This window comes from Anaerosolibacter carboniphilus, from assembly GCF_014205875.1.
Classification (GTDB): Bacteria; Bacillota; Clostridia; order Peptostreptococcales; family Thermotaleaceae; genus Anaerosolibacter; species Anaerosolibacter carboniphilus.
On sequence record NZ_JACHEN010000007.1, the window covers coordinates 115,344 to 165,142 of the forward strand.

At 35.4% G+C, this 49,799-nt stretch carries 56 protein-coding genes and 1 pseudogene (1 of these 57 only partly in view); 53 read left to right on the plus strand and 4 right to left on the minus strand.

The genetic code is table 11. From position 1 onward, the window contains the following. The 23 genes from HNQ80_RS07390 to HNQ80_RS07495 all read left to right on the plus strand — a co-directional run. Positions 1–40 carry the 3' end of a glycerophosphodiester phosphodiesterase gene (locus HNQ80_RS07390; RefSeq protein ID WP_184309709.1) on the plus strand. It extends 686 nt beyond the left edge of the window, so 40 of the gene's 726 nt are visible here — the last part of the coding sequence; the start codon falls outside the window, past its left edge; its stop codon occupies positions 38–40. Between the two features lie 149 nt (positions 41–189). After that, positions 190–585: a four-helix bundle copper-binding protein gene (locus HNQ80_RS07395; RefSeq protein WP_207726905.1), complete on the plus strand. Its 396-nt coding sequence runs from the start codon at positions 190–192 to the stop codon at positions 583–585. A 353-nt stretch (positions 586–938) separates the two neighbouring features. After that, positions 939–2,339 (plus strand): Na+/H+ antiporter NhaC family protein, encoded by a 1,401-nt coding sequence (locus HNQ80_RS07400; RefSeq protein ID WP_184309711.1) that lies wholly within the window; start codon positions 939–941, stop codon positions 2,337–2,339. A 652-nt stretch (positions 2,340–2,991) separates the two neighbouring features. After that, entirely contained in the window at positions 2,992–5,457 is a 2,466-nt protein-coding gene (locus HNQ80_RS07405; protein WP_184309713.1) for a heavy metal translocating P-type ATPase, read from the plus strand. Positions 5,458–5,497: 40 nt separating this feature from the next. Then, positions 5,498–5,713 carry a heavy-metal-associated domain-containing protein gene (locus tag HNQ80_RS07410; protein ID WP_184309715.1) on the plus strand — a complete coding sequence of 72 codons (216 nt, stop codon included), beginning with the start codon at positions 5,498–5,500 and terminating at the stop codon, positions 5,711–5,713. 30 nt (positions 5,714–5,743) lie between these two features. Next, entirely contained in the window at positions 5,744–6,079 is a 336-nt protein-coding gene (locus tag HNQ80_RS07415) for a metal-sensitive transcriptional regulator (protein WP_184309717.1), read from the plus strand. 489 nt (positions 6,080–6,568) lie between these two features. Next, a complete protein-coding gene (locus tag HNQ80_RS07420; RefSeq protein WP_184309719.1) occupies positions 6,569–8,329 on the plus strand; it encodes an urease accessory protein UreH domain-containing protein in 1,761 nt (586 codons plus the stop codon). Positions 8,330–8,600: 271 nt separating this feature from the next. Next, positions 8,601–8,870 (plus strand): hypothetical protein, encoded by a 270-nt coding sequence (locus HNQ80_RS07425; protein ID WP_184309722.1) that lies wholly within the window; start codon positions 8,601–8,603, stop codon positions 8,868–8,870. A gap of 40 nt (positions 8,871–8,910) precedes the next feature. After that, the gene (locus HNQ80_RS07430; protein WP_243183033.1) at positions 8,911–9,120 is read left to right on the plus strand and encodes an SHOCT domain-containing protein; all 210 of its coding nucleotides are present in this window, start codon (positions 8,911–8,913) and stop codon (positions 9,118–9,120) included. Between the two features lie 18 nt (positions 9,121–9,138). Continuing rightward, complete coding sequence (locus HNQ80_RS07435; protein WP_184309726.1) at positions 9,139–9,390, plus strand: SHOCT domain-containing protein; 252 nt, start codon at positions 9,139–9,141, stop codon at positions 9,388–9,390. A 155-nt stretch (positions 9,391–9,545) separates the two neighbouring features. Next, positions 9,546–9,962, plus strand: a complete 417-nt coding sequence (locus tag HNQ80_RS07440) for a hypothetical protein (RefSeq protein WP_184309728.1) — start codon at positions 9,546–9,548, stop codon at positions 9,960–9,962. 219 nt (positions 9,963–10,181) lie between these two features. Further along, the gene (locus HNQ80_RS07445) at positions 10,182–10,874 is read left to right on the plus strand and encodes a response regulator transcription factor (protein ID WP_184309730.1); all 693 of its coding nucleotides are present in this window, start codon (positions 10,182–10,184) and stop codon (positions 10,872–10,874) included. Between the two features lie 2 nt (positions 10,875–10,876). Next, on the plus strand, positions 10,877–12,301 hold the full coding sequence (locus tag HNQ80_RS07450) for a sensor histidine kinase (protein ID WP_184309732.1): 1,425 nt from the start codon (positions 10,877–10,879) through the stop codon (positions 12,299–12,301). A 423-nt stretch (positions 12,302–12,724) separates the two neighbouring features. Continuing rightward, the gene (locus HNQ80_RS07455; RefSeq protein ID WP_184309734.1) at positions 12,725–13,009 is read left to right on the plus strand and encodes a DUF2933 domain-containing protein; all 285 of its coding nucleotides are present in this window, start codon (positions 12,725–12,727) and stop codon (positions 13,007–13,009) included. A 67-nt stretch (positions 13,010–13,076) separates the two neighbouring features. Further along, the gene (locus tag HNQ80_RS07460) at positions 13,077–13,775 is read left to right on the plus strand and encodes a zinc metallopeptidase (protein ID WP_184309736.1); all 699 of its coding nucleotides are present in this window, start codon (positions 13,077–13,079) and stop codon (positions 13,773–13,775) included. A gap of 420 nt (positions 13,776–14,195) precedes the next feature. Then, positions 14,196–14,435: a hypothetical protein gene (locus HNQ80_RS07465; protein WP_184309738.1), complete on the plus strand. Its 240-nt coding sequence runs from the start codon at positions 14,196–14,198 to the stop codon at positions 14,433–14,435. A gap of 133 nt (positions 14,436–14,568) precedes the next feature. Next, positions 14,569–15,327, plus strand: a complete 759-nt coding sequence (locus tag HNQ80_RS07470; protein ID WP_184309740.1) for a peptidoglycan-binding domain-containing protein — start codon at positions 14,569–14,571, stop codon at positions 15,325–15,327. 672 nt (positions 15,328–15,999) lie between these two features. Further along, positions 16,000–16,131: an LDCC motif putative metal-binding protein gene (locus tag HNQ80_RS26250; RefSeq protein WP_279288959.1), complete on the plus strand. Its 132-nt coding sequence runs from the start codon at positions 16,000–16,002 to the stop codon at positions 16,129–16,131. 50 nt (positions 16,132–16,181) lie between these two features. Next, on the plus strand, positions 16,182–16,508 hold the full coding sequence (locus tag HNQ80_RS07475; RefSeq protein WP_184309742.1) for a nitrous oxide-stimulated promoter family protein: 327 nt from the start codon (positions 16,182–16,184) through the stop codon (positions 16,506–16,508). A gap of 758 nt (positions 16,509–17,266) precedes the next feature. Then, positions 17,267–18,523: a hypothetical protein gene (locus tag HNQ80_RS07480; RefSeq protein ID WP_184309744.1), complete on the plus strand. Its 1,257-nt coding sequence runs from the start codon at positions 17,267–17,269 to the stop codon at positions 18,521–18,523. A 282-nt stretch (positions 18,524–18,805) separates the two neighbouring features. Beyond that, complete coding sequence (locus HNQ80_RS07485) at positions 18,806–19,501, plus strand: GGDEF domain-containing protein (RefSeq protein ID WP_184309746.1); 696 nt, start codon at positions 18,806–18,808, stop codon at positions 19,499–19,501. Between the two features lie 504 nt (positions 19,502–20,005). Continuing rightward, positions 20,006–20,533, plus strand: a complete 528-nt coding sequence (locus tag HNQ80_RS07490) for a DUF2318 domain-containing protein (protein WP_330602796.1) — start codon at positions 20,006–20,008, stop codon at positions 20,531–20,533. Between the two features lie 118 nt (positions 20,534–20,651). Then, a complete protein-coding gene (locus tag HNQ80_RS07495; RefSeq protein WP_184309748.1) occupies positions 20,652–22,364 on the plus strand; it encodes a multicopper oxidase family protein in 1,713 nt (570 codons plus the stop codon). A gap of 173 nt (positions 22,365–22,537) precedes the next feature. Here HNQ80_RS07495 and HNQ80_RS07500 read toward each other — a convergent pair whose 3' ends face one another. Next, a complete protein-coding gene (locus tag HNQ80_RS07500) occupies positions 22,538–22,795 on the minus strand; it encodes a hypothetical protein (RefSeq protein ID WP_184309750.1) in 258 nt (85 codons plus the stop codon). Between the two features lie 325 nt (positions 22,796–23,120). After that, on the minus strand, positions 23,121–23,564 hold the full coding sequence (locus HNQ80_RS07505) for a hypothetical protein (RefSeq protein WP_184309752.1): 444 nt from the start codon (positions 23,562–23,564) through the stop codon (positions 23,121–23,123). Positions 23,565–23,981: 417 nt separating this feature from the next. Between HNQ80_RS07505 and HNQ80_RS26635 the strand changes: the two are divergent. The 8 genes and pseudogenes from HNQ80_RS26635 to HNQ80_RS07540 all read left to right on the plus strand — a co-directional run. Beyond that, a pseudogene (locus tag HNQ80_RS26635) lies at positions 23,982–24,068 on the plus strand (4Fe-4S binding protein); the annotation flags it as partial. 174 nt (positions 24,069–24,242) lie between these two features. Continuing rightward, on the plus strand, positions 24,243–24,554 hold the full coding sequence (locus HNQ80_RS25850; RefSeq protein ID WP_243183035.1) for a hypothetical protein: 312 nt from the start codon (positions 24,243–24,245) through the stop codon (positions 24,552–24,554). A 125-nt stretch (positions 24,555–24,679) separates the two neighbouring features. Further along, positions 24,680–25,012 carry a hypothetical protein gene (locus HNQ80_RS07515; RefSeq protein WP_184309756.1) on the plus strand — a complete coding sequence of 111 codons (333 nt, stop codon included), beginning with the start codon at positions 24,680–24,682 and terminating at the stop codon, positions 25,010–25,012. A gap of 87 nt (positions 25,013–25,099) precedes the next feature. Then, complete coding sequence (locus tag HNQ80_RS26640) at positions 25,100–25,282, plus strand: zinc ribbon domain-containing protein (protein WP_408626307.1); 183 nt, start codon at positions 25,100–25,102, stop codon at positions 25,280–25,282. Further along, positions 25,279–26,697 (plus strand): two-component system sensor histidine kinase NtrB, encoded by a 1,419-nt coding sequence (locus HNQ80_RS07525; protein ID WP_184309760.1) that lies wholly within the window; start codon positions 25,279–25,281, stop codon positions 26,695–26,697. Before HNQ80_RS26640 ends, HNQ80_RS07525 begins: the two co-directional genes overlap by 4 nt. Then, positions 26,694–28,067, plus strand: coding sequence for a sigma-54-dependent transcriptional regulator (locus HNQ80_RS07530; RefSeq protein ID WP_184309762.1), 1,374 nt, complete (start codon positions 26,694–26,696; stop codon positions 28,065–28,067). The genes HNQ80_RS07525 and HNQ80_RS07530 overlap by 4 nt, the downstream gene beginning before the upstream one ends. 402 nt (positions 28,068–28,469) lie before the next feature. Continuing rightward, positions 28,470–28,901, plus strand: a complete 432-nt coding sequence (locus HNQ80_RS07535) for a zinc ribbon domain-containing protein (protein ID WP_184309764.1) — start codon at positions 28,470–28,472, stop codon at positions 28,899–28,901. 15 nt (positions 28,902–28,916) lie between these two features. Further along, entirely contained in the window at positions 28,917–29,207 is a 291-nt protein-coding gene (locus HNQ80_RS07540) for a hypothetical protein (RefSeq protein WP_184309766.1), read from the plus strand. Positions 29,208–29,285: 78 nt separating this feature from the next. Here HNQ80_RS07540 and HNQ80_RS07545 read toward each other — a convergent pair whose 3' ends face one another. After that, positions 29,286–30,545, minus strand: coding sequence for an HD-GYP domain-containing protein (locus HNQ80_RS07545; RefSeq protein WP_207726906.1), 1,260 nt, complete (start codon positions 30,543–30,545; stop codon positions 29,286–29,288). Between the two features lie 415 nt (positions 30,546–30,960). On the opposite strand from HNQ80_RS07545, the gene HNQ80_RS07550 reads away from it, so the two are divergent. The 22 genes from HNQ80_RS07550 to HNQ80_RS07655 all read left to right on the plus strand — a co-directional run bounded on the left by HNQ80_RS07550 (position 30,961) and on the right by HNQ80_RS07655 (position 49,059). Next, the gene (locus HNQ80_RS07550; protein ID WP_184309770.1) at positions 30,961–31,227 is read left to right on the plus strand and encodes a hypothetical protein; all 267 of its coding nucleotides are present in this window, start codon (positions 30,961–30,963) and stop codon (positions 31,225–31,227) included. A gap of 11 nt (positions 31,228–31,238) precedes the next feature. Further along, complete coding sequence (locus HNQ80_RS07555) at positions 31,239–31,646, plus strand: hypothetical protein (protein WP_184309772.1); 408 nt, start codon at positions 31,239–31,241, stop codon at positions 31,644–31,646. A gap of 328 nt (positions 31,647–31,974) precedes the next feature. Next, a complete protein-coding gene (locus HNQ80_RS07560) occupies positions 31,975–32,163 on the plus strand; it encodes a hypothetical protein (protein WP_184309774.1) in 189 nt (62 codons plus the stop codon). A 134-nt stretch (positions 32,164–32,297) separates the two neighbouring features. After that, complete coding sequence (locus HNQ80_RS07565; RefSeq protein WP_184309776.1) at positions 32,298–32,459, plus strand: Spo0E family sporulation regulatory protein-aspartic acid phosphatase; 162 nt, start codon at positions 32,298–32,300, stop codon at positions 32,457–32,459. A gap of 31 nt (positions 32,460–32,490) precedes the next feature. Beyond that, entirely contained in the window at positions 32,491–33,885 is a 1,395-nt protein-coding gene (locus HNQ80_RS07570) for an aminotransferase class V-fold PLP-dependent enzyme (protein ID WP_207726907.1), read from the plus strand. A gap of 93 nt (positions 33,886–33,978) precedes the next feature. After that, complete coding sequence (locus HNQ80_RS07575; RefSeq protein ID WP_184309780.1) at positions 33,979–35,670, plus strand: methyl-accepting chemotaxis protein; 1,692 nt, start codon at positions 33,979–33,981, stop codon at positions 35,668–35,670. A gap of 189 nt (positions 35,671–35,859) precedes the next feature. Then, a complete protein-coding gene (locus tag HNQ80_RS07580) occupies positions 35,860–36,945 on the plus strand; it encodes a YVTN family beta-propeller repeat protein (protein ID WP_184309782.1) in 1,086 nt (361 codons plus the stop codon). Positions 36,946–37,073: 128 nt separating this feature from the next. Continuing rightward, on the plus strand, positions 37,074–38,225 hold the full coding sequence (locus tag HNQ80_RS07585; protein ID WP_184309784.1) for a hypothetical protein: 1,152 nt from the start codon (positions 37,074–37,076) through the stop codon (positions 38,223–38,225). 10 nt (positions 38,226–38,235) lie between these two features. Next, a complete protein-coding gene (locus HNQ80_RS07590) occupies positions 38,236–38,904 on the plus strand; it encodes a hypothetical protein (protein WP_207726908.1) in 669 nt (222 codons plus the stop codon). Between the two features lie 12 nt (positions 38,905–38,916). Then, positions 38,917–39,408, plus strand: coding sequence for a cytochrome b/b6 domain-containing protein (locus HNQ80_RS07595; RefSeq protein WP_184309788.1), 492 nt, complete (start codon positions 38,917–38,919; stop codon positions 39,406–39,408). A 22-nt stretch (positions 39,409–39,430) separates the two neighbouring features. Next, positions 39,431–39,733: an SKG-like transmembrane protein gene (locus tag HNQ80_RS07600; RefSeq protein ID WP_184309790.1), complete on the plus strand. Its 303-nt coding sequence runs from the start codon at positions 39,431–39,433 to the stop codon at positions 39,731–39,733. Beyond that, complete coding sequence (locus HNQ80_RS07605) at positions 39,726–40,067, plus strand: hypothetical protein (RefSeq protein ID WP_184309792.1); 342 nt, start codon at positions 39,726–39,728, stop codon at positions 40,065–40,067. The genes HNQ80_RS07600 and HNQ80_RS07605 overlap by 8 nt, the downstream gene beginning before the upstream one ends. A gap of 194 nt (positions 40,068–40,261) precedes the next feature. Next, entirely contained in the window at positions 40,262–40,774 is a 513-nt protein-coding gene (locus HNQ80_RS07610) for a hypothetical protein (protein ID WP_184309794.1), read from the plus strand. A 775-nt stretch (positions 40,775–41,549) separates the two neighbouring features. Then, positions 41,550–41,750: a hypothetical protein gene (locus tag HNQ80_RS07615; protein ID WP_184309796.1), complete on the plus strand. Its 201-nt coding sequence runs from the start codon at positions 41,550–41,552 to the stop codon at positions 41,748–41,750. Between the two features lie 478 nt (positions 41,751–42,228). Beyond that, positions 42,229–42,945, plus strand: coding sequence for a response regulator transcription factor (locus tag HNQ80_RS07620; RefSeq protein WP_184309798.1), 717 nt, complete (start codon positions 42,229–42,231; stop codon positions 42,943–42,945). Then, positions 42,935–44,329, plus strand: a complete 1,395-nt coding sequence (locus HNQ80_RS07625) for a sensor histidine kinase (RefSeq protein WP_184309800.1) — start codon at positions 42,935–42,937, stop codon at positions 44,327–44,329. Before HNQ80_RS07620 ends, HNQ80_RS07625 begins: the two co-directional genes overlap by 11 nt. A 449-nt stretch (positions 44,330–44,778) precedes the next feature. Continuing rightward, on the plus strand, positions 44,779–45,951 hold the full coding sequence (locus tag HNQ80_RS07630) for a hypothetical protein (protein ID WP_184309802.1): 1,173 nt from the start codon (positions 44,779–44,781) through the stop codon (positions 45,949–45,951). A gap of 35 nt (positions 45,952–45,986) precedes the next feature. Further along, positions 45,987–47,162, plus strand: a complete 1,176-nt coding sequence (locus tag HNQ80_RS07635) for a zinc ribbon domain-containing protein (RefSeq protein ID WP_184309804.1) — start codon at positions 45,987–45,989, stop codon at positions 47,160–47,162. 19 nt (positions 47,163–47,181) lie between these two features. Next, on the plus strand, positions 47,182–47,697 hold the full coding sequence (locus HNQ80_RS07640; protein WP_184309806.1) for a cytochrome b/b6 domain-containing protein: 516 nt from the start codon (positions 47,182–47,184) through the stop codon (positions 47,695–47,697). Next, positions 47,675–47,989: a hypothetical protein gene (locus HNQ80_RS07645; RefSeq protein WP_184309808.1), complete on the plus strand. Its 315-nt coding sequence runs from the start codon at positions 47,675–47,677 to the stop codon at positions 47,987–47,989. The genes HNQ80_RS07640 and HNQ80_RS07645 overlap by 23 nt, the downstream gene beginning before the upstream one ends. After that, positions 47,976–48,323, plus strand: coding sequence for a hypothetical protein (locus HNQ80_RS07650; protein ID WP_184309810.1), 348 nt, complete (start codon positions 47,976–47,978; stop codon positions 48,321–48,323). Before HNQ80_RS07645 ends, HNQ80_RS07650 begins: the two co-directional genes overlap by 14 nt. Before the next feature lie 13 nt (positions 48,324–48,336). Next, positions 48,337–49,059, plus strand: a complete 723-nt coding sequence (locus tag HNQ80_RS07655; protein WP_184309812.1) for a hypothetical protein — start codon at positions 48,337–48,339, stop codon at positions 49,057–49,059. Positions 49,060–49,238: 179 nt separating this feature from the next. Here the strand turns inward: HNQ80_RS07655 and HNQ80_RS07660 are convergent. Then, positions 49,239–49,799, minus strand: a 561-nt coding sequence (locus HNQ80_RS07660; RefSeq protein WP_184309814.1) for an acetate and sugar kinases/Hsc70/actin family protein, incomplete at its 5' end; no start/stop codon positions are given.

Consider the following 49,799-nt stretch of genomic DNA (forward strand, 5'->3'; position numbering starts at 1 on the left):
AACCAACTATCCTGATCGAGCCAGACGAATTATTGGGTGATTATGTTAAGGGGGCAAAACTATTAATAGATATTGATTATCAGGAAGAATCAGTTCTTATACTAATGAGCTAGATAAGATGAACCCCTATATATCAAAGAGAATTTTGGAAGTGTAAATATATAAAATAGAAATAAGGGGGAAATATGAATGCCTGAGCATATTCCAGAACATTCTCATATGGAGTATGGGAACTATGATCAAATGATGATGTATCATATGATGCATCACGAACAACTTATAAGAACAATTCAAGATTGTGAGGTAATTTGCGAACACATGATTGCCTATTTAAAACACATGCCTGATGTTCATACGAGAGTAGTCCAACTGCATCTATTACGCGATTGTGCAGATATATGCGGATTAACTGCTAAATATATCGCACGTAACAGCACTTTTGCAAAGCATATTGCAAATATTTGTGTCTGTATTTGTGAAGTGTGTGGTGGAGAGTGCGCAAGATTTTCAGATCCTAAATCACAAAACTGCGCGAGGGTTTGCCTACATTGCGCACAACAATGTCGTGCATTTGTTATGATGTAATACCATTGTGAAGTTGTTAGTAAGTTATTCTCATAAAAGAGAATATAATAAGAATAATTATTATGAATAAAATATGGGTGATGTTCAATCAAAGGCTACCAAGGATATGGCAGCCTTTGATTCTTGTTAATTGATATTTTAATATTCTACATTCTACGAATTTTTAAGCCTAGCAATCATACTGCTAGGGGGCTGTCCATTACTAGATTGAAGAAAGTTTGTAGAATATTAAAATTTGAGAAACAAATACTAAACTTGAAATATCTTGTTCGCATACTAAAAATTTCACTCTTGAATTTGAGTAGGAAGCATTTAATATTTTAAAGTATTTTAAGGAAAGAGGATGATTATATATGAAGTGGCTTGCCATAATACCTCCGTTGATAACTATCATAATAACCTTTAAGACAAAAAAGCTGATACCTGCTTTGTTTGCAGGAGTAGTAGTAGGTGCGTTTTTACATACAAGGTCCCTGTTCAATGGTATCACTGCTATCGGTGGTTATATTATTGATGCTGTTGTCAGTGAGGACAGTGCATATACCCTTGGTTTTCTAATTGCTTTTGGTGCACTTGCAGACCTCATTGAGATGGCTGGTGGCATATCCGGTTTTAGTGATCGGGTCGGTAAATGGATAAAAGGCGAAAAAGGAGTCTTTGCATGGGCTTGGTTTCTAAGTTTGTTTACCTTTTTCGATAGTTCTTTTCATACCATTGCTGTAGGAACCATGCTAAGTCCTATACTGCAAAAGGTAAAGGGTTCAAAAGAAAAATTTGCCTTCATTCTTTCTGTAACAAGTCTACAGCTTATTTTGTTAATTCCTATTGCTACAGCCTATTTAGGGTATATGGTGGGACTCGTTACGAATAATATCAAAGGTAAAGGAATACCTGGAAGTGCGTATACAATTGTAGTAAAGAGTGTATTATGGAATTTTTTCTCTTGGTCTATGATTTTGATTGCCGTTGGTGTTACTATATTTGGATTAGGGTTTGGCAAATTTAGAATAGGAAAGACAATGGAAGAGGAAGATGAATTTACCAAAGGCCATATAGAGAAGGAAGCAGGCACTGGTAAACTGATAGAAGAATACCCGAAAAAAAGTTCAAATCTTTTGGTTCCTGTGGTGATATTACTTATAAGTACTGTGTTCTTCTTTTGGTGGACAGGAAGAAAAGATGCGACAACATTTTTTGGAGCAATCAGTGCCGCCAAGTTTAATGTCTCGATTTTTGCAGGTATTATGCTGACCTTGTTTATTACAAGTATATACTTCTTGTTTCAGAAAATTAGTCTCGCTGAAATAGAAGCCCACATCATCATAGGTGCTGAAAAGGTCGTTTCTCTACTCATTATATTGGTTCTAAGCTGGGCACTGACAATCGTTACAGAAGAATTAGGATTTAATAAGCTAATCAGTGAAGGTTTCATAAAGAGTATTCCTAAAATGTTGATACCATCGGTACTGTTTTTAATAGCTGGAGTTATAGCTTATACGATTGGATCATCATGGGCTACTTGGGCACTGATTATGCCTTTAGCAGTGAATTTTGCCTTAAATTCTGGTGTCAATATCGAAATCATGGTAGGGACAGTATGGGCTGGAGGTGCTGTAGCAGATGTAATATCGCCTCTATCCTCACAAATGGCGGATACTTCTTTTGGAGAGCACTTAAGCACTTCTTTTCCTTATGTTATTGCAGGGGTTATCCTATCTTTAGTAGGCTATTTAGTCGTAGGGTTTATAGCTTAAATAAATATGTAGCAAATGCCAATGGGCCTGTACCAAATAATACACTACAGCAAGTAAAAATATGTTTAAACGTGTGAAAAGATTAGGAAAATAAACTAAAGAAACTATATTTATAACCTTTATTCAATAAATGATATAGTAAAACGGGACTTAGCACTAGAGTTTTATGAAAAAGTTTCAGAAGGATATAGATTAACAAAAATCAAATTTAAAATTGGCATTATAATTGCATGAATATTATACGGAGAGAGAGATTTAAGGTTCCCCCCTTAAAACGTCAAACTCTTTATAGCTAGTGGGCCCCCACTAGCTATAGTTATTTTTAATGGTTTGATTGGGTAGACTATGATTAGAAAAAGTAAAATAAGTACTTGAAAGTTAGGTAATCAGGGTTGAATGAGTAAAATGTATATTATTAACCATAATGTAAGTACTAGTAATTTAAATACAAGTGGATATGAGAAAAGGCTGTGCGTGGGCGAAAATATTTTTGATAATTATATAAAAAACATGTTGACAAAACCTGAAAGCAAATATATTATAAAATTAATATACCCAACGGGGGTATGGTACACGAGGCGCCGATTAGAAAAATTTCAGCAAAATATTTCTAGGCAATTTATTTTATAAGTATTTAAAGGGAGTGAAAACGATGAAGACGGAAAATTTAAAAATTTTTGGTATGACCTGTGCCGCCTGTGCTAAATCAACTGAGAAGGCCGTAGGCAAGCTGGATGGCATAGAGAAAGTGAACGTGAATTTTGCAACAGAGAAGATGAATGTGGAGTTCGATGAAACAAAACTATCCGTGGAAGACATCAAAGTAGCCGTAGCAAAGGCTGGCTATGAAGCAAAGGAAGAGGAAGATGCGAAGGAAGTAGCCATACCTGTGGCAGGTATGACCTGCGCTGCCTGTGCAAAGGCTATTGAAAAGGCTGTTGGGAAATTAAATGGAATAGAAAGCGTGGCAGTGAATTTTGCTACAGAAAAGGCAGTGATAAAGTATAATCCTAAGGATGTGCGGCTCTCTGAAATAAAGCAAGCTATTGCAAAGGCTGGATACACAGCCCTTGAGATTGAAAATAAGAATAGAGTCGATGAAGATAAGGAAAGAAAGGAAAAAGAGATCAAAACCCTATGGATGAAATTTGTGGTGTCTGCTATATTCTCCATACCCCTGTTATATATCGCTATGGGACCAATGGTGCCGTGGCTGGGATGGAAGATTCCAATGTGGTTAGATCCAATGCATTATCCTTTGAGATATGGCCTTGTTGAATTAATATTAGTAATTCCAGTAATGCTTGCAGGAAACAAATTCTTTACCGTAGGGTTTAAAGCGATAGCCCGTAGAAGTCCTAATATGGATTCATTAATTGCTATGGGTACATCGGCAGCATTCCTATATAGTATATATTCCATCTATAGGATTTCAATTGGGGATTTTATGTATGTAGAGGATTTGTACTTTGAGACAGCCGGTGTCATCATCACCTTGATTTTATTAGGTAAATATCTGGAGGCTGTATCAAAGGGAAGAACTTCTGAAGCCATTAAAAAGCTCATGGGATTAGCTCCAAAAACGGCTATTGTGATTCAAGAGGATAAGGAGATTGAAATTCCTATCGAAGAAGTGGAAGTAGGAGATATTATCCTTGTAAAACCTGGCGCAAAAATCCCAGTGGATGGAGAAGTTATCGAAGGGCATACAACCATTGATGAGTCTATGTTGACTGGTGAAAGTATTCCAGTGGATAAAAAGATAGGAGACAAAGTTATCGGTGCAAGTATCAATAAGCATGGCTCCATTAAGTTCAAAGCAACGAAAGTAGGTAGTGACACAGCTTTGGCTCAGATCATTAAGCTTGTGGAAGATGCCCAGGGTTCTAAAGCCCCTATTGCCCAAATGGCAGACATCGTATCAGGTTACTTTGTTCCCATTGTGTTTGTTATTGCTACATTATCAGCTCTAGCTTGGTATCTTACTGGTGAAAGTGCAGTATTCTCCCTAACCATATTTATCGCAGTGTTAGTGATTGCATGTCCATGTGCCCTAGGTTTAGCCACTCCTACGGCGATTATGGTTGGTACAGGTAAAGGGGCGGAATATGGTGTATTGATTAAAGGTGGGGAAGCTTTAGAAACAACTCATAAAATCCAAACCATTGTATTTGACAAAACAGGAACGATCACTGAAGGTAGACCAGAAGTAACGGATATTGTAACCACTGGAATTATTGAAAGAGACAAACTCCTTCAAATCGCTGCATCAGCAGAAAAAGGTTCTGAGCATCCCCTTGGGGAGGCCATTGTAAGGGGCGCAGAGAAAGAAAACCTAGAGATGTTGAAACTAGGCAAATTTCTAGCCATACCAGGCCATGGGATCGAGGTAGAGATCGACGGTGAGACAATTCTTTTAGGAAATAGAAAGCTGATGGTAGAAAAAAATGTGGCATTAGCTCAGCTTGAAAATGACTCTGATAGATTAGCATCTGAAGGAAAGACACCGATGTATATAGCCATGGGGAGTCAGTTGGCAGGTATTATTGCGGTAGCCGATGTAGTGAAAGAAAGTAGTGCAAAGGCCATTAAAAGGCTCCATGAGATGGGAATTGAGGTAGCCATGATTACTGGAGATAACAAAAGAACAGCAGAGGCCATTGCGAAGCAAGTAGGTATCGATAGGGTATTGGCCGAGGTATTGCCTCAGGACAAGGCCAATGAGGTGAAGAAGCTCCAAGGAGAAGGGAAAAAGGTAGCCATGGTTGGAGATGGCATCAATGATGCACCGGCTTTGGCCCAGGCAGATATCGGAATTGCCATTGGCTCAGGTACCGACGTAGCCATGGAGTCAGCGGATATCGTATTGATGCGAAGTGACTTGATGGATGTACCAACAGCTATCCAGCTGAGCAAGAGCACCATAAGAAATATCAAGCAAAACCTATTCTGGGCCTTTGGTTATAATGTTGCCGGGATTCCAGTAGCGGCAGGACTATTATATGCTTTCGGTGGACCAAAGTTAAATCCAATCTTTGCAGCAGCGGCCATGTCTTTAAGTTCTGTATCTGTATTAACCAATGCCTTAAGACTAAAAAGCTTTAAGCCATATAAGTAAAATAAACTAAAAAAATCAATAAAAAATAGGAGGAAGAAAAATGAAAAAGTTAATTAGTATTGAAGGAATGAGCTGTGGACACTGCATTAAACATGTGGAGAGTGCTTTAGGAGAGATTGATGGTATTGTGAATGTAGTAGTAGACCTAAATGGAAAGAATGCAGTGGCAGAAATGAGTAAAGATGTGGAGGATACTAAATTAAAAGCGGCGATCGAAGAAGCAGGATATGATGTGATTTCTATTAGAGCCATATAGGGGAGGACTCCCTTTAGAGCGGAGGAAAAAATGAAGGATCAAAATTTAAATTATAAAGGAAGTGAGAATTCTCCTGAGAATCATCATCACAAAACTTCTCACCACGAGGATAAAACCAAGATAGATCTCATTTCACGACTAAATAGAATTGAGGGTCAAGTGAGAGGAATTAATCGTATGATTGAGAAGGGCACTTATTGTGATGATGTGCTAATCCAAATAGCAGCTGTCCAATCTGCTATGAAATCAGTAAGCAAGCTTTTATTGGAGAGTCATATGAAAAGCTGTGTCATTGATAAGATACAGGCAGGAGAAAATGAGGTCGTAGATGAACTGCTAAAGACGATCGAAAAAATGATGAAATAAATATATGTGTGTGATTGAATAGTGATAAGCTAGAGGGATATTGTACAAGTGACATCTCTCTAGCTTGTTTTATTGATCCAAGATTCTTATTATGAACGATAAAATTCTGAGATTAGGATAATCACATAGAATGTACTACAGCGAATAAATTTAACTTTAGAAATGTATCCAGTTGGGTTATAGTGTGTTATCGTACAGCCAGTGTGTTAAAAAGTGCATAACAAACGATAAGAGAATGGTAGATAATGAAGAATAGAGTTAAAAACATAGAACTATAAAGCTGATATCTATGGCATGGCTTTTGCATATTTTTAGACTGAATCTATAATAACAATTTGTAGATGAGTACATGACCATTGCAATAATGGTTAAGAAGATGAAATGTAAATTATTATACCTAGTATCAGGGGACTAGGTAGATGATGAATCTAAGGAAATTGTAAGTTTTGATTTTGTTATTATAGAGAATTTAAATATAGGGGTGAGACGATGAAAAATAAGGTCATATTATACATAGACGGGATGACCTGTGGAAGTTGTGAGAGGAGAATAGAGAATTCTCTTTCTGTATTGGAGGGGGTTGAAAAGGTTAAGGCATCATTTCATCAATCAAAGGTTGAAATTATTTATCAAGGGGATAAGGTCTCCAAAAGAATGTTCATTGCAGTTGTTGAAAGACTAGGATATGCAGTGACAGATAAACCTAAAACGGGATTAGGGAATATTCTGCCGTTGCTTATCTTATTGTTTGGAGGCTACTATATTATTCAAAATACCGTTGGTTTTAATTTCATTCCAGAGGTATCAGATGAGATGGGCTACGGGTTATTGTTCGTGGTAGGTCTATTGACATCGGTCCATTGTGTTGCCATGTGTGGTGGTATCGCATTATCCCAGGGGGTTGGTGATACTCAACAAAAAAGAAAATTTATGCCGTCCCTTTTATATAATACTGGAAGAGTAATATCCTACACAGTAATCGGAGGTATCGTAGGTGGATTAGGTGCGGTCCTTACCCCGTCAGGACAATTTAAAGGAATTGTCGCCGTAGGCGCAGGTATATTTATGGTGATGATGGGACTAAAGATGTTGAATATTTTCAGGTTACCTCCATGGTTCAAGCTAAGAATACCTGGGATGTCATACAGAAAAATAGAAGCTTCAAATCCCATAAAGCCACTAATCATTGGACTCTTTAACGGATTTATGCCATGTGGTCCACTACAGACAATGCAGCTATATGCTTTAGGGACAGGTAGCATAGCAAAAGGAGCATTATCTATGTTCTTCTTTAGCTTAGGTACGGTACCGCTACTCTTTTTATTCGCAGCGATTGCTTCTGTGATTAGTGGAAGACTGAGTAGAGGGATGATGAAGGTCAGTGCTGGATTAGTCATTATTTTAGGTGTCATCATGTTGAATCGAGGGCTAGCTTTGTCGGGGTTTGCTTTAGACTTGAGTTTTTTAAAGGGTAGTCTGAATGAAATACCAGAAATAAGAATGGAAGATGGAAAGCAAGTCGTTAATCTTGTAGTAGATGCAAGCGGGTATACACCGAATATACCAATTGTGCAAGTGGGTGTTCCTGTGAAGATGATACTTGATGTAGGTAACATTAATGGATGTAATAATCCCATAGTTATCCCAGAATATGGAGTAGAAATAGATTTAAAGTCATCTGAACCAGTTGTTGAGTTTACACCAACAAAAGAGGGAATCATCCGAATTAGCTGCTGGATGGGTATGATTACAACAAAGCTTACGGCAGTGGCAGACCCTGCTAATTTGGATGCACAAGACTTAGAAAACGAGGAAGAATCCGTCTTTGGCAGTAATGGATTTTTTGAAGGTCAATATGAGACTGCAGTGGAAGTAGAGAATAAAGCTGCGGTTGCAACGATTGACGGGAATATCCAGACAATCGAAATGGATGTAGCAGGGTATGCGTATACCCCCAATATTTTAGTGATTCAGAAGGGATTGGCAACCCGCTGGATTATCAATGGGGTGGAATTAAACGGATGTAATTATGTGTTGTCTATACCCGATGCAGCATTTTATAGAGAATTAGAGGAAGGGAAAAATGAAATTAGATTTACGCCTGATAAGACTGGAGAACTTCTATTTACTTGTGGGATGAATATGCTCGCTGGAAAAATCGTCATCGTAGATGATTTGAATAATGTAGACCTACAGGCATTAGAACAAAGTAGGATAGAGATACCTGGTGGTGGAGCAAGTTGTCATTAAGGAAAAGGGCTAAACTGCTGTCACTGACGACATTATTTAAAAAGATATAAGTATAAGAAACTTTTTATGTCTAATCAAAAATGCTGAGTAAATTTATTAGAAGATAAGTCAAGACCTCTAGGCTTATCTTCTTTTTTTGTGATAGCCTGCTCTTAGACAATAGTGAGTCTCAAAATTAAGAAGAACTAGTTGAATAAGATGGTAAAATTCATATTTGATTCATATTTGGTGTCTATAATTAAGCTATGAAGAATAGAAAGGAAGCACAAGTATGAAGAATGTACGAAACTTAATGAGAAATCTAGCAGAGCTATTGTTTAGAGAAGTTGAGACACCGGAAGAAATATTGTATATCTCTGATGTTGAGGTACAAGAAAGATTGAACTATATAAAAAAATTATCTAGAAAAGTGGAGAAATATAAAGCAAAGATTGAAGTTGAAAGACAGTACCTGGAAGCTAGACTTCAAGAAAGACAAAATTATCAAGAAGATAAAAAAGCAGAAAACAAGGTAAAGAAAAATTTTAGATTGATATCATAATTAGAAAAGATATTCAAAATCACAATCAAGGATGAAAGGAATGGTATATATGATGGGTGGCGGTTTATTTGGGTTATTAATTATCGGTTTAATCGTTTATATAATAGTTGAACGATCTAGTCATGGCCATGCTTATAGGGAAGGATACCCTATAAAGAATGATGCCCTTGACATTTTGCGAGAAAGATATGCCCGAGGTGAAATTTCAGATGAAGAATATGAAAAGAAGAAGAACCTGTTAAAAAACTAATAAAGGAGGGAAATAAAGATGTATGGAATGATGGGCCACATGTTTGGTTATGGATATCCCAATAACGTGGATTGGTGGTGGATGATAGGGTTTGGGTTACTTAGAACGGTTTTGATTATAGGGATTATCGTATGGATAGTAAAAACAATCCATAAAGAAAAGTATAGAGGAACTTCAAGTAATGCAATTTCGGTATTAAGGGAAAGGTTTGCTGCTGGAGAAATCGATGAAGACGAGTATAAAAAGAAATTAAAAGTACTCAGTGAGTAGATATTAAATAAGATTTTGGATGGGAATGTCATTGAGAATCAGCTTGATAATAGAAGGATCTATAAAATTATTTGCTACGCAGATGAAAATTCATATTTGATTCACAATTGACCTATATAATAAGGATAACAATTTAAATCTAAGGAGGAATTTACATGAAAAAAGGATTAATGTTTGTTGCAGCAGGGGTTGTAGCTTTAGGCGTGATTACTACGAGTGCCGGGTATGCAAATTCGATAAATGAGATACAAAAACCAATAGCTATCACAACCACACAAAGCATAGATGCAAAGGAAAATATTGTTGACCGCATGACAAATATGATGAAGCAAAATGGCTTTGGAAATATGGCGGAAGCAATGGAAAAAAGAGACTACAAAGCCATGGATGATTTTATGAATAACATGACAGATGAGGATTATAATGACATGATTGAAATGATGAAGGGCAATGGCTATGAAGGTATGGCTAGAATGATGGAATCCATGGATAAAGATGCAATGATACAAATGCATAATAGCATGGGTGGCGCACAGCATATGATGAATGGCGGAATGATGGGCCAATATTAATTGTACTGTGGGTAGAAGAGGCAGCATAAGGTGTAAGTTACCTGAAATCGATAGTGAGCAATCCTAATAGCAAGGATTGCTCATTTACATTATAAACTATTCTTTGCAAATAACAGAAATAGATTGAGTAAATGCTTCTTAAGTCGGTACTATAGATAGGGAAAGTTTGATATAATACATGAAAAAGAAACGATTCGTTAGTACAAGAGGTGAATTCATATGGGTATTCAAAAGTTAAATATACTAGTAGTTGATGATGAGGAGCAGATTGTGGAAATTATCAGAGCTTATCTTGATAGAGAAGGCTATCATACTATTTCTGCATACAATGGGCAAGAAGCATTGAATATATTTGAAAGAGAAGAAATTCACTTTGTAGTACTAGATCTAATGCTACCCGATGTGACAGGAGAAGAAGTATGTAAAAAAATTAGAGTAAAATCTCAAGTTCCAATCTTAATGTTAACGGCAAAGGTCGAAGAAGTTGATAGAATTTATGGTCTTAATATAGGAGCAGATGATTATATGATGAAGCCCTTTAGTCCCAAGGAGCTAGTTGCAAGGATAAAGGCTATCATTAGAAGATTCGGCACAGAGTTGGTGAAAGCAGAAATTATCGAATTCCATGATGGAGATTTACTCATAGATTTTGATAAAATGGAGATAAAAAAGCAAGGGGAGCTTGTAAATATAACTCCAAAGGAATTTGAAATTGTAGCGTTATTGGCAAAGCATCCTGGAAAAGTTTTTACTCGTGAAAATTTGATCTTAGAGGTCTTAGGTTACGATTTTGAAGGCTATGAAAGAGCAATTGATGCCCATATTAAAAACATAAGGCATAAGATTGAAGATGAAAAAGTGAAATATATAAAAACCATTTATGGTGTGGGATATAAATTTATGGAGGGCTAGATATGTTTAATAGGCTCAGATCAAGACTGATTTTGTTTATGGTGGGAGTAACTATTTTTTCTATTGTGCTCGTCAGTGCTATTACGAATATCACTTTATTTAGAAAGTTTGATGTCTATATGAAAGATGAACAGGCATATAAAGTAACGGAACTAGTTAGATTTATTGAAGATACGTATGAGCAAGACAATCAATGGTCTGAAGCTGTTATAGAGAAAATCCAGTCAAACCCTGCTGTAGGCGATGTTGATATAAAGATTATGGATGCCAATAATGAAATTATCTTCGTTCATTCTATAGAATCTGATATGTGGAATATGCATCAGCAAATGATGGAACGTATGGGACATAGTGTTTTTGGTGGAATGGGTCAAGGCATGATGAGACATTCAATGGATGGTGGAGATTATCAAGAAGAATTATACGAAGTAAAAGTAGATAGCAAAATAATAGGAAGTGTTGAAATTGGATATGCTAAGCCGCTGATGATATCTGAAAGAGAAGTAGAATTTACTAGAGGTATTAATAAATCTATTATCTATGCATCTATTTTTGCAATTTTCATTGCTATTTTACTAGGGCAATATTTTTCAAAAATTATCTCAAGACCTATCTTAAATATTACGGCAGCATCCAATCATATTAGAAATGGAAAATTGGGAACTAGAATTACAGACAAAAATAACATTACTGAATTAAAGGAATTATCCAATGCAATCAATCACTTAGCCATTTCGTTGGAAGAGCAACACAGTCTTCGAAAAAGATTAACAGCAGATATCTCCCATGAATTACGTACGCCGTTAACCATATTACACGGACAAATAGAAGCAATTAGCGATGGAGTATGGGAACCTACGAAAGAAAGGATGAACATTTTTAAAAATGAAGTAGCGCGACTTATGACGTTGGTTGAGCAGTTGAAGGATTTAACAGAAATAGAAACAACAGACATTGCACTAGAAATGGTACAGTTTAACTTATCTCAGTTAATTTATGATGTAGTAGAGAACTTTAAATATCAATGTATGAGTAAAAATATTGAGGTTAATTATGAGATTGAAGAAAATATATTCATTTATGCAGATAAGCATCGAATGAGCCAAATTCTTATCAACCTTTTATCAAATGCACTGAAGTTTACAACCCCAGAAGGACAAGTAACAGTAAAAGCACATAAGAATAGAGGGAAAGTATTGCTTGAGGTTGCAGATACTGGGATTGGTATATCTCAAGAGGATATATCCCATATATTTGAGAGGCTTTATAGGGGAGAGAGATCAAGAAGTAGAAAAACAGGTGGAGCTGGCATAGGATTGACAATTACGAAAAAACTTGTCGAAGCCCATCAAGGCAGCATTCGTGTAGAAAGCGAAGAGGGGAAGGGTAGCCGGTTTATCGTAACTCTCCCACAAGCAAATGAGTAAAGACTAAGTATGATAATGAAAATAAGTATTCTCATGGTGATAAACGACTAAAGAATGAGCGTTTTGCTATAAGTATTATATTACCAGATAAATTAGGAGGGGTTAAGCCCCTCCTAATTTATCTAAAGACCCACGACCGTTGTAGCATATATCAAATATGATGTAGCATATCCTACAAGAAATATTTATTGGGGTTTAAATATTAGGGACGAAAGTTCTAAAAATTAGCAAAAAAACGTGTATACTTTGAAAATTGTACAGACTTAACAGTCAAATTACAAGCTGTATAGATAAAATGATAAAAATGGCATGAATATTGCATTTATTGAGAGTGTATGTTTCTTATAGTTTTGTTAGGTAAAGTGATTCAACAAATACTGAGATTAAAGGTTGTTGGTAAAGAATATCAAAGGAGGAAGTTAGATGGAGAAGATGAATAATAGTGAAAAAAATTGTCACGAAAATAACGCTCAAGGACACAAGGGGACATTAAAGCATGGATTATTAATGATATTATGTTGCATGCTACCAATTTTGATCATAGCAGGTTTGCCCTTGTTTGGGATAAAGGGTGGGGCTCTATCCTCTCTTGCGTTTCTTTTATGTCCACTGATGCACATAGGAATGATGTTTATGATGAGGAAATCAGGTCATAGTAGCTCATGCCATGGCAGTGTAAGTGAAAAGGATAGTGTCGATGAAAAATAAAGCATATGCCAACAGGAAGAATGGTATTATTAGATGATTATATTGATGAGTAAGGAGGAGATGAACAATGTTTCCATTTTTCTATGATCCAACATTTATTTTGATTATTCCTGCTGTTATTTTTGCCATGTATGCCCAAGGAAAGGTACAAAGTGCTTTTAATAAATATAGTCAACATAAGGCTGGAATAGGATGGACAGGTGCCCAGTTAGCAATGGATATTCTGCAAAAACAAAGACTCAGTGATGTAAAGGTTGAATTGGTTGGCGGACATATGACAGATCATTATGATCCGAGAAATAAGGTCCTAAGGTTATCATATAAAATCTATCATGGGACTTCCCTAGCTGCCCTAGGAATAGCAGCCCACGAAGTTGGACACGCACTACAACATGACGAAGGTTATAGTATGCTATCCCTTAGAAATATGATTGTACCTTTTGCCAGTATAGGATCACAAGCGGCATTTCCCCTTCTATTCATAGGGTTAATGCTAGGATCTCAGTCGTTAGCGCAACTAGGTGTGGTCGTATTTATGTTCGCAGTAGTGTTCCAATTAATTACGTTACCTGTGGAATTTAACGCTAGCAGCAGGGCGATGAATATCTTAGCTGATGGTGGTTATATAACAGTGAATGAAGAAAGGCCTGTAAAGAAGGTGCTTGATGCAGCTGCCCTAACATATGTAGCCGCTACAGTTATGGCTATTTTGCAACTTGTTAGGCTAATGTTGATTTCAGGACTATTAGGTCGGAGAAGTGATTAGAAATGTATTTAAAGATAATTGCCTCCCTAAATGGGAGGCTGTTTTTGTAATCGATACAATGGACATCCTGTCTGGATTTAGTCTATGGCTTTATATGTGAGGTGATATGGGTGATTTGCCCTCATTGTTGTAATAAAACGATCGGAAGGATTGGAGTTAGACGATATTACTGCAGCAATTGTTATTATGAGTTTGAAGAAAAAAATGGTGAAGTTTTATTGTATAAACTACAAGAGGATGGCAAGTACAAATTATTGCGACCTGTTGACAAAAAGCGAAAATATAGGTAAATCATTTCAAGTGCTTATATCTATAGCACATGAAATAATAAAAACTAGGTTTGCATGAAAATGTGAAGAATAGGTTCCGTAATAGAACGTTTTATGAACTTAAATTTTTAGTAAGGATGAGGTGATTGATTTGGTTAAAGTTTATATTTGTTCTGATTGCAAAAGTAATAAATGCAGCAGTAAAAAAGGAATTGAGATTTACGAAATTTTACGGCAATATACATATCTGGTTGACGAGGTAGAATTAATAATGTCAAAATGTATGTGCCAAGAAGGCTGTGCAGGATATAAAATTCAGATTGATGAAGAGATATATACAGATATAGATATCAATAGAATTGAGGAAATTCTATTTGAACACTATTCTTAAATAACAGATAATCGAAAAGAATCTAGTATACAATTCAAGATATTACTATAGGCGCTGATAAATTTAGATATTGAGAGGTGGTGATGAATAACAAAGCCTAGTAAATATACAGAAGACCTACAGGGAGGAACAGATGATAAAAAGAAAAGTATTGGTAGGAATTATTAGTGCAAGTCTCCTTATTCAGCCTATGGCGATGATGAATGTATATGCTGTAGAGAATGCGGAAGAAGCACAGATACTAAAAGTGGGAATTAAGAATGAAGAAGTAATGAAGCTTCAGCAGAGATTAAAACTCTTAGGGTATTTCGATAAAACTGTAACAGGTTTTTTCGGAAAACTGACGGAGGAAGCGGTAGAAAAATTTCAGAGTGATAATAAATTACAAATAGATGGTATTGTAGGAAAAGATACTATGAGAGCTCTGTTTAGTACGGAGGATGAAAACTATAGTGTGTCCAGAGGTATGAGAGAAACACGCATTTCTGAATGGAATTGGTTTGGTGGGATTGATAAGATCATTCAGAGAGGAACTACTTTTAAGGTAACTGATATAAAAACAGGGAAAGAGTTTTATGCAAAAAGAACTTATGGAACAAATCATGCAGATTCAGAGACCTTGACAAAAGAAGATACAAAGATTATGAAGGAACTTTACGGAAGTTGGTCTTGGGATAGAAGGGCCATCATTGTTGAAGTGGATGGAATGCAACTACCAGCCTCTATGGCTGGAATGCCTCATGGTTCAGATTTTATTGAAAACAATGGGATGAATGGTCACTTTGACATTCATTTCTTAAATAGTAAGACCCATGGAACGAATAGTATAAACCCTGCCCATCAAGAAATGATTCGCCAGGCAAATGCGTACTTAGCAGCAAATCAAAAGTAAGCTCAATGAACAATCACTCTTGCCTACAGATGGTAAGGGTGATTGTTTATATAGATTGAAAAAAATAGCGATATCAATTTTAAGAATAAATGAAAAATGGCATAGTCATTGCATAATAGATAGGTAAGAGAGACATGAAAAGGAGTGTTAAGCAATGGAGAAGATAAAAGAGGCAGTTGTATCATCGATTATTATGTTTATTGTTTTTGGCGCTACTGCTGGAATCTTTAGTTTAAGTCAAATACTATAAGATATGACTACAACGAAAGAGTAATTGTTATAGCCTGTGTATATAAATAGAAAGAGAGTGAGATTAATGCTATTAATAGTAAGGATACTTTATTTAGTTCTAATTGGCTTCATAGTTTATCGAATGGTGAAGGGTGGAGGCTGTTGCGGTGGACACCACCATCATAACCACACTCATAGTTCAACTGACAACAAAAGAAAGGAGTCTAATTGTGTACTCACAGAAGAAGAGAAAAAAAAGGCAATCGAAATTGAATAAGTTTATTAGTCAGTTGCTGTACAATGGGGAGGAAACGTGTATACTACAACAGTTGAAGCCCATGATACAGTCAGAAGATAAAATTACTACGATTTGCTTTAATCATAAAAAATACCATTAAATTCCTAATGTAAGTAGAGCTATAGTTAAGGGAGGATAGAATTATGAAAAATTGGTTTAAAAATTTTCTTAAGAAACTAGAGGAAGCCAATAAAAAGAATTTTGGTGATCAGCGATTAGATTGTTGTGATATAAACCAAAAGAGTAATAACCCAAAAACGACGAAAACAAAATGAATGACTTAATATGCGAAATCAATCTATTTGTGTGAAAAGAGGATATTGACGTGAAAAAAGATATATCTATACTAATTGATTTCATCCATGTTTATTGTAAGAATGAACATTGTCAAACAGAGAAACATTTAATTTCTAATAGCTATATAGATGTAAAAAAGAAGATAAGCTTATGTGGAGATTGTACAGAACTAGCGGTGTATGCTATAAATAAGCGGATTAACTGCCCATTTGTATATAAGCCTCCTTGTAAAAAATGTATAGTACAATGCTATGAGCAACAATATAGAGAAAAAATCAAAAAAGTAATGAAATATTCTGGTATGTATTTTATAAAAAGGGGAAGGATTGATTATCTTATAAAATATTTACTTTAAAGAGTATGTATAAACCTTCTTAAATCTTAAAGTGTTTTAAATAGTAGATGAATATATGGTGTTACCGCCTAAAATTAGAATTCTGAATATTAAGTAGAAATCGATAAGAGGTTTTTTAATAAAGTAACTTCAATGAAAAATAAATTATCTATGTCAAAATTGATGATTTATATCTGGAATGGTTATATTTGAGATGTCTCTCTATGGTATTGCCTCTCCTTTAGCAACAAATAATATGGAGAGACGGTAGAAAAGGAGATTGTGAATTATGGATCGAAGAAGCGATTTTAAAGGTAAGCGACGTGAGATGAGAAGGCATTTAAGTTATACATCGAAGCTTATAGAAAGTTTAACCATATAGAAGAGGAATATGAAAGAATTTTTAAAATTAATGAGGATAGAAGAAAACAATAAGATTTTTTATTAAATACAAGTTATAGTCTTGTACATTGTAAAATGTGCAAGATTTTTGTTATTTAGCAAGTTGTTATAGAGAGAAATCTCTCTACTTAAAGGCAATTAACAGCACAATAATTGCCATACCGAAGAAATACTTGCATATATTTCCTTTTCCACCAAGAGAATTGTATAGAATATTGTGTAAAATATTTCTATTTAATACTATAATAGTATTGCGCACAAAAAACTAAGGATGTTTTCTTGATGTAATGCATCAGTTAGACTTATTGTTTATAGAGACAGTATGGCATCGTAATTATCATCCTAATGGAATAAAAGTTAATTAAGGGGGAGTTGTTTTGGCAGCAAATATAAAGAACCTTGTAGAACGTTATAAAATAGATTCGGAATCAGTCTATAATACTTGGTTTATTAACGATAATACTAGAATGAAAGCTTTTCGTTCCATAAGACGTGGAGTGATAGATATTGTATATTCTATTAAAGAAGGGACTTTTGGTAATGATTTTAAAGGTTCACCATTAGAATTTGTTTTGACTTGTATAACTGAGCAAAAGCAAGTTTTTGAAGGTGCTGCACATCCTTTCTACTGGAAACCCAAACTGAGGATTCCGGACATTTATGAGAACGAAAATAATAAACGGATATTTGGTCAGTTTTTAGAGGCATGTTTACAAGCAACAAGTGAAGATAAGATTATTAAAGAAATAATAAAACTTGATGGGTATAAGATAAAGGGTCTGGGACCAGCGGTAGCTAACATCTTATACTTTTTGCATCCTACGCTAATGCCTCCATTTAATACTGCAATGGTCAATGGTTTTAATGCAGTCTTTTCTGACAAGAAAAAATTAGGTTCATGGCAGCACTATCTTGAAATGAGAGAGGTTATTATGAAAGCAAATTATGAGTTGAGGCACATGCTTTCAAAGGATCTAGGAGCTATTTCAGGATTATTATTTGATGTAGGCATAGGAAAAATTGTACTAAATGAAAATTGGGAAACCGCATTAAGGTTTGAAAAAAGTAAGTTGGAAAAGACATTAAAGAAGAGAAATTCGGAAGCTGAAAATGAAATTAAAGAAGAAAGTGAACATTTAAGGGTACAATACTTACTTACAGAGATCGGATGTAAACTAGGATATGATGTGTTTGTTGCCATCAATGATCGAGTTAAATCCATTGATGGGAAAAGCCTTCAATCTTTAACCATTCCTGAGCTTCCACCTCTAAATCTACCTAAAGATGTGGTAAAAACGATATCATTAATTGATGTACTTTGGCTGAATAAAAAGACAAAGCGGATAGAATGTGCTTTTGAAGTTGAGAAGAGCACTTCTATTTACTCTGGAATCCTACGACTAATAGATTTAGCTTCATCACTTGGCGATAAACAGTATAGCTTCTTTTTAGTAGCTCCTGATACGAGAGAGAAGGAGATCTTAGCGCAACTGAAGAGACCATCTTTCAAAAACGTCGATAATGTGGCATTAAGATATATTTTATTCTCAGATTTATATGAGCATTGCAATGGATTATGCACGTTTGGAGATGACTACGAGATACTATATAAAATTGCTAGACGGAGTGTATAAATGATTAAATAGCTGTAGGGTTATTATAACCCCAGAGATATATACGACGATATTTCTAAGAATCTATTTGTACTCAATTTATTAATCATTTTCAAATAGACTGTATAGATGTCACTATAGTAGGAAATGTGGAATAATTCTTGCATTTTAATTTTATATATTAAGGGATTGGGATTAAAGGGTAGTAATATTAAAACGCTCTATTTATAGATGTCGATCAGGTTGGTATTATTAAGAAAAATAAATTATGAAACAGTAAATGAGTAGGATAGGGGGAGAGTCATGAAAGAAGACAATTTTAAATTGAATCTGTTTTTATGTCTTATATTGGTAGGTATATCATATGGATTTATATTCCACTCGGTTGTAATGCCATGGTTCGGAGGACAACTTCTGCATTGCATATTTATGGGGGTTATATTTGGGATTGTTAATTACCTTATTACCAGCAAGTTCTACAAAAATTATAGGCAGCTGAAAGTAACAAACCTGGATTTAAGTGAAAAATTAAGGATGGACAAGTTAACAGGACTTCTTAATAGAAGAGCATTTGATGCAGACATTAGTGAAATGCAGGGAAATACAGGGTTTTCTCTGATTTTTATTGATATAGATAATTTCAGAAACTTTAATAATTTGTTTGGACATCAAGTCGGGGATAAGATATTGCAAAGGGTCAGTGATGTAATCAGGTCATCTATAAGATGTCAAGATCGAGTGTACAGATATGGAGGAGAAGAAATTGTTGTTCTCCTTAATCAATGTGACAAGGTCAATGCTTCAAATATAGCTGAAAAAATACGATTCAATGTTAGTGGACTAGATAATTCTCCATATCCAGAGATAACGGTTTCATTAGGCGTATCTAGCCATGGAGAAGATGGACATTATCTGGATGATGTGTTGATTGCAGGTGACAAAGCCTTGCTAAAGGCTAAGTCTAGAGGAAAAAATTGTGTTGTGGCAGATGTCTGTTAAGGATCTCATTTGATACTGGCATTGAGGACAAAAACTATCTTTAATGAATTATTAATTGATTATTTAGAGATAAAGGCTGGAGAAGATTCCAGTCTTTATCTTTTTGATTTAGCGGTTGACCAACCTAGCATATCCATAATGATTCAGTATCCAAGTATGCCTTCAATTAATAGCAATGCGCCCAGGAGAATTCTTATTTTTCTATCCATATTTCCTAGATTGCGTTTAAATGAAATTATCATAAATACTCACCTCTAAGTTATCTTTTGTAAAATGGTCAACTATATGCAGAAGAAAATCCACATGCAATGGTAAAACATTGAAAATACGTAGCTTTTTTCTCGTGAGTATGGATGGTCCTGAAATGTTGGCGAGACCCCGTATATGATTAAATGTTATGGGAAATGTAGAAAAACAGTTTCCCTTGGCTTCCATCTCCATATAATCTCCATATATTTTTATTATAATATTTAGTAAACAAAGAAATAGGGGGGAGATCATACAGTGAAAAAGAAAAACAAAGCTGGTATGAAAAGAAGTTCAAAGAATTTATATTTTATACTAGTAGCCATCATACTATTGCTCGGTGCTTGGTACGTTACTTCCGATAAAAATACAAATGAAGCCGTGGGTACGGGTAAAAACAATGAGATTCCAGTGATTACGGATGGAGACGTAGTCATTAAAAAGAGTGAAGTGTCTGAGACAGTAAAGTTTTATGGCTATAAGGACGGCGATACATATATGGAAGTAATGGCTGTTAAAGCGACGGATGGTACCATTAGAACAGCACTGAATACATGTCAGGTTTGCTTTGATTCAGGTAGAGGTTATTATGTACAGCAGGGAGATACTATAGTATGTCAGAATTGTGGTAACGTATTTAAAATAGATGATATACAGGTCATTAAGGGTGGCTGTAATCCCGTTCCAATCATGGGTGAAAACAAGGTAGAAGATACTGAAAGTATAACAATTGCAAAGAGCTATTTAAGCGAAAATAAAGAGTATTTTAGTAATTGGAAAAAATAATAATTATACCTGCGTATTAAATCTAGGATGATGTTAAAACCTCTCATTGATAGGGTAACTAATATAAGCAGAGGTAAATCTGTTAGTATGATAAAAATAAATAATTGGAGGAATAAAAATGCGTAGCAGGTTGAATACTGTATTAGCGATAATAGCATCGGTTGTTATAGTTTTTTCTGTCGTTACTTTCCAGCGTAATCAGGCTTTCATGGAAAATATGAGAATGGGACAGAATGATGTAAATACAAATACTGATATGAATCAAGGTAACAGTGAAAACACAGTTCCATCAAGTCCTTTTAATAATCATGACTATGCAAAGGGGATTGTCAAACCTAGGGATGGTCAGCCTGTGAAAAGGTTTACTCTGGTGGCGCAAGAAACAAACTTGGAGATAAAAGAAGGCGTTATTATTCCTGTTTGGACATATAATGGAACAGTTCCGGGAGAAGAGATCCGTGTAACAGAAGGTGATTATGTTCAAGTTGAACTAAAGAACACGCTGACCGAGCCCGTCACAATTCATTGGCATGGATATCCACTAAATTCTGCTATGGATGGTGTACCTGGCCTTAATCAAGATGCAGTAAGGCCTGGAGAAACCTTTGTTTATGAATTTTCTGCTGATGTACCTGGAACTTACTGGTATCATTCCCATCAGGAAGGATCGAAGCAGGTTGATAAAGGATTATATGGTGCATTGATTGTAGAACCGAAGAATAAAGGGAAGATAGATAAGGATTATACCTTTATTTTGGATGAATGGATGGAGAACCCCATGGAAGAGATGGGGAATATGAATATGGAAGCAGAAGGCAGCGGTGGGCATGGTGCCATGGAACCTCAAGGTGATACAGGAGGGCATGGTGCGATGGAGCCTCAAGGAGATGTAGGTGGTCATGGTGGTATGGATATGTCCACTTCTGAAGAGAACGACCCCGTTATGGAAGAAGAAGAGATGATGGCTTATGCCTATGATATTTATACCGTTAACGGTAAATCAGGAGAATTGATAAAACCAATAGATGTAAAGAAAGGCGATGTGGTAAGGCTTAGATTTATCAACGCTGGATATAGGTCCCATGGAATTCACATTCCAGGACAAGATATTAAGATTGTAAGTACAGATGGACAGGATATTTATGGCGCAGATTTCATTAAGGATCAGATCATTCAAATAGCACCAGGAGAGAGATATGATGTGGAGTTTACGGTAACATCAGATGAAAACTTCTTCATTGATGCCCATGATGATAATGCATATAATGATCAATTACAAATACCTGTAATTGTTGCTGATGGTAATGGAACGACCAGGCCAGAAGAAGAAATAGTAGAGTATCCACTGTTTAACTTAGTGAACTATGGTGCACCTGGCCCAGGGAAATTTACGTTAGATCAAACTTATGATATTGATTATATGGTTCAATTAGATGCTTTAGGAGACGACAAAGGCTTGAGATATACAATCAATGGCAAGATTTTTAATGAACTACCACTACTCAAATTAAGAACAGGAAATACAGTGAAATTTACGTACTTTAACAATAGTAAAGTAGATCACCCAATGCACTTGCATGGGCATTTCTTCCAGATACTATCAAAGAATGGGATTCCTGTTTCTGGGGCAGCCATTATGAAGGATACGTTGCTAGTAAAACCTGGTGAAAAATATGTAGTGGCCTTTGAAGCTGATAATCCTGGTCGATGGGTACAGCATTGCCATGAGTTACACCATGCTGCGGCTGGCATGATGCAGGGAATTGAATACGAGGATTTTGTACCAAACTATACAGCTAATCCTCAGGATACGTATAACAAACCTGAATAACTCTGATAAAGATTTAAAGGTCTCTCAATTACTATAAAATCTAATCAATAGACTTTGATCTCAAAATAATAAGAAACTCTGGCTGAGGCCAGGGCTTCTTATTATTTTACTATAAGTTAGAGACGCTATTTGGAGTTTTCTATAACATCAACACACGATTAAAAATTTAAACTTTATTCGCTTTGATTGATTTCCCTACCGATATGTTTGGAAAGGTCTCTTATTCTCCCTGTTTTCGCTTCAATACTATCAATTGAATCTGATAAGTAATCAGCTACCGTTGCAAGGGCTCTGTGCTCGCCTGAATCTATTTTTGCTACTGAGATTTTAATGTTTAAGATTGCCAGTCTTAGGTGTTCTAAATCTGTAAAAACATTAACGGATTCCTGCCATATTCTCTTAGAATAGTCATTTAGTTTGGTCTTATCCATAGGTTATCTCCTAAACTTTTAAAATGATATTATATTAATCCTAGATACATAATAAATAAAATGCGAAGATATAGAATAAGGACGACTCTGATCATATTTTCTAATGAGCACGTTTATACTTTTTAAGATTCTATCTAGAACTAAAGTCCAACCTTCTATTACTTAAAATCTTCTTAACAGAACATTTTTTAAGTTCTAAATGGTGAGTATTAGAAAAATAGATAAAAAGCAAAGTAGATATACTTTTTTAATCTACTTTGCTTTCAGAGGCAAATGTGTTCCTTTAATCCATCAAATAGACTGGAAGCGATCAACTATACGTGAATTATTTTACTTCTTTTATCGATGAAATTGTTAAGACATTGTTTTTTACAGAAGCTTTCACAGCAACTTTATTGTTGAATTTTTTCTTTGTTTTCATCATAATCGTATCATCAGCTTTTTTACTACTGGCTTTATCAAAGCTATAGAACTTATATGTCTTATCTTCTTTCACCATAAGACCTAAACCGCTATCCATACAATTTTTCATTTTAAGACATGCAGTTTGGTGTTTTTCAGGGCTCTTTTTTACTTCAATATTGCCCATCTCTGATTTACCAACTTTGTTACAGTGAGCATCAATTAAATAGCCGACATATTCTTTTTCTGCAGCTGCTGGTGCGGCGTTTGTACTGGATGTCAAAGCAAATGCCCCGGTACTTGTACCAAGTGATAAAGTAGTGATAAGTGACAACGTGATCAAAGGTTTTAAAATTTGTCTTTTCATAACCAATCCCCCTAATATGAAAATTATGTACAGCGCTAGTACGATCATATTTTAACAAATACATATGGAGATTTTATGGATTTCACGAATAATTTAGAATAAAATACAAAATTTTGATAAGGGATAAAATATGTAGGACTATATAATGAATTTTTATGGATATTGATGATGCTTGTTCAGGCTAAATTCCTATGATATACTCTTTCAAGATATTTAAAGAAATACGCGTCTGTATAAATTTCATGTCATTCTAGTCTTGAATAGGTCAAATTTACTTAATTTTTTCAAAGATATTCTGTTAGAAATAAATTTTCCGTGAGGTGAACTATAATTAATACGCTAATTTTATATATTCAGAAACTATCATGGATTTTAATTCCTTTTATTATCTTATTTGGTTGGTATTCGCCTATCCTTATGGTCTTAACTTTAATTTGCATAGTTGGTCCTATTGTCTTTTCTTTTTCATTTGGACGAGCATGGTGCGGAAATTTCTGTCCTAGATGGAGCTTTAGTAATTCAATATTATCTTTAATAAGCCCTCAAAAGTCAATTTCAAAGTTTTTAAAGAGTAAATTATTCAGAACATTTGTGTTTATATTATTGATGTCATTCTTCATCAATAGATTATTACAGCCCCATGAGTCTCTCACATGCATAGGAAAAGTATTTATCACAATGATGGTATTAACGACAATTGTTCAAATCGTTTTTGCTATATTTCTTCACCCTTTTGCATGGTGTACCTTTTGTCCTATGGGTACGGCAGCTTCTTTCATCACCAAAGTCAGAAAAAACAATTCTCACCAAATTGCTATTGATGAAAGTTGTGTCTCGTGTGGGCTATGCATAGAAAACTGTCCTTTGCAAATCGATATCCCATCTTTTAGAAATGTTGGTATAGTTCGTGATACAGATTGTATGAAATGTCAAAAATGTACTTTTGGCTGTCCTAATAAAGTTTTATCACTTAGTTCTGTTGAGAAATAAAGCCGTTTCTAATGGCGAAGTTTCTAGTTAGAAAAGATAAGCAAGAAAATATCTAGGATACTTCGTAATGATTGGCACTTTTCTTGCATTGTTTTAGGTTATAAACAGCTTAGGGAGGAATACTTATGCAGAATAAGAGGACAATCTTGTACATGCTCTTAATCGTGTTAGGCGTTATCTTTATCTATAATTTTATCTTTGCACCTATGTTCTTCCAGCAGAATTTGGAAATGGGAATGGGTATGCACTCGAAAATGCGCATGTATAATAATTATAACTACAGCATGACCTTTTGGATAATTATTTTAATAGCCATTGCTATTGGAGGCTTCATACTTTTGGATAGGTTACAAAAGCAAAGCGGTATTAAGAAGTGTGGTAAGTGTGGATTTGATATTGAAAGTGAACGATGGAAGATCTGCCCAATATGTGGTTCCCATATAAACAGGAAAGGATGATAGAAAGTGACGCTTTTTATATTATTAATTGTGGCATTCCTGGTATATTATCTTTTCATATACAGAGCAGATAATGGAAGTCAAACAGTGACATCTAAAGTAAATAGGTGTCCAAATTGCAATAGCATTGTAGAAAAAGATTTTAATGTGTGCCCAATTTGCAAAGAAACGTTAAAAAAGTATTGTACAAATTGCGGAGAAAAAATCGATGTTCATTGGCGCTTTTGTCCGTACTGTGAAAAACCTATAGATAAAGATGTGATCAAATGAAAAAAATACTTTTAAAATATAAATATGAAATTGTAATTTTTTTATTTATTGCAGGCGTTAGTATTATCCACTACCTATATGGGTATAAAGATGTACCTTATCATAGTGTCTATAGGCTATTATATACGGTGCCTATCATCATGGGAGCTTACAAATATGGATTTAGAGGGGGTGTTCTAGTCGCTTTAATAGTAGGATTGGTATATTCCCCCCATATCTTACTAGCTGTCAATTTAAGCTCTCCTACTATAAATGAATTAATAGATGTATTCTTCTTCTTTTCTATTGGGGTGGTGACAGGGATCTTATTTGAACGAAAAAATAGGGAGTTAGAAGATATAAAAGGCAGTTTAGCTAGATATATACTTTTAGAAAAATATACGAATGGTATCATTGAGAGTATCAAAAGTGGTGTTGTTGCAGTAAACAATGATATGTTTATTACCATTATCAATCAAGGAGCAACGGATATTCTTGGAATAGATGAGAACTGTATTGGGCAAAGCTTTCTTAAGACAATCGTGTGTTGTGAGCAGGTGAAAACAAAGGCAATAGAGTCTATAAGACAAAATAAAATCATTGAGAATATCGAAATAGATGTAAAGATAGCCAATAAGGAAACAAATATTAGAGTCAATATCTATCCTCTAAATTTAGAAAATATGAATAAAGGTTTAGTAATGATCTTTGATGATATAACTGAATTAAATAAGCTTCAGAAACACGTACAAAGAAATGATAAGCTAGTGGCTCTTGGAGAACTTTCTACTGGAATAGCCCACGAGATAAGAAACCCATTGGCTATTATAAAAGCTGTGGCACAGACCATGAAAGGAGAAGCAGAGAGAAGTACCGAGGCTGTGAAAGAATTGGAAATAATTGATGAGGAAGTAGAAAGAGCCAACCGAATCGTAAAGAGCCTTATGGATTTTGCAAAACCAAATAAGGATGAAATGTCGCTCTGTGCCGTTGATATACTTATGGAGGATGTAATAACAATCACAAGCCAATATATTAAACGAAATGAGGTTACTATAAATTATTATCGTGACAAAATTCCTGAAATCGTTGCAAGCAAGGAATTATTAAAGCAGGCATTTATTAATTTGATATTTAATGCGACGGATGCAATGCCGAATGGAGGAGAACTTACGATTACCGTAAGAAATCTGAATCACCAATGGATTCAAATCATCTTCCAGGATACTGGTATAGGTATAGAGGAAAGCCATATTAAGAAGGTTTTTAATCCATTTTTTACGACGAAGGAAGAAGGAACAGGATTAGGCCTTTCTATTGTTCATAGAATCGTAGAAGAGCACAACGGTGTAATTGATGTCTTTAGCAAAGTAGGGGAAGGTAGTCGATTTGAATTGCTACTTCCGATAGATAAGGAGGTATCCATCCATTCATGAAAAAAGTATTGATTGCAGATGATGAAAAGAACATGCGATGGATCTTAGAAAAGAAGCTAAAGGAATGCAACTTTGGTGTGATCGAAGCAAAAGATGGCCAAGAGGCCTTTGAATTTTTTCTAGAGAAAGAGCCTGATCTAGTAGTCCTGGATTATAGAATGCCCAAAGTTGATGGTATGGAGGTGCTGAAAAGGATACGTACCCTCAATGAGAAGGTGCCAGTAATCATGATTACTGCCCATGGAAATACAGATGCTGCTGTAGAAGCGATGAAGCTAGGTGCGTTAGACTATCTTTCAAAACCTTTTGATATTAACGAATTAATGCTTAAAATAAATAAGGCTTTGCAAGTTGATGAACTAAACAAAGAAGTTGACTATCTCAGGAATGTGATTTCTGAAACGAAAGATCATAGGATTATTGGTAAAAGTAAAAAAATGTGTGAAATATTTGAACTCATTGAGAAGGTTGCAGATACCAATGCCACAATACTCATTACAGGGGAAAGTGGGACGGGGAAGGAGTTAATTGCGAATGCTATACACAATCAAAGCGGTAGAAAGAACAAACCCTATATTCGAGTAAATTGCGGTGCGATTCCTGAAAATTTATTAGAGAGTGAGTTGTTTGGTTATGAAAAGGGTGCTTTTACTGGGGCGCAGAATAGAAAACCAGGAAGATTTGATAGAGCCCAAGGAGGAACTCTTTTTTTAGACGAAATTGGAGAATTGGGTCTTTCACTACAGGTGAAATTGCTTAGAGTTCTTCAAGAGAAAGAATTTGAAAGAGTGGGTGGGATTGAAAGCATTAAAGCTGACGTCAGAATTGTTGCTGCTACAAATAGAAGTCTTGAAAAAATGGTAGAAGAAGGTGATTTTCGTGAGGATCTGCTTTATCGATTAAAGGTGATTCCGATCCATATTCCCCCTTTAAGACAAAGAAAAGAAGATATTCCCCTATTGGTAGAGTCCTTTGCAGGAAAATATGCTAAGGAGCTGAACAAAGGCAGCTTGATTGTTGAAAATGATGCCCTTGAAATATTGATGAATTATGATTATCCTGGTAACATACGTGAACTTGAAAATATCATTGAAAGAACTGTGATTCTTGCAAATGAGGGCTATATTAAGGCATCTTTATTACCGAAAGAGGTTATCAAAGGAGCTTACTCTGACTATGATGATGTATTTGTTCTTCCAGAAACAGGGATCGTACTTGAAGAAGTAGAAAAGAGTTTGGTTCGTCAAGCATTAGAGAAGGTAGGCTGGAATCAGACACAAGCAGCAAAGCTGCTAGGAATATCAAGGCATGCCCTTATATATAGAATGGAGAAGTTCAATCTTCAAGCAGATAATAAAAGTGGTCTTTAGGGACTGCTTTTTTTATTGTTAATTTAATCATTGGATGATCTGCATTCGAATATGTTCAATTTTATACAATAGAGTGTTCGTTTTTGCACATGAACCCATAATTCAATAAATTGAATGATTTTAAGAAATATGCATTGGATAACCTTGCATATACAAGGGAAACGATGATCTTAAGAATATCTAATTAAAACGAAGAGCCTCTATAAATTGAAGGTGGAATTAATGGGATCTATTTAGGTTAATTGGAGAACTAGTACGATGAGCAGCAAATAAGATAACTAAGAAAGCCTATGACTAGCCTATGAATATTTTCATCAAGGAATTTAACATAGAAAAAAGTTGGCACGCTTATTGCTATGTATATTAGTGACAGTAGAAATAGGGATGGAGGAGGTGAAATAGATGAAGAAGAATCCTTTTGTTAAACTTGCTGTGTTTGCCCTTTTAGGTATTATTGGGTTGAGTCTTCTACAGAGTCTATTGTTTGGTTCTGGGTTTGGACTAGGATTTACCATGAGAGGAAATTACGGAGGTGAGCATATGTCTATGGGTGGTGGATTTGGCTTTGGATATGGTAGTGGAATATCATACCTATTGTTACTGATGATTAAGGTGTTGTTTATCGTATTTGTCATTGGTCTAGTGGCTGGGCTTATCGTTTGGATTAAAAACAACCTTTTTACAGCTGAAGATGTGGAAACAATCAAAAACACATTCTCAGGCAATAAAGCAGTAGTTGCTAAGGAAAGTTGTACAATTTGCGGAAAAGAGCTAAATGCAGAATGGAAAGTTTGTCCTCACTGCGGCAAAGAAAAAGAAATAAAGAATGCATAGAAAGGAGGAAAAATTATGAAAAACCCCTGGGTAAAGTTAGCGGTAGTTTCTCTTTTAGGTATTGTAGTCAGCTTCGGTGTATTATGGGGAGTAAATGAATTCACTCGATATAATAATGCACAGGCCATGTATGGTTATAACATGAATATGGCACCTATGAACAATATGAGCATGAACATGCAAGGTAATATGAATATGCAGGGTGGCATGAATATGATGCCTATGGACAACATGAATGGTATGGGTATGATGAAAATGGACAACATGAATGGCATGGGCATGATGGGTGGCATGAAAATGCACTAAGAAATAATCCTGGTAGTGAATAACTACCAGGATTATTTTTGCTTAAAAGTCTATAGATGAGATATCAAAAAGATACCATTAATTGACTTCTATAGTAGATTCTTTAATACTATGTTCAGATATGAGAAAAGCATCTACCACTTGGCGGTCAAATTGTATGTCAGCTAGCCTTATCAACTCTTCCACCGCTTGTTCATGGGGTAGTCCTTTTCGATAGGGCCTATTTGATGTCATGGCATCATAAGTATCGGCAACAGCTATAATTCGAGATTTTAACGGAATGGACTCGCCTCTAATTCCAAGGGGATAGCCACTACCGTCAAATTTTTCATGGTGATGAAGGATAATAGGCAAAATATTTTTTAAGAAATCAATATTACCTAGAATATTTACACCAATAATCGGGTGGTTCTTTATTACCTTGAACTCCTCTTCCGTTAATTTTTCAGGTTTATGAAGTATCAAATCTGAAATTCCAAGCTTTCCGATATCATGAAAAAGGGAAGCAGTTTCGAGAGTTTTAAGCTGTTCATCGGATAGGCCAAGAGTACTTCCGAGTATTAGTGATATTGTAGTGACTCGTTCAGAGTGTCCACGGGTATAAGGATCTCTTGCTTCTATGGCATTTGATAAAGTTAAGACTGTATTTTTATAAGCAGTATTTAATTTGGCATAAGAAGATTGCAACTCTTCTGTCCTGAGTCGTAATGCGTTATTTTGTTGTATAAGTGTGTTAGAGGCATTACGTATGATTTTCAATAATGAAATAAAAAGAATAGAAAGACCAAAAAACACTGTAGCATATATAAGTTTTTTCAAATCATTAATATGGCTGCCAATATCAGCAAAATTCATATAGATTTCATATGTACCGTATGTTTTTGTGCCTAAGATGATCGGTAGATACGCCTCAATTATTTTTTTATTTTGGAACTTTTGTAGATAGTCAATTTGGTTCGAATCTATGATTTGATAGTGCACCTTTCCAGAAAAAGAACTTTTAATGTTCTGGCTTAGAAATACTTTTGTATTTATTAAGGCATTATCGGTTGAAAAAATGATAGTACCTTCCTTATTAATAATATTGAGCATAAGCATGTTTATATTGTGTGGTACCTTCATAATATTTTTTTCAATAGCAAGGATGTTCTGACTTGGAAGACCTGTTATAAGAACTTCTTCTGACAGCAGTGGGCTAACTTCAGCATTCAGTATAATACTAGCAAGTGTAGCATTACTGGATATTTTGTCTGTTTTCATATGTTCAGTTATGAAATATGTCAGGATAATCCCTGTAACTGAAAAAGCTATTAAGCTATAAAGTGTAAAGTATTTCATTAAGGATAATTTCTTCATAGGCATCTCCTTGAATAGATTTTGTCAGAGCCTAAATCGTGCAAATAATATGCCAGAAGTTTCTAGCGTTATAGGGATAATAATCCTATCAAATATCTATGGAGAATTTATAGAGGAATATGGCGGTGTAAAATATTCTACAGGCTTCTGTAGAAATATGGACATACTAAAGGATCTTTTCCATACATGAGAGTATATGTGTAGCTAGTTTTAATGACAGAAGTAGAGAAAAAATATTCTCATAGGCAATAAAGAGGGTAAAGTTAAGTGTTTTCAACCACCCATTAAAAATAAAAAGAGACAGTACCCAATAATTAAAGATGGACTTTTAAGTTGGCACGAGTATTGCTTTAAATATAGATGAACTTAAGTAGACTTAGGAAAAGGGGGTGGAAACATGTATTTAGGCACAGTATCATATCTATTGCTTCTATTAATCAAAGTACTGTTTGTTGTATTTGTCATTGGTTTAGTAGCAGGAATTGTTGTATGGATTAGAAATAATCTGTTCACCGAAGAGGATGTAAAAACAATTAAAAGTGCTTTTACGACGACTAAAGTAGTAGAGAATAAAGAACTATGCGCTACTTGTACAAAAGAATTAAATAGTGAGTGGAAAGTTTGTCCTCACTGTGGAACAGAAAAAGAAATTAAAAATGTATAGGAGGGACGATTATGATAAGAAATCCATGGTTTAAACTAGCAGTGGTGTCTCTTACAGGTATAGTAATTAGCTTTGGCGTACTATGGGGTATCAATGAATTTACTAGATATAACAGCATGAATGCGAGTTATGGTAATAACATGAATATGGGTAATGGATATAACATGAATAACATGAATGGTATGAACATGCAGGATAGCATGAATATGCAAGGTGGCATGAACATGATGCCTATGAACAACATGAACATGCAGGGCAATATGAATATGAATGGCGGAATGAATATGATGCCTATGAACAACATGAACATGCAAGGCGGAATGAACATGATGCCTATGAATAACATGAACATGCAAGGCGGCGGAAACAGCGGCGGCGGTATGGGTATGATGGGTGGCATGATGGGCGGTATGATGTAGGATTATATGTATGAAATAGATAGACCTAGCAAATTGTTAGGTCTATCTATTTTTATAGGAAAAAGTATTATATATGAGCGTCGATGTTTGATATGGGATAAGAAGGGTGTATATTATTACACAGTGATATGTGGGATTTTAAACATGATATGGAGAGTATTGATATTAAGAGTAAGAATATATAGTGAATGGGGCGTGGCTTTATGTTAATTTCGTAGAAAAATCTAGAAAATTAATTAAATAGTGGTATTGGCATAAATTTTGCAAGTTCATATTGTGAAAGTGCAGATGCGCTTAATTTGAACAAAATACGAAGGAGGAAGATGTTATGAATGGATTACACAAATTATCAGGAACAAACGGTATGGCGAAAAACTGCCAAATGCCGGGAATGCATGGGACAAATCCTCGAAAAGCAGTAGAAAAATCAGAAGAAAAGGTAGCAGAAGTACAGGCTAAATCATTACCCAAGATACCAAATAGTATTGTTGGTAATAAATTGGATATATTGGTATAGCACAAGAAGGTATGAGAGAATAAACCTTTATACAAGTTTATGACAACAGATAAGATTAAAACAGATGTAAAGATTATTTCAAATGAATGCCTGGTAGACATCTACTAGGTATTCATTTGTTGAGGAGAAATAGCATGGAGAAAATGGAAGTATTACGATATAGACTTTATGAAGCAATAGAAAAAGGAGAGAAAAAAGAAGTATTATTCCTTAGCAGAAAACTAGATAAATATATTGTTGAAAAAACGAAGCAATTACTGAAAGAAAAAGAGAAACACTTCAAGGAATGTGTATGAAAATAAATTAAAGTTTGAAGGTGAATAAATAGTGGTGACTAAAAATAATTTCAAATCATTATTCTTAGGACAGGATTTTCAAGTACCGATTCTGGGTAACCAATATATAAGGTATGTCGATTTGGATAATGCTGCCACTTCCCCTCCCTTTATAAAGGTTGTAGATAAAGTAAATGAGTTTTCAAAGTTGTATTCCAGCATCCATCGAGGAAACGGCTTTAAATCATTATGTTCAACAGAAATATATCAAGAGGCACGAAATATAGTTGCAAACTTTGTAGAAGCTGAGCCAGATAAAAATACTGTTGTATTCGTAAAGAATTCTACAGAGGCCATAAATAAGTTAGCAAGTCTATTCACATTTAATGAAGAAGATATCATCCTTACTTCTTTTATGGAACATCACTCAAATGATTTACCGTGGAGAAAGCATGGTATCGTTAAGAATATAGATATAAAGACAACGGGAGAGATCGATATAGATCATTTTAAAAACCTTGTCCACCAATATGGAAAAAGGATTAAACTTGTGGCGATTACTGGTGCTTCCAATGTCACAGGGTATATAAATCCCATCTATGATATAGCAACTATGGCCCATGAGATTGGTGCGAAAGTACTGGTAGATGCATCTCAACTGGCACCACATCGCAAAATAGATATAAAACGGAACATGGACATTAAACATATAGATTTTTTGGTTTTTACTGCTCACAAGCTCTTTGCTCCTTTCGGTACAGGTGTACTGGTAGGGCCAAATGAATTTTTTGAACATGCAGAACCAGATCATGTGGGAGGAGGAATGGTTAAAATGGTTACCTCCGAAGAAGTATATTGGGATGAGGTACCTGAAAGAAATGAAGCGGGTACACCAAATGTTATGGGGGCTGTAGCACTGGCCGTATCGATAAAGAATATAGAAGCCATTGGATATGGCAGAATCGAAAAGCATGAAATGGAGTTGACTCAATATTTAGTGGAGGGTTTAAAAGAGATTAATCATATAGATATCTGTGGAGGAACATCCTTTCATATAGAGCATAGATTAGGTGTTGTAAGTTTTAATGTGGAAAACATGCATCATTCCTTGGTAGCGGCTATATTATCCTATGAATATGGGATTGGCGTTAGAAGTGGTTGTTTTTGTGCTCATCCCTATGTTTTGAGACTTCTTAATGTAGATTCTGATAAAGTGAACCGCTATAAAAACAGCATATTAAATGGGGATAAATCAAACGTACCAGGACTTGTAAGAGTAAGTCTTGGGCTACAAAACAACCTTGAAGACATTGATAGATTGCTTATGGCCCTTAAAAATATTACGGCTGGAATTTATTCAGATTGCTATGTTATTGATAAACATTCGGGAAATTATAGCCCAAAAGGATGGACATCGAATTTTCATAGCTATTTTAGCTTTAGCTAAAGGTTCAATATACAAAAATATGCTGACGAGAAAAAGGGAGCTAAGGGATAAAAGAAGAATATATATTCTATCTTGAAACTAGGGGTGTATATAATGTTTAACTCTATTACAAAAAAAATTATCGCGGGTTTTTCAGTTATTCTAATTATTCTCACTGTGAGTACAGTCTATAATATAGCTGGATTTATGGATAATAAAGAACACATTATGCATATCAAAGAAGTTGCTGCTACAAGTTTGGAACTAACCAACGATATGAAGAATGACATTATTCAAACAAGACTATATATTGAAGAAGTAAGTGCGTCTAAAGATATGGATGGGATGAAGAAAGCAGACGAACATGCAACTCTTTTCATAAAGAATGCCAATGAACTTGTAAAGTTAGATGATACATATAGAGAAGCTGTAGACGAGCTCAATGCAGCATTTTCAAGTTTTTTTGAGTATGGTAAAATGGTAGCCCAAACCTATGTTGACCAGGGACATGAAAAAGGAAATATGCATATGGATAAGTTTGACCAGCTTGCAGATGACGTATTCAGCAAAGTGGATACCCTTCAAAGCAACAGTCAAAAAGAAATGGACAAGGATTTGGATGAGCTTAATATGCATATATCTATGAAAATCAATGGAAGTATCATTATTGCGATCATTATTATAGGGTTATCATTTATTATTGCAGTCTTACTTGCCAATGGAATTAGAAATCCTGTAAATAATCTTTTACAAATCTTTCTTGATCTAGAAAAGGGTAAAGGAGATTTAACCAAGCGAATTCATGTAAAGAGTAGAGATGAAATCGGCTCAATGGCAGAGTCTTTTAATAGATTTATGGATAGTATGGAAAATATGGTTATACAAATTAAGAAGAATTCATCCATTGTCTCGGAAGGAGCAGAAGTATTAAGCCAAGGCGGGCATCAGACAAAAGAAGGTATCATCCATATAGACGATCATATGAATAAGGTTGCAGCGGATACTCAAAAAATTGGAGGTTCCATTAACCAGATCACTGAAAGTATCGTAGAAATTGCAAGATCTTCCCAAGACACTGCCATGGTATCCCAGGAAATTTGTGATGTGGCCAATGATATTAGCGCTACGGCTCAGCAAAGTGGAAAGCTTGCTTTAGAAGCCAAGGAAGAAATGGAGAAGATAGAGGAGATATCTTCAGATACAATTCGCATTACTGAGCAGTTAGGAAAAGAAGCCAGTGAAATTGGAAAGATCACAGATACGATTAAGACCATAACAGATCAAACCAATCTATTGGCATTAAATGCGGCCATCGAAGCAGCCAGGGCTGGGGAGCATGGAAGAGGATTCGGTGTAGTAGCAGAGGAAATTCGAAAACTTGCAGAGAACAATAATCAGTCTGCGAAAATGATTGAGTTATTAGTTCAAAGGATTCATAGTATGATTCTGCAGACAATTGAGGCCACCACAGGGGTAGGCTCCTATATCAAAGAAGGTAGAAAGATGGTTGAGAATGTACATATGGAGCTCCAAAACATTACTTCAGGAGTTATGCATATTAATGATAAAATACAAAGCATTGCGGCGAGTACAGAGGAGCAAAGTGCGGCTACGGAAGAGCTTTCAGCTACAATGGAAACTATTAATGGCAGCAATATGGAAATAGCCGCAGCTGTAACCAATGTGGCATCGAGTATTTCGGGTCAAACGGAGACGATTTCCCAGCTAAGTGCAATTGCTTCAGAATTAAATAACTCTGCGGAATTGCTAAACGATCTTGTAAATAATTTTAAATTGAAAGAATAGACGATACAGCGTAAAAGAGTATTTATCAATAAATGTAAATATATTGATTCCAAGGTTGAAAACCGAAGTGGTGTAGTTTGACTATACCACTTTTTTATTTTATTCCATAATATACCTTCGGTAAATATTCAAATAAACTGGCAAAACTTACACATACTACTTATGAAACGAATATAGGAGGGATAATAGATGAGAAGAAGATATGTAGTATTCATAATAATAGCTTTACTTGTATTTACTATGATTTCATGTGCGCCTCGTACGAATCAGCAGCAGGCACCTAATAACACCAATCCACAAGCAGAGCAACAAGAGAATAACCAACCAATGGAAGAAATGCCTTTATACTACATTTATACTGCCAATGAGGATGATGCTTCTGTATCTGTGATTAATATGGCAACCATGCAGACAACTGTTTCGGTGCCAGTAGGGCAAGGACCTCATAATGTTCAAGTTACACCTGATGGTAATTTTGTATATGTAGTAGAAAATCATAGCAACTCCATTTCTGCCATAGATACGAGTACAAATACTATTTCTAAGACCATTAAAGTAGGTGAGGGACCTAGTCATGTTGTGTTTTCACCTGATTCTAAAGTTGCCTATGTAAGTGTTTCTGAAATGGCAGAAAGTGCAGGGACAGAAGCTCATGGTATGAGCGGTACAGCTGCGAACGGAAATGTATATGTGGTTGATCTTCAAAATGAGAGCATTATCTCAAAAATATCTGTGGGTGCAATGCCCCATGGGCTTAGAATGTCACCGGATTATAAATACATATATGTTGCAAATAATGATTCAAATGATGTTTCTGTTATTGATGTAGCATCAAACACAGTGCCCAAAACCATTAAGGTTGGAAAGAAACCTGTACAGGTTGCCTTTACGCCAGACAGCAAATTAGTTTTTGTTACATTAAGTGATGAAAATGGTGTTGACGTAATTGATACTGCAACCCAGGAAGTGAAGCAGCGAATCAATGTAGGTACAAGTCCTATACAGATTTTTTCTACGCCTGACGGTAAATTTATGTACGTGGCCAATACAGGCTCGAACAATATCAGCGTAATTGATACACAAAGCCTAAGTGTTACAGCGACCATTCCAGCTGGAGACAAAGCCCATGGAGTAGTGGTATCGAGAGATGGAAAAACAGTCTTTATTACCAATACAGGCGCCAATAGCGTGACAGTTGTGGATGTTGCTACAAATAATGTAGTTGGAACAATTCCTGTAGGGAAAGGGCCGAATGGTGTGACGATTAAGGAATAGATACTGGGAATACAATGGATTGTTCTTTAGAAGATATTCTGCAATATATCCATAAGTTCTTGCCTGTCACAGACAAGTGATTGCTCTAAATTTAAACTGAGGATAGCTATTAGAAGGGAGTTGTTATGGTGAAAATATTTCGGGCATTACTTAATACAATCCTAATTTTGATCATTGTTGGTGGATTAGGATATATTGCATGGAATACTTACTTTATGCAGTATATGGGCTATCCAGGTACGGATACAACGAATCAAACGCCAATGGCACCAAATACAGATTTAGGACAAACAGATCAGCATGCTCAAGGGAATCAACATAATATGACAGATAGTACTGGAAACAATGCATTGCCAAATACAATCGCTATCCAAAATAAGGATAAGCTAAATCAAGCCATAGGTACGATAAACCAAGCCATTGACTTGATTACTATAGACCCTTATTCAAGAACCACAATGCCAAGCATGGATGGAAATAGCATGATAATGAATAAAAGCAATCTACAGTCATCTGGAGGAACAGGAACAATTAATATTTATCCTAGCGGGAGTGGCTCGGTAAATATTACACCTTCTGGAAATATAACTCCTAATAATCAAATGCCAGCTACAGATACTAATATGGGAGCAATGAATCCCACCGCAAATACAAATTTTGTATATGATCAAGGAAAACTTCAGCAATTGCATACAGGGATATATACACTGGCTCAAGGGCTCATGTTGATGCATGAGTTAAATGATGACCTAAGTTTGCAATCAGCAATGGGTGTGACAGATCCCACATCATATCAAACACAAATTACAAAGTACAACCTGGCACTGCAGAATAAGACAAAGCTAAATAATGTGATAAGCATGATTGAGCAGGCATCTATCCTTGTTAACGTTAATCCTTATGGAGCACCGGGAGGATATCAGATTAACATGGACGGCATGGGTCAATTGCATCAAGGTATATTTAAGCTTGCCCAGGGAATGACTTTATTAGGCAGACTAAATGATGATTTCACTACCCAGATGATGCAAGCGGCTCAGCAAGCTCAAACTGCATTGGGAACTTCAAATACAACTCCTCACATAGGAAGTGGAAATATGTTTTCTAGTGATTTTCTAAATTCGATAAACATATCTACTATCTTTAGTATTATCCTTATTGTAATGGTAGTCAGCCTTTTAATTGGTATTTTAGGTGCTATCGTAAGTCTGTTCAAAGCAAGACCTAGGGAAAATAACAGAATAACAATAGGTGAAGGACCACAAAACGATAATTCGTAAGATGAGGTGAATGAATATGACAAATGATTTTAGAAACGATCCGATTCTAAGAACCCTGTTAGTGGTATTGATAGGCATACTTGGATTTGGACTAATTTTTAATCTATTTACAGGAGGTGGAACAAGCATGGACGGAGAGCACATGGGTGGATATGGATACGGATATTCCATAGGAGGGTTATTAGGAGGATTAATATTTTTCCTTATTAAGCTTTTCATGATTGTATTGGTATTGGCCATCCTTGGCAGCATATTTGTGTGGTTTAGAAATAATTTTTTTGCAAATAGAGATTCTAAATTTATTCAGTCTATAAATAATGATCCGCTATTAAAGATGATTGCGATTGTAACAGCATTAACTTTTGGATTGGTTTTGATTTTTGCGCTGTTGAATAACTTTGGAGTGTCTGGAGTAGGCTTCATGGGGAATGTCCGATATCAAGGAGGTCATGCTTTTAGTGCTGGAAATAGCATTACAGGCCTCTTGACATTGCTGATGCATGTCTTATCCTTTGTACTGGTCATTTCCCTAATCATGGCGTTAATAGCTTATTTGAAGAATCAGTATGAGCAAGGTAATTTGAATATATTTAAAACTAATAATACACAGGAAAATAAAATGATAACAACAGGCGCAGATGTCCAAAAAGATGAAAATAATATCCGTACAACTGAATAGGGAGTGGAAAATTTGAAGGTTCGATTTGATTTTGTTGTTCATTGGTTATGGACGATAGTTTTCGCCATACTTGCGCTAAGTGGCTTGGTGATGGTAGGACCAAGATATGGTTGGGTGATGAATTATAATATAGCTACAGCTGACTATATTCATCGTATTTTGGCAGTGGTATACGTAGTGCTCACCTTTATCTGTATAGGCTATGAGGTAATAAGGGTAATGCGAGCTGATCAGAAAAAACTAGCATGGTTTATGATTGGCAGGGAGGGATATCAGCTTTTTACCTATGTAACAACGCTGGTTTTTATCATAACTGGTGTGATCATTTGGGTATGTATGGATTCCAATATGGCAGCAGTAGCATTTTCTTTGTATATTCATGAGAAATTAACCTATATCGTAATTGCCAGCGTAATATGGCATATTTATGTTAAGTGTCACGCCTTAGTTTGGCCGAAGAAAACAAATGTTAAGGATACACATAAGCTATCGAAAACAAGATAGTATATTTTAGGAGCGTTTTACTATGATCCAGAAGCCTTGGTTTAAGATTTTCATATGGTTTGCCTCGACAGTATTCTTCTTTCTTGCATCTGTTATACTGATATCCTATTTTAATCCAGCACCTACCCAAGATCAAACGATGAAATTTATGATGGGCATGATGGAATCTATGCATGGTTCCATGATGGGCTTATCCATGGGGTTGGAAAGTAATAACTCATTAAAATCATTGATAATATTGGCAACGGGTATGACAATCCCTCTTAGTTTGATTGCTGCCGTATTTGCCATCATTATTAGGCTCTGGAGGAAAAAAAATGCTTGATAAGAAAAAACACCATTTTCTGCAATTATCAGTGATATTTGGAGCACTAGTTACCTTGAGTTTATTAGCGAATTGGGGCTACAATGCAGGGCTAGAGACAGGTATGACGATGATGGGTCAGAGTATGGGTAATATGATGCAGACAATGCACGGCCAAGAAATAACCGTAAGTGACCTTATTCGGCAAGAAGAAAAGATTGAGACAGCAACACAGCAGGAGAATCATCATGAGTCAGAGTCTAGTTTTTTTAATGCCGCTACTGGTCTTATGATGGTTTCATTACCCTTTATTATTGCAGGTACAATATTCTTAGCAATTATGTGGTTTAAATAGTTAAATACGATGGGAGATAGCTTATGTTAGGGTATATTGGTTCCTTCTATATGATTTTTTTAATACTAGTTTTAATTGTCGGAATGGGTACTATTGGACTAGGGTTAATGAAGTATGTGTTTAAAAGCAATAAAGTAGGTAATATACAGCAACAGAAAAATACCAGAAAAATAAACTGAAATGGAGGAAATTACATGCAAAGTAATGGATGGCTAAGACTTGCTTTATTCTCTTTTATTGGGCTTATTATCGCCGTAACGATTTTAACCTTCGTGAACCCCAGTGGAAATATGGCAAACATGCAGGCACATCAAGGGATGGGACAACAAACAATGCAAATGCAAGGTGCAGGAAGTGGTATGGGCATGATGAATATGCCAATGGGTAATATGTCAGTACAGGGTAGTGTTAACGGCATGGGTATGATGGCAATGCCGATGAATAATATGTCCATGCAGAGTGGAAGCAGTGGAATGGGCATGATGGGAATGCCTATGGGTGGAGGCATGGGAATGATGAACATGCCAATGAACAATATGGGTAGTAGTGGTATGTCAAATATGACAATGCCTAGTGGCAATATGAATGATATCATGCAACAGTTAAACATGATGCAGATGCAAATTAATCAAATGCAAAATGCAATCAATTCAATGAATACTATGGGTGGTGCAGCATCTGGTGGTGGTGGCATGAGTATGATGTAATATCATTAAGAAGCATGCTAAGCTTTGTATAAGACTGTAATCCCTATATCAAATCTCCTAACTTAATTAGTAAATGTCTAGCAGATGATAGAAGAATCCCGTTAGCATTTTCAGTGAATTTTTCTCTAGAAAAAATAAGTACTTTCGGGCTGTATGCCAATTTATATATAAAATGTAATTGCATAACGTTTAATTAATATCAATAAAATAGCTCTTAGACAATTAGAACAATGTTTTAAAAGTCTAAGAGCTATTTTCTATTATTCCCATAATTTATATCTATAGTTTTATGATGGAAATATCAGTATAACAGATATCTATTTGGCATAGGGGTATCATAAACTTTACAATTGATATTTAAGTGCGCCGAACAAATCACTATTTTGATTTGAGGAAACAATCTATTTCTGTTTGCAAAACCATAAAAAAGTTGCAATGATAAAAGACATCTATTATAATCAATATAGGATACGGGGGTATAGTATAAATTAAAGTAAAGGACCCTCGACAGTCACGATGATATAAAAGCATTTAAAGGTTGAAAAACTTGAAATTTCTATTAAAGAGGTATAACTAGAAGCTCTATTGATAGTAAAACAGAAAAAAGTCAGCAAATGAATCGATGCTTATTTATGTAAGTATCCAAATTGAAAATATTATTGACTAATCTAATACTTACAGCCTTAAATGAGAACGAAAATATAACTATAAAGCTACGAGAATGATAAAAATACCATCTGCAAAAGTACAGACGGCTTGAAAGGAGGCGATGATCTTGATAAAAGTGTGTAAATTTACTGATTGCCATGATGAGTTGGTACGAGCTTTAGAGGAAAATAATATCTTGTTTACAGACGAAGAATGCCTGCAAAGATGTGATTTGTGTCATAGTTGTGCATTTGTAAAAAAAGATGAAGAGTATATTCATGCTGATGATGTAAAAGAATTAATTGAAATACTCAAGGCTAATAATTAGAATCAATTTCTATCATGATAGCAAGATTGTTTGCTTAATCAATTATTCTAGAAAAGTCTACGCTCCTTGTAGTATGATTCTGTGAATCATATCTTAAATTATTTTGAGTGATAAAAGACCGTATTGGATATTTCAATACGGTCTTTATGTATTCTAATTGAAGCAATTTAATATTGGTAGAGGGGAGAGTCTCCATAAATTCTCCATATAGTTTTGTTATTGTAAGTGTATCAGTATTTTGAACATAAAGCCCATAAGAAATATTACAAATCGGCAGATGAAGAAAGTGGATAGAAATAGCCTATGTGATTATGTTTAACCGATACAAGGAACAATATGAAAAAAACAAGCCCTGTTATGAAGTATTACTTATCTGTAGAATAAGAAGTACGCCATGATATAGGTAAATTGAAGGATTAAGACTGAAAACAGCGTAGGGAATAAATTGAATGACTTAATAAAGGAATGAGGTGATCTCTTGAAAGAGAATTCCAACATTAAAATACTTGTAGTTGATGATGAGCCAAAGCTAGTAGAAGTAGTAAAATCCTATCTTGAAAATGAAGGGTATACTGTGTATGAAGCGTCCACTGGTCAAGAAGCGCTGCAGCTAGCAATAAAAATAAACCCATCCATGATTATTCTGGATTTAATGCTTCCTGATATCATGGGGGAAGAGGTTTGCAAAATGTTGAGAAAGAAGTCAAAGGTACCGATTATTATGCTTACTGCAAAAGTAAAAGAAGAGGACATTTTAAGGGGGCTAGGCATTGGTGCCGACGATTATATTACAAAGCCATTTAGTCCTAGGCAATTGGTGGCCAGAGTAATTGCTCTATTAAGAAGATCAGGAGATACCAATAGTTTTGACGGGAGGCCCTTGTCTTTTAATAATGGTGATTTAGTTGTTAATAGTACAAGATATGAGGTTAAAAAGCAAGGAGTAGTCCTTAGCTTAACGCCAAATGAATATAAGATCCTTTTAGCAATGGTAAAATATCCTCATAAGGCGTTTACTAGGGAAGAACTTATAAGTATCGCTTTAGATGGAAACTTTGGGGGGTTTGATAGAACAATTGATTCTCATATTAAAAATCTAAGGCAAAAGATCGAGACAAATCCAAAATGTCCTGTATACATTGTGACTGTTCATGGTATTGGATATAAGTTTGGTGGTGAAATAAGTGAAAATTAGCCTTAAAACAAAGTTATCTCTATCTTATGTTGCAGTAGTATTACTATGCATATCGCTGATAAGTATATTTGCTAATATATCCTTTGAAGAACATTTTAAAGAGTACATCATTCAAAATCAGGAGCAAAGATATAAGGAAATAATTGCTTCCATAAGTCGCCAATATGAAGAACAGAACAAATCGTGGAGACAGGAAGGTATTAAAAGCATAGGGATGAATGCCCTCGAACAAGGCCTGATTATTAGCGTGAAAAATATTGAAGATCAAAATGTATGGGATGCGAGAACGTACAACAATGGTGAGTGTGAGCAGATTATTGCAAACATATCCAAAAGGATGTCAGAGTATTATCCAAACCTAGAAGGAAAGTATATTGAGAAGAAGTTTCCGATCTTACATGACGAAGTAGAAGTGGGATATGTTGAGATCGGACACTATGGTCCCTTTTATTTTAGCGAGCATGATATCCTGTTCATCAAGGATTTGAACAAGGTTGTTATGAGTATAGGGGTATTTTCAATGTTTTTTGCCTTCATATTTGGTGTGGTGATGTCAGATAGATTAACGAAGCCAATCTCAAGGGTAATTGAAACCGCACGAATGATATCCAAGGGAAACTTTGGGGGAAGGAGCTACGAAAAGTCCAGCACCACAGAAATAAATCAATTAACGAGCACAATAAATGATCTTGCTGCAACCTTGGAAAGACAAGAAAATCTTAGGATGAGGCTAACAGAAGATGTAGCCCATGAATTGCGGACTCCATTAGCAACAGTGCAAAGTCATATGGAGGCTATGATTGATGGCATATGGAAGTTAGATATTGAACGATTGAAAAGCTGCCATGATGAAATTATTAGATTGAATGGTTTGGTAGGGGATTTAGAGAGACTAGCTGAATTTGAAAGCGAAAACCTAATTCTAAATAATATAGAATTTGATATTTCATCTCTTATAGAACGAATCATACTCAATTTTGAGAACGAATTCATGCAAAAAGGGATAGAAATCGAATTTAAGGGAGAGGCAGAAACGATCTTTGCAGACAAAGATAAGATAAATCAAGTTATTATAAATCTGCTCTCTAATGCACTAAAATATACACCAGCAGGTGGGAAGGTATATATTCATATTATCGGAAATGAGGAAAATGTAGAATTACAGGTTAAAGATACGGGAGTAGGTATTTCAGAAGAGAACCTCCCTTATATATTTGAACGGTTTTATCGTGTTGAAAAATCGAGAAATAGACTTACAGGTGGCGCGGGTATTGGACTCACCATAACCAAAGCAATTGTAGAGGCCCATAAAGGGACGATTCATATATCCAGTGAATTGGGCAGAGGTACTAAATTTACTATAACAATACCAAAAAGCAGATAATCTCAGGTGATTATCTGCTTTTGTATTTGTTTTATGATATTTTAATACAATGGAAGGTTGCTTATGAACAATAATAAAAATATTTGAAGAAAAGTGTGATTTAATGGCAGCACAAAGAGAAGGATGACACATTGTGAAATAAAAAATAGCAGAATGTGCCGAACCTCCATAAAATCTCCATATCTATTTATTATAATATATTCATAAAAGCTAAAGATGATGATTATGAACAGTAAATAGAAAGGGGGAGACTTCATGAATAAAACAACAAAAATATTACTTATTGTGGCAATCGTTGTAGTGATTGCTGCGGCTGCATATGGTATCCACCACATGTTAAATCCTACTGACATGCCAATGTAAAATGAAGAACGTATTTTTGAGCATCCTATTTGAGAAAATAAGTAGTTCTTAAATAGGATGCTTGCTAAAAAGGAGGAATAACAAGAATGAAAAAGTTTCTCAACGGTCTATTAACAGTATTTCTGTTAATTGTTATTGTTGGTGGCATAGGATACGTTGGATATAACTATTTGTATATGAATCACGGTTCTATGAATATGCCAGGCGCAGAAAATCAACAGGCAAGTGATTCTACAAGTACAAATAGCACCAGTACCAATGACCAGCAGAACATGCAACATGGTGCCATGAATAACCAAAGTACGCAACAAAATAATGGACAAAGTGCTACGGGCACACAAGGTGCCACAGGAGAGATGACCTTAGCGCTTCAGAACAAAGACAGTCTAAATAAGGCAACTTATCTCATTAATGAATCAATTCGTCTCATGACCTTAGATCCATATGCTCCGAAAGAAAAAGTGGAGATGAATATGGGGAATATGCCATCTCAGACAAATAATAATCCCATTGTAGATAGTACACAGCCGAATAATACAGCAGAAGCCAATAGCCAAGGGAATACAACGATTAATGTTTATCCGCCTACGGATACTTCCAGCAATACGCAGATGAACGCTTCTATGCAGATGGGAGATATGGGTATTACGTATGATGCAAATAAAATGGAACAGCTGCATACGGGTTTATATAAGTTATCTGTAGGTATGCAATTGCTGGAGCAGTTAAACAATGAACTCGTATCTCAAGCTGAGCAGGCAAATCAAAATACACAAAATCTTATACAATACTATTCAAATCAATACAACATGACACTGCAAAACAAGAACAAGCTAAATCAGGCACTAAATTATGTAAATGAAGCAGCAAATCTTATGAATATTAATCCTTATGTATCAGCCAATGGATTGGTGTTTGATAAGGATAAGATGCAGCAGATCCATCAAAGTGTATTTAAATTAGCCCAAGGAGTGGGTGAACTAAATAAGTTAGGAGACGAATTTACAAAGCAGGCTGTGTATATGGCGAATATGATGCAAAACTATATGAATAACCCTAATTTATCACAGATGAATCATGCTACATCTTCAACGCCAAGCTTGTTTGGAGGAATATTCAATAATATTAGTATTCCTACAGTTGTAAATGCAACGTTAGTATTATTCGCAATTGCATTTATTCTAGGAATATTAGGTTCAATCTTTAGTCTACTCAAACCTCCTGCAAAAAAAGACCCCAAGGAAGCTTCGGCAAATTAGGGTCTAATAAAAAGCAATAAGGGAGGAGAAATCATATGTGGGAGACAATTAAAAATGATCCTGTTTTAAAAAGTATTACAATTCTTGTGTTAGGGGTATTGAGCTTCGGATTAGCCTTTAACATTATGTTTGGGCGAAACACTGGAGGCATGGAAGGTGGCATGGATATGGGTGGAGGATATTCTTTAGCGAATACACTTTCGTATATTCTAGCGATTTCTGTAAAACTTCTATTCATAGGACTTGTCATTGCAGCGATCATTCTGTTGATCAAGCTTGTAAAGAGGTATCTAATAGAGGGGAATGAACTCAAAATGTTTGAATCCAATAAGTTTGAGGAAATAAAAAAAGATCCTGTGCTTAAGACTGGATTGATTGCAGTTGGAACAGTGCTTGTACTAGGATTAATGATAATAATCTTTAACGCTGTTTTTTCACCATATAATGGCTATGGCGCCATGGGTAGAAATTATTATGGCATGATGACAAATGGATATATTTCCCCTATGGGAAATACTGCAGTGATTTTCGGTAAATTATTGCTTTCTGTATCCATTATAGGACTGATTGTCAGCTTAATTGCTTACGCAAGACAGAGCAATATTTCAGTAGATATAAAAAAGATGATTCCATCGAAGGCTATTAAAAATTCAATGGCTACATGTGAAGTATGTAATTATGCTGCAGACCAGGAATATAAGTTTTGTCCTTCTTGTGGGAATCAAAGAATTCAAGAATGTGCTCAATGTGAAACAGTGTTGAAAGAATCATGGAAATGCTGCCCTAATTGTGGAACCGAAATAAACACAGCAGAGGGTGAAGTAATGACAATCGAGAATGAAATGAGTACAGTATCTGTAGAAAAAACTGATGAAACCAGTTCTTTGATAGACATAGCAGAAGTAAAAGAAGAAATAAAAGAAGAAATAAAAGAAGAAATAAAAGAAGAAGCAAAAGGTGTTCAAGATGAGATAGCAGATGATACAGAAATTAAAACGAAGGATCAAAATAGTTTTTTAGCAGAAATCCTAGAAGCAAAGGAAGAAGTAAAGGAAGAAATAAAAGAAGAAGTAGTAGTTGTTCAAGATGAGACTGTAGATGGTACAGCAATATCAGCAGTGGATGAAGTTGAAGATGAGATAGTAGATAATACAGAGAATAACAAAAAACATCAAAAACCATATGAAAAAAAGCAGAAAAAGAAGTGGTAGAATAAAGGAGTAAAAACCCATGAATATTCGTTTTGACTTCATCATGCATTGGGTCTATGCAATCGTATGGGCTTTGCTAGGTATAAGCGGTTTTGCGATGGTTGGTGCTAAGTATGGATGGTTGCTTAATTTTGATTATGCAACGGCTGACTATGTACATCGCTTATCAGCTGCAGTATTTGTATTGATAACCTTTATCTCCATCGTTTATGAAGTGTATCGAAATATTAAGAATGACACAAAACATCTAGCCTGGTTTATTATCGGGAAAAGCGGTTATCAGCTGTTCACCTTCATCACCACTCTTATTCTGATCATAACTGGAGTCTTGATATGGGTGCATAATGGAATTGGCATGGCAGGTATGGGCTTTGCACTATTCATACATGAGTACGTATCCTACATTGCACTGGCAGGGGTGATTTGGCACATCTATGTAAAGTGTCATGCCCTGATCTGGCCTAAAAAGGCGAATTCTAAAACCGAGCAGAAAGGTAAAGGAGGAAAGACAGATGTTGCAAAAACCATGGATTAAGATATTTATTTGGTTTATGGCAACGTTCTTCTTCTTCCTTGCATCCGGCGTTATTATTTCAATACTTAAGCCAGGGCCAACTGAAAATGAAGTTATGCAATTTATGATGGGTATGATGGCTGCAATGGATAATTCCATGATGGGTGTAGCCATGAATATTGAACATAATGGAGCACTTCAAGAAGTGATTGTATTATCGACCAAATTAATGATTCCACTTATTTTTATAAGTATGGTAGCAGGATTTGCCATAAGATATATGCAGTGGAGGAATAAGCATGTTAAACAGTAAGAAGCTTCACTTTTGGAGATTGACATTTATATTTGGTGCATTGATTATCATTACGTTATTTTTTCTGTGGAGTGCTCCTGAAGCGAAAAAAGCAGAAATGATGAACAGCAGTATGGGGAACATGATGCAGAGCATGCATGTCTCTAATGTAACACTATATGATCTTTTCAGTGAAGAAGAAGGAAACGAACAGATGGCAGAGATGCATAGTCATCATCAAGGGCAAGCGCCTGTCATATATAAGCTTAGTTTTCTTACTACAAGTCTAATATTTCTGTTGCTCCCCTTTATAATCGGTGGGTCAATTATATTAGCAATCGTATGGATAAAGTAAAGAGGTGATATTGTTGAATATATTAGGCTCATTGGGACAACTTTATATGCTCATTCTATTAGCTCTTTTGTTTCTTGGATCAGGATTGGGTGTATGGACGGTGATAAGTTCTTCACTGAACAATAAACAAGGTATGCCTCAGAAGAAAGGCGAAGCTGGGCAGGGTAATATTATCAGAAGTCAAGGAACAGAAAAAACAAAAATAGGAGGAATTAAAATGCAAAATAATGGATGGTTTAAGTTAGCTATATTTTCATTCGTGGGAATTTTAGTAAGCGTTGCTGTACTAGGGCTTGTTTCCACAAACAACAATATGGCAGATAGCAATGTTCACTTACAACATCAGCAACAGGGATTACAACAGAATCAAAATGCTATGGCAGGGATGAATGGAATGAATGGCAATATGCAAATGCAGGGCGGTATGAACGTAGGGCTGCCTATGGGAAATATGCAGATGCAAGGAAATATGAATGGTAACATGCAAATGCAGGGTGGCATGAATTCAATGAACATGCCTGTAGATTATAACTATATGATGATGCAGCAGCAGTTAAATCAAATGCAGCAACAATTATACATGATGCAGCAACAGATGCAAATGCAGGGCGGAAGTATGCCTTCCAACAGCAGCATGAGCAATATGCCAAGTAGTGGCGGTGGAATGGGCATGATGAGTATGCCGATGGGTGGTAGCAGTAGTGGAAGCAGCGGTGGCGGAATGGGCATGATGTAGTAAAAGAAGGTAGACCTTTTGGTCTACCTTCTTTTTTACTTATTATACAGAAGCATCTTTTTTTGGCCTTCTTTTTGATCTTGGAAGCAGGCTCTAATAAAATCTGGTTATTTACGCCTTACCAATTGTATAAATTTTTCCACTTGATTAGAAAACACATACGTATCTGTCATTTATGATTACTCTAACGTAGCAGCTACAAAATCTAATGATGAAGATGCAGATACGTATTCGTTTCTGAGCTTATTGGCATTTTTCCAAGCACCTAAAGCATTAAGCATGACAGCATTATTACTGAATATCATTGGAATTCTAGATAGTTGTTTTTGAATGACTTCTTTAAATAGTAAAGAACCACCACCACAGAGAACAATAAGTCCTATGTCAGGTAACTGAATACCAGCTGCTGCAGCCTTTGAGGTGAATTCGTCTACAAGCTGTCTGGCTTCATAGTCAATCATTTGTTTACAAGTATCACGTAGGTTTGGAATTTCTTCACCATAGATCAATAGCTTTTCGTTTCTTATAATTGTATTATCGAGTTTATGCCTTGAAACTGTAACCTTATACTCAGTTTTTATAAAATCAATAATCCTATTCAGAGGGTCAATGGTGCCCTTATCAATGCCAAAGAAGGTTCGAAGCTCAAAATTATTTATAACGGTTACATCAGAAGTTAATGCGCCAATATCAAAGCCTAGAATTGTCCGCTCAGCATAATTGTTTTCATATTCATCCAG

Bases quoted from the DNA above. Each gene is read 5' to 3' on its own strand.
- HNQ80_RS07435 (WP_184309726.1), top strand. From the start codon at position 9,139: ATGTATGGAATGATGGGCCACATGTTTGGTTATGGATATCCCAATAAC.
- HNQ80_RS07505 (WP_184309752.1), bottom strand. From the start codon at position 23,564: ATGAAAAGACAAATTTTAAAACCTTTGATCACGTTGTCACTTATCACT.
- HNQ80_RS07560 (WP_184309774.1), top strand. From the start codon at position 31,975: ATGAATGGATTACACAAATTATCAGGAACAAACGGTATGGCGAAAAAC.
- HNQ80_RS07525 (WP_184309760.1), top strand. From the start codon at position 25,279: ATGAAAAAAATACTTTTAAAATATAAATATGAAATTGTAATTTTTTTA.
- HNQ80_RS07635 (WP_184309804.1), top strand. From the start codon at position 45,987: ATGTGGGAGACAATTAAAAATGATCCTGTTTTAAAAAGTATTACAATT.
- HNQ80_RS07410 (WP_184309715.1), top strand. From the start codon at position 5,498: ATGAAAAAGTTAATTAGTATTGAAGGAATGAGCTGTGGACACTGCATT.
- HNQ80_RS07445 (WP_184309730.1), top strand. From the start codon at position 10,182: ATGGGTATTCAAAAGTTAAATATACTAGTAGTTGATGATGAGGAGCAG.
- HNQ80_RS07425 (WP_184309722.1), top strand. From the start codon at position 8,601: ATGAAGAATGTACGAAACTTAATGAGAAATCTAGCAGAGCTATTGTTT.
- HNQ80_RS07545 (WP_207726906.1), bottom strand. From the start codon at position 30,545: ATGAAATACTTTACACTTTATAGCTTAATAGCTTTTTCAGTTACAGGG.
- HNQ80_RS07430 (WP_243183033.1), top strand. From the start codon at position 8,911: ATGGTATATATGATGGGTGGCGGTTTATTTGGGTTATTAATTATCGGT.
- HNQ80_RS07515 (WP_184309756.1), top strand. From the start codon at position 24,680: ATGCAGAATAAGAGGACAATCTTGTACATGCTCTTAATCGTGTTAGGC.
- HNQ80_RS07610 (WP_184309794.1), top strand. From the start codon at position 40,262: ATGCAAAGTAATGGATGGCTAAGACTTGCTTTATTCTCTTTTATTGGG.
- HNQ80_RS07470 (WP_184309740.1), top strand. From the start codon at position 14,569: ATGATAAAAAGAAAAGTATTGGTAGGAATTATTAGTGCAAGTCTCCTT.
- HNQ80_RS07630 (WP_184309802.1), top strand. From the start codon at position 44,779: ATGAAAAAGTTTCTCAACGGTCTATTAACAGTATTTCTGTTAATTGTT.
- HNQ80_RS25850 (WP_243183035.1), top strand. From the start codon at position 24,243: ATGATGGTATTAACGACAATTGTTCAAATCGTTTTTGCTATATTTCTT.
- HNQ80_RS07535 (WP_184309764.1), top strand. From the start codon at position 28,470: ATGAAGAAGAATCCTTTTGTTAAACTTGCTGTGTTTGCCCTTTTAGGT.
- HNQ80_RS26250 (WP_279288959.1), top strand. From the start codon at position 16,000: ATGAAAAATTGGTTTAAAAATTTTCTTAAGAAACTAGAGGAAGCCAAT.
- HNQ80_RS07395 (WP_207726905.1), top strand. From the start codon at position 190: ATGCCTGAGCATATTCCAGAACATTCTCATATGGAGTATGGGAACTAT.
- HNQ80_RS07640 (WP_184309806.1), top strand. From the start codon at position 47,182: ATGAATATTCGTTTTGACTTCATCATGCATTGGGTCTATGCAATCGTA.
- HNQ80_RS07400 (WP_184309711.1), top strand. From the start codon at position 939: ATGAAGTGGCTTGCCATAATACCTCCGTTGATAACTATCATAATAACC.
- HNQ80_RS07565 (WP_184309776.1), top strand. From the start codon at position 32,298: ATGGAGAAAATGGAAGTATTACGATATAGACTTTATGAAGCAATAGAA.
- HNQ80_RS07450 (WP_184309732.1), top strand. From the start codon at position 10,877: ATGTTTAATAGGCTCAGATCAAGACTGATTTTGTTTATGGTGGGAGTA.
- HNQ80_RS07605 (WP_184309792.1), top strand. From the start codon at position 39,726: ATGCTTGATAAGAAAAAACACCATTTTCTGCAATTATCAGTGATATTT.
- HNQ80_RS07495 (WP_184309748.1), top strand. From the start codon at position 20,652: ATGCGTAGCAGGTTGAATACTGTATTAGCGATAATAGCATCGGTTGTT.
- HNQ80_RS07415 (WP_184309717.1), top strand. From the start codon at position 5,744: ATGAAGGATCAAAATTTAAATTATAAAGGAAGTGAGAATTCTCCTGAG.
- HNQ80_RS07420 (WP_184309719.1), top strand. From the start codon at position 6,569: ATGAAAAATAAGGTCATATTATACATAGACGGGATGACCTGTGGAAGT.
- HNQ80_RS07600 (WP_184309790.1), top strand. From the start codon at position 39,431: ATGATCCAGAAGCCTTGGTTTAAGATTTTCATATGGTTTGCCTCGACA.
- HNQ80_RS07580 (WP_184309782.1), top strand. From the start codon at position 35,860: ATGAGAAGAAGATATGTAGTATTCATAATAATAGCTTTACTTGTATTT.
- HNQ80_RS07440 (WP_184309728.1), top strand. From the start codon at position 9,546: ATGAAAAAAGGATTAATGTTTGTTGCAGCAGGGGTTGTAGCTTTAGGC.
- HNQ80_RS07590 (WP_207726908.1), top strand. From the start codon at position 38,236: ATGAATATGACAAATGATTTTAGAAACGATCCGATTCTAAGAACCCTG.
- HNQ80_RS07530 (WP_184309762.1), top strand. From the start codon at position 26,694: ATGAAAAAAGTATTGATTGCAGATGATGAAAAGAACATGCGATGGATC.
- HNQ80_RS07485 (WP_184309746.1), top strand. From the start codon at position 18,806: ATGAAAGAAGACAATTTTAAATTGAATCTGTTTTTATGTCTTATATTG.
- HNQ80_RS07460 (WP_184309736.1), top strand. From the start codon at position 13,077: ATGTTTCCATTTTTCTATGATCCAACATTTATTTTGATTATTCCTGCT.
- HNQ80_RS07645 (WP_184309808.1), top strand. From the start codon at position 47,675: ATGTTGCAAAAACCATGGATTAAGATATTTATTTGGTTTATGGCAACG.
- HNQ80_RS07455 (WP_184309734.1), top strand. From the start codon at position 12,725: ATGGAGAAGATGAATAATAGTGAAAAAAATTGTCACGAAAATAACGCT.
- HNQ80_RS07575 (WP_184309780.1), top strand. From the start codon at position 33,979: ATGTTTAACTCTATTACAAAAAAAATTATCGCGGGTTTTTCAGTTATT.
- HNQ80_RS07550 (WP_184309770.1), top strand. From the start codon at position 30,961: ATGTATTTAGGCACAGTATCATATCTATTGCTTCTATTAATCAAAGTA.
- HNQ80_RS07650 (WP_184309810.1), top strand. From the start codon at position 47,976: ATGTTAAACAGTAAGAAGCTTCACTTTTGGAGATTGACATTTATATTT.
- HNQ80_RS07540 (WP_184309766.1), top strand. From the start codon at position 28,917: ATGAAAAACCCCTGGGTAAAGTTAGCGGTAGTTTCTCTTTTAGGTATT.
- HNQ80_RS07500 (WP_184309750.1), bottom strand. From the start codon at position 22,795: ATGGATAAGACCAAACTAAATGACTATTCTAAGAGAATATGGCAGGAA.
- HNQ80_RS07405 (WP_184309713.1), top strand. From the start codon at position 2,992: ATGAAGACGGAAAATTTAAAAATTTTTGGTATGACCTGTGCCGCCTGT.
- HNQ80_RS07555 (WP_184309772.1), top strand. From the start codon at position 31,239: ATGATAAGAAATCCATGGTTTAAACTAGCAGTGGTGTCTCTTACAGGT.